This is a genomic window from Blastomonas sp. SL216 (genome assembly GCA_026625625.1).
GTDB lineage: Bacteria > Pseudomonadota > Alphaproteobacteria > Sphingomonadales > Sphingomonadaceae > Blastomonas.
Map to the genome: position 1 here is coordinate 170,856 of CP113055.1, position 57,671 is coordinate 228,526.

48 protein-coding genes and 3 tRNA genes (2 of these 51 cut by a window edge) are annotated in these 57,671 nt (G+C 65.0%); 31 read left to right on the forward strand and 20 right to left on the reverse strand.

What is annotated here, in order from left to right; genetic code table 11:
* The 7 genes from OU999_00870 to OU999_00900 form a co-directional block, all read right to left on the reverse strand.
* On the reverse strand, positions 1-82 hold the start of the coding sequence (locus tag OU999_00870) for an AsmA family protein (GenBank protein WAC23782.1). 2,048 nt of this gene lie to the left of the window's left edge; the window shows 82 of its 2,130 coding nt (coding positions 1-82); it begins with the start codon at positions 80-82; the stop codon falls past the left edge of the window.
* A gap of 141 nt (positions 83-223) precedes the next feature.
* Positions 224-2,515 (reverse strand): GAF domain-containing protein, encoded by a 2,292-nt coding sequence (locus OU999_00875; protein WAC23783.1) that lies wholly within the window; start codon positions 2,513-2,515, stop codon positions 224-226.
* Complete coding sequence (locus tag OU999_00880) at positions 2,515-2,961, reverse strand: hypothetical protein (GenBank protein WAC23784.1); 447 nt, start codon at positions 2,959-2,961, stop codon at positions 2,515-2,517. Before OU999_00880 ends, OU999_00875 begins: the two co-directional genes overlap by 1 nt.
* Positions 2,962-3,128: 167 nt before the next feature.
* Positions 3,129-6,572, reverse strand: coding sequence for an AAA family ATPase (locus tag OU999_00885; protein WAC25314.1), 3,444 nt, complete (start codon positions 6,570-6,572; stop codon positions 3,129-3,131).
* Between the two features lie 111 nt (positions 6,573-6,683).
* Positions 6,684-7,430 carry a thioredoxin domain-containing protein gene (locus OU999_00890; protein ID WAC23785.1) on the reverse strand — a complete coding sequence of 249 codons (747 nt, stop codon included), beginning with the start codon at positions 7,428-7,430 and terminating at the stop codon, positions 6,684-6,686.
* A gap of 72 nt (positions 7,431-7,502) precedes the next feature.
* Positions 7,503-8,225, reverse strand: coding sequence for a thioredoxin domain-containing protein (locus tag OU999_00895; protein WAC23786.1), 723 nt, complete (start codon positions 8,223-8,225; stop codon positions 7,503-7,505).
* Positions 8,222-8,878 carry a DUF721 domain-containing protein gene (locus OU999_00900; GenBank protein ID WAC23787.1) on the reverse strand — a complete coding sequence of 219 codons (657 nt, stop codon included), beginning with the start codon at positions 8,876-8,878 and terminating at the stop codon, positions 8,222-8,224. Before OU999_00900 ends, OU999_00895 begins: the two co-directional genes overlap by 4 nt.
* 39 nt (positions 8,879-8,917) lie before the next feature.
* Here OU999_00900 and mutY point away from each other — a divergent pair, with 39 nt between their 5' ends.
* The 18 genes from mutY (at position 8,918) to OU999_00990 (ending at position 28,953) form a co-directional block, all read left to right on the forward strand.
* Complete coding sequence (gene mutY, locus OU999_00905) at positions 8,918-9,994, forward strand: A/G-specific adenine glycosylase (protein ID WAC25315.1); 1,077 nt, start codon at positions 8,918-8,920, stop codon at positions 9,992-9,994.
* A gap of 45 nt (positions 9,995-10,039) precedes the next feature.
* Positions 10,040-11,338, forward strand: a complete 1,299-nt coding sequence (locus OU999_00910) for a serine hydrolase (protein WAC23788.1) — start codon at positions 10,040-10,042, stop codon at positions 11,336-11,338.
* A 20-nt stretch (positions 11,339-11,358) separates the two neighbouring features.
* Positions 11,359-12,243: an NAD(+) diphosphatase gene (gene nudC / locus OU999_00915; GenBank protein ID WAC23789.1), complete on the forward strand. Its 885-nt coding sequence runs from the start codon at positions 11,359-11,361 to the stop codon at positions 12,241-12,243.
* 103 nt (positions 12,244-12,346) lie between these two features.
* Positions 12,347-12,420: transfer RNA gene (locus OU999_00920), tRNA-Gly, on the forward strand.
* Between the two features lie 54 nt (positions 12,421-12,474).
* Positions 12,475-12,621 (forward strand): hypothetical protein, encoded by a 147-nt coding sequence (locus OU999_00925; protein ID WAC23790.1) that lies wholly within the window; start codon positions 12,475-12,477, stop codon positions 12,619-12,621.
* 313 nt (positions 12,622-12,934) lie between these two features.
* A complete protein-coding gene (locus OU999_00930) occupies positions 12,935-13,687 on the forward strand; it encodes a sulfite exporter TauE/SafE family protein (GenBank protein ID WAC25316.1) in 753 nt (250 codons plus the stop codon).
* 171 nt (positions 13,688-13,858) lie between these two features.
* The gene (locus OU999_00935; protein ID WAC23791.1) at positions 13,859-14,590 is read left to right on the forward strand and encodes a cytochrome b/b6 domain-containing protein; all 732 of its coding nucleotides are present in this window, start codon (positions 13,859-13,861) and stop codon (positions 14,588-14,590) included.
* A gap of 15 nt (positions 14,591-14,605) precedes the next feature.
* The gene (locus tag OU999_00940) at positions 14,606-15,277 is read left to right on the forward strand and encodes a response regulator transcription factor (protein ID WAC23792.1); all 672 of its coding nucleotides are present in this window, start codon (positions 14,606-14,608) and stop codon (positions 15,275-15,277) included.
* On the forward strand, positions 15,277-16,293 hold the full coding sequence (locus tag OU999_00945; protein WAC25317.1) for a HAMP domain-containing sensor histidine kinase: 1,017 nt from the start codon (positions 15,277-15,279) through the stop codon (positions 16,291-16,293). Before OU999_00940 ends, OU999_00945 begins: the two co-directional genes overlap by 1 nt.
* A gap of 47 nt (positions 16,294-16,340) precedes the next feature.
* Positions 16,341-17,465, forward strand: coding sequence for an efflux RND transporter periplasmic adaptor subunit (locus OU999_00950; GenBank protein ID WAC23793.1), 1,125 nt, complete (start codon positions 16,341-16,343; stop codon positions 17,463-17,465).
* Positions 17,466-17,470: 5 nt separating this feature from the next.
* A complete protein-coding gene (locus tag OU999_00955; protein ID WAC23794.1) occupies positions 17,471-20,581 on the forward strand; it encodes a CusA/CzcA family heavy metal efflux RND transporter in 3,111 nt (1,036 codons plus the stop codon).
* Positions 20,578-21,810 carry a TolC family protein gene (locus OU999_00960; GenBank protein ID WAC23795.1) on the forward strand — a complete coding sequence of 411 codons (1,233 nt, stop codon included), beginning with the start codon at positions 20,578-20,580 and terminating at the stop codon, positions 21,808-21,810. The genes OU999_00955 and OU999_00960 overlap by 4 nt, the downstream gene beginning before the upstream one ends.
* A gap of 382 nt (positions 21,811-22,192) precedes the next feature.
* Positions 22,193-22,807, forward strand: a complete 615-nt coding sequence (locus tag OU999_00965; GenBank protein WAC23796.1) for a gluconate 2-dehydrogenase subunit 3 family protein — start codon at positions 22,193-22,195, stop codon at positions 22,805-22,807.
* Between the two features lie 15 nt (positions 22,808-22,822).
* Positions 22,823-24,514 carry a GMC family oxidoreductase gene (locus tag OU999_00970; protein WAC23797.1) on the forward strand — a complete coding sequence of 564 codons (1,692 nt, stop codon included), beginning with the start codon at positions 22,823-22,825 and terminating at the stop codon, positions 24,512-24,514.
* Positions 24,514-25,626 (forward strand): ThuA domain-containing protein, encoded by a 1,113-nt coding sequence (locus OU999_00975; protein WAC23798.1) that lies wholly within the window; start codon positions 24,514-24,516, stop codon positions 25,624-25,626. The genes OU999_00970 and OU999_00975 overlap by 1 nt, the downstream gene beginning before the upstream one ends.
* Positions 25,627-25,743: 117 nt before the next feature.
* Positions 25,744-27,012: an efflux RND transporter periplasmic adaptor subunit gene (locus OU999_00980; GenBank protein ID WAC23799.1), complete on the forward strand. Its 1,269-nt coding sequence runs from the start codon at positions 25,744-25,746 to the stop codon at positions 27,010-27,012.
* Positions 26,993-27,706: an ABC transporter ATP-binding protein gene (locus OU999_00985; GenBank protein WAC23800.1), complete on the forward strand. Its 714-nt coding sequence runs from the start codon at positions 26,993-26,995 to the stop codon at positions 27,704-27,706. Before OU999_00980 ends, OU999_00985 begins: the two co-directional genes overlap by 20 nt.
* Positions 27,703-28,953: an ABC transporter permease gene (locus tag OU999_00990; GenBank protein ID WAC23801.1), complete on the forward strand. Its 1,251-nt coding sequence runs from the start codon at positions 27,703-27,705 to the stop codon at positions 28,951-28,953. Before OU999_00985 ends, OU999_00990 begins: the two co-directional genes overlap by 4 nt.
* Before the next feature lie 2 nt (positions 28,954-28,955).
* Here the strand turns inward: OU999_00990 and OU999_00995 are convergent, their stop codons facing one another.
* A complete protein-coding gene (locus OU999_00995) occupies positions 28,956-29,747 on the reverse strand; it encodes a citryl-CoA lyase (protein WAC23802.1) in 792 nt (263 codons plus the stop codon).
* 120 nt (positions 29,748-29,867) lie between these two features.
* Here OU999_00995 and OU999_01000 point away from each other — a divergent pair, with 120 nt between their 5' ends.
* The 7 genes from OU999_01000 (at position 29,868) to OU999_01030 (ending at position 37,578) form a co-directional block, all read left to right on the forward strand.
* Entirely contained in the window at positions 29,868-31,019 is a 1,152-nt protein-coding gene (locus OU999_01000) for a CoA transferase (protein WAC23803.1), read from the forward strand.
* 65 nt (positions 31,020-31,084) lie between these two features.
* A complete protein-coding gene (locus OU999_01005; protein ID WAC23804.1) occupies positions 31,085-31,897 on the forward strand; it encodes a helix-turn-helix domain-containing protein in 813 nt (270 codons plus the stop codon).
* A gap of 251 nt (positions 31,898-32,148) precedes the next feature.
* Positions 32,149-34,335: a TonB-dependent receptor gene (locus OU999_01010; GenBank protein ID WAC23805.1), complete on the forward strand. Its 2,187-nt coding sequence runs from the start codon at positions 32,149-32,151 to the stop codon at positions 34,333-34,335.
* 24 nt (positions 34,336-34,359) lie between these two features.
* A complete protein-coding gene (gene wrbA / locus OU999_01015; protein ID WAC23806.1) occupies positions 34,360-34,962 on the forward strand; it encodes an NAD(P)H:quinone oxidoreductase in 603 nt (200 codons plus the stop codon).
* Positions 34,963-35,003: 41 nt separating this feature from the next.
* Entirely contained in the window at positions 35,004-35,546 is a 543-nt protein-coding gene (locus tag OU999_01020) for a VOC family protein (protein WAC23807.1), read from the forward strand.
* A gap of 3 nt (positions 35,547-35,549) precedes the next feature.
* Entirely contained in the window at positions 35,550-36,428 is an 879-nt protein-coding gene (locus tag OU999_01025) for an alpha/beta hydrolase (GenBank protein ID WAC23808.1), read from the forward strand.
* 19 nt (positions 36,429-36,447) lie between these two features.
* Positions 36,448-37,578 (forward strand): cobalamin-independent methionine synthase II family protein, encoded by a 1,131-nt coding sequence (locus OU999_01030; protein WAC23809.1) that lies wholly within the window; start codon positions 36,448-36,450, stop codon positions 37,576-37,578.
* Between the two features lie 16 nt (positions 37,579-37,594).
* Here the strand turns inward: OU999_01030 and OU999_01035 are convergent, their stop codons facing one another.
* The 7 genes from OU999_01035 to OU999_01065 form a co-directional block, all read right to left on the reverse strand.
* A complete protein-coding gene (locus OU999_01035; GenBank protein ID WAC23810.1) occupies positions 37,595-38,734 on the reverse strand; it encodes a hybrid sensor histidine kinase/response regulator in 1,140 nt (379 codons plus the stop codon).
* Positions 38,731-39,297 (reverse strand): chemotaxis protein CheB, encoded by a 567-nt coding sequence (locus tag OU999_01040; protein WAC23811.1) that lies wholly within the window; start codon positions 39,295-39,297, stop codon positions 38,731-38,733. The genes OU999_01035 and OU999_01040 overlap by 4 nt, the downstream gene beginning before the upstream one ends.
* A complete protein-coding gene (locus OU999_01045; GenBank protein ID WAC23812.1) occupies positions 39,294-40,133 on the reverse strand; it encodes a protein-glutamate O-methyltransferase CheR in 840 nt (279 codons plus the stop codon). Before OU999_01045 ends, OU999_01040 begins: the two co-directional genes overlap by 4 nt.
* Positions 40,118-43,558, reverse strand: a complete 3,441-nt coding sequence (locus tag OU999_01050) for a response regulator (GenBank protein WAC23813.1) — start codon at positions 43,556-43,558, stop codon at positions 40,118-40,120. The genes OU999_01045 and OU999_01050 overlap by 16 nt, the downstream gene beginning before the upstream one ends.
* A 101-nt stretch (positions 43,559-43,659) precedes the next feature.
* Complete coding sequence (locus tag OU999_01055) at positions 43,660-45,849, reverse strand: xanthine dehydrogenase family protein molybdopterin-binding subunit (protein WAC23814.1); 2,190 nt, start codon at positions 45,847-45,849, stop codon at positions 43,660-43,662.
* Positions 45,846-46,832 (reverse strand): xanthine dehydrogenase family protein subunit M, encoded by a 987-nt coding sequence (locus tag OU999_01060; GenBank protein WAC23815.1) that lies wholly within the window; start codon positions 46,830-46,832, stop codon positions 45,846-45,848. The genes OU999_01055 and OU999_01060 overlap by 4 nt, the downstream gene beginning before the upstream one ends.
* Positions 46,829-47,359: a 2Fe-2S iron-sulfur cluster-binding protein gene (locus tag OU999_01065; protein WAC23816.1), complete on the reverse strand. Its 531-nt coding sequence runs from the start codon at positions 47,357-47,359 to the stop codon at positions 46,829-46,831. Before OU999_01065 ends, OU999_01060 begins: the two co-directional genes overlap by 4 nt.
* Before the next feature lie 498 nt (positions 47,360-47,857).
* Between OU999_01065 and OU999_01070 the strand changes: the two genes are divergently transcribed.
* On the forward strand, positions 47,858-48,736 hold the full coding sequence (locus OU999_01070; protein WAC23817.1) for an FkbM family methyltransferase: 879 nt from the start codon (positions 47,858-47,860) through the stop codon (positions 48,734-48,736).
* 104 nt (positions 48,737-48,840) lie between these two features.
* Here the strand turns inward: OU999_01070 and OU999_01075 are convergent.
* Together OU999_01075 and OU999_01080 are read right to left on the reverse strand one after the other, a co-directional pair.
* A tRNA-Ser gene (locus OU999_01075) sits at positions 48,841-48,931 on the reverse strand.
* Between the two features lie 120 nt (positions 48,932-49,051).
* Complete coding sequence (locus OU999_01080; protein WAC23818.1) at positions 49,052-49,687, reverse strand: adenylate/guanylate cyclase domain-containing protein; 636 nt, start codon at positions 49,685-49,687, stop codon at positions 49,052-49,054.
* An 84-nt stretch (positions 49,688-49,771) separates the two neighbouring features.
* On the opposite strand from OU999_01080, the gene OU999_01085 reads away from it, so the two are divergent.
* The 3 genes from OU999_01085 (at position 49,772) to OU999_01095 (ending at position 53,002) form a co-directional block, all read left to right on the forward strand.
* A complete protein-coding gene (locus OU999_01085) occupies positions 49,772-50,803 on the forward strand; it encodes a peptidylprolyl isomerase (protein WAC23819.1) in 1,032 nt (343 codons plus the stop codon).
* Positions 50,804-50,886: 83 nt separating this feature from the next.
* Positions 50,887-52,002 carry an alanine dehydrogenase gene (gene ald / locus OU999_01090; GenBank protein WAC23820.1) on the forward strand — a complete coding sequence of 372 codons (1,116 nt, stop codon included), beginning with the start codon at positions 50,887-50,889 and terminating at the stop codon, positions 52,000-52,002.
* Between the two features lie 28 nt (positions 52,003-52,030).
* Positions 52,031-53,002, forward strand: coding sequence for an oxidoreductase (locus OU999_01095; protein ID WAC23821.1), 972 nt, complete (start codon positions 52,031-52,033; stop codon positions 53,000-53,002).
* A gap of 18 nt (positions 53,003-53,020) precedes the next feature.
* On the opposite strand, the gene OU999_01100 is transcribed toward OU999_01095, so the two are convergent.
* The 3 genes from OU999_01100 to OU999_01110 all read right to left on the reverse strand — a co-directional run bounded on the left by OU999_01100 (position 53,021) and on the right by OU999_01110 (position 55,322).
* Positions 53,021-53,419, reverse strand: coding sequence for a hypothetical protein (locus OU999_01100; GenBank protein ID WAC23822.1), 399 nt, complete (start codon positions 53,417-53,419; stop codon positions 53,021-53,023).
* A gap of 210 nt (positions 53,420-53,629) precedes the next feature.
* Positions 53,630-55,054, reverse strand: coding sequence for a tetratricopeptide repeat protein (locus tag OU999_01105; GenBank protein WAC23823.1), 1,425 nt, complete (start codon positions 55,052-55,054; stop codon positions 53,630-53,632).
* Between the two features lie 191 nt (positions 55,055-55,245).
* Positions 55,246-55,322, reverse strand: a tRNA-Met gene (locus OU999_01110).
* A gap of 195 nt (positions 55,323-55,517) precedes the next feature.
* Here OU999_01110 and OU999_01115 point away from each other — a divergent pair.
* Positions 55,518-56,753 (forward strand): FAD-dependent oxidoreductase, encoded by a 1,236-nt coding sequence (locus OU999_01115; protein ID WAC23824.1) that lies wholly within the window; start codon positions 55,518-55,520, stop codon positions 56,751-56,753.
* A gap of 146 nt (positions 56,754-56,899) precedes the next feature.
* On the forward strand, positions 56,900-57,671 hold the 5' portion of the coding sequence (locus tag OU999_01120; protein ID WAC23825.1) for an efflux RND transporter periplasmic adaptor subunit. Its footprint extends 383 nt past the window's final position; the window shows 772 of its 1,155 coding nt (coding positions 1-772); its start codon is at positions 56,900-56,902; the stop codon falls past the right edge of the window.

Consider the following 57,671-nt stretch of genomic DNA (forward strand, 5'->3'; position numbering starts at 1 on the left):
GGTGGGCCAAATTATCGTCTGTGACGGGGGTCGGTTCGGGGGGAACGGGGCTGTCGGGCGCGTCGGATGATGTGGAATTCATGGCTGCGCCTAGCACGATTGCGACCGTGGCCCGCTCCGCTTTCCACATCGCAGGCGCGATCGATGGCGGGTGCCGGATAAGGACTGTCGACAGAATACTCGCGCGCGGGCCTTCGGTTGCAAAATCAAGGCGATGCTGGCGTTATTTGTCCTTCATCACCCAGACCCCGTCCCATTCGCCCTGGGGCGGGCTCGCCTTCATGATGCGGCATCGGTCGACATAGGTGCGCGACAGGCCGTCGCCGGGGTTCAAGGACAGGCATTTTTCAAAGCGCAGCGTCGCCTCGTCCCAGCGCGCAGCACGATAGGCGACGATCCCGTCCTCGAAATGACCGAGCACGTCGCGCATCGCGGGGAAGGACTGCGCGTCGTGATAGTCGAGCAGCTCGAACACGCGCACCGGTTCGGTCTTGCCCTTGACCACGACCAGATCGATGTCGCGCATCCGGTAGGTGCCGTTGAACCGCGCCACGGTGTTCTCGCTCGCCAGGATGCGCGCCGAATAGGCCTTGCAGGCGCTTTCGAGGCGGCTGGCCAGGTTCACCCCGTCGCCGATCACGGTATAGTCCATGCGCTTGGGGCTGCCGATATTGCCCGAGACGATATGGTCGGTATGGATGCCGACGCCCATGTCGACGGTCTTCAGCCCCCGGTCGCGGCGCTGGGCATTCCATTCCCACAGCGTGCGGATCATGTTTATCGCGGCGCGCGCGGCGCGGTCCGGATCGTCGTCATGGGGCATGGGCAGGCCGAAGCACGCCATGATCGCATCGCCGATGAACTTGTCCAGCATCCCCCCTTGCGCCGTGATGCAATCGACCATCAGGCTGAAATATTCGTTCAGGAACGATACGGTCCCCTGCGCGCCATATTCCTCGGTAATCGTCGTGAAACCGCGCACATCGGTGAACATGATCGTCGCTTCGGCGCTGACCCCGCCCAGCAGGTCCAGCGTGTCGTTGTCCATCATCTGCGCAGCGATCACCGGGTCCATATAGCGCGACATTGTCGACTTCATGCGCTTTTCGCTGCTGATATCCTCGACCATCAGCATCGAGCCCAGCTTGCTGTCGTCGCTTTCGGACACCAGCGGCATGATGGTGAGGTTGACCGACTTGGTGACGCCGGACAGCGCCACTTCGGCATCGGGGAAGACATCGCTGGAGCGTTCCTCCTTCACCTTCTCGATCCGCTCGAGGATCCAGGTGCCGCGTTCGTCGAGCATGTCGGACAGCAAGCGCCCCTGGACCTCTGCCGCCTTGCACGACCAGATGCGCTCGATCGCCTGGTTGCAGGTAATGACCTTGCCGAGCGGATCGAGCGTCAGCACGCCGTTGGACATGCTCTGCAGCACCGATTCATTGTAGAGCTTCATCCGCTGCACGTCGTCGAACAGCTTCGAATTCTCGAGCGCGATGGCGATCTGGCCGGTAAAGGTCTTGAGCTGCTGCTCATCCTTGTCGGTAAACGCGCCGGTCTTCTTGTTCAGCACCTGGGTGACGCCGATCACCTCGCCCTGCTTGTTGACGATCGGCACGCACAGGATGCAGCGGGTGAAAAAGCCGGTCTGCCGGTCGAAGCTGGGGTTGAAGCGCAAGTCGGCATAAGCGTGCGGGATGTTGAGGCTCTGCCCGGTGGTGAACACCGTCCCTGCAATGCCGACGCCGGAAGGGAAGCGGATCTCGTTGACCTTGCCGCCTGCAGAGAACAGCGAGAACAGCGTGTCGGTTGCCTTGTCATGGATGAAGATGGTGGCGCGTTCCGCCTCGAACATCCGCACCGTTTCCGCCACCACGCGCTGCAGCAGCCGGGTCAGGTCGACCTCGGAGCTGATCTCCGAGATCATCGACAGGAAGGCCAGCTCCTTGGCGCGGACCTGTTCGATCTCCTCGATCGACTGCAGGCTCTGCAGGAACACGGTGGCCTGGCTGGTCATCTCTTCGAGCAGCGCGACATCGTCAGGCGTGAAGCTGTCTTCATGCTTGTTGATGTTCTGCATCACGCCGATGATCTCGCCGCGCGGCGTGCGCACGGGGACGCAGACGATGTTGCGCGTCTTGTAGCCGGTGCGCAGATCGACCGTGCTGTTGAAGCGCGGATCGGCATAGGCATCCTCGACCAGCAGCGATTCACCGGTCTGGAACACATGGCCTGCAATCCCCGAATTGTTGAGGATGCGGATTTCCAGGCTCTGGCTGCCCTGAGCAAAGCGCGAATAGAGTTCGCCCGTCTTGGGGTCGTTGAGGAACAAGGTGCCGCGATCGCAATTGAGCTCGCGCGAGGTCAGCTCGACCAGCATGGCCAGCACGCCGTCGATCTGCGTCATCGTCGCGCATTTGCGGGTGACCTCCAGCAGAACCTCGGTGCGGCGCAGCGCCGCGGCGCGCTGGCTTTCGGTCATCGGCCGCGCGAGGGTATCGGTGGTCACGCTCATCAGGCTTTTTCCCTCGTCATCTCTTCCATCCGTTCGCGCAGCGCCTGAATTTGTTGCTGGAGCGCCTGGCGTTCGAGCGCGTGATCGGATTCCTGATCGAGACGCGCCTGTTCCGCGCTCGCGCGCTCACCATCGAGTGTCAGGCGCAGCGCATCGATGCTGCCCTTGAGCTGCGCGATCTCGGCCTGGGCGCCGGCGCGCTCGGCCTGCAAGGCGCGGTCATTGGCCTGTTGCTGCGCTTCCATCTCGTCGCGCATCTGGTGGATAGTGGCGGTCAGATCGGCGATCCGCGCAGCCTCTTCGGAACGGGCACGGGTGATTTGCAGGTCAGCGGCAGCCGCAGCCGACTCCAGCGCCTGGCGCAGGCCGTCAATGGTCGCCTGCAGGTGCAGGTTGGCGGCGCGCATCTCGGATAGCGCGTCTGGCGCAGAATCAGGCAATTGCATTCGATCATCCCCGCCAAAATGGTCCTATTGGTAACGGTACCTGTCAAGCATCGTTAACCGCTCATTTGCCATAATCGGGACAATAGTCTGTGACAGCGCGCACGCGCCTGTACATTTGTTCAAGCGCTCGGAGACCGGCCGGAGCGGACAATCAGCGACGGCGGGGCTTACTCCATCGCCAGCAGCCGTTCCGCGCCGCCCAGGTCGACCGAGACCAGGCGGCTCACACCCTGTTCGACCATGGTCACGCCGAACAGGCGGTGCATGCGGCTCATCGTCACGGCATTGTGGGTGACGATCAGGTACCGGGTGTCGGTGACCACCGCCATATGGTCGAGCAGGTCGCAGAACCGGTCGATATTGGCATCGTCGAGCGGCGCATCGACCTCGTCGAGCACGCAGATCGGCGCGGGGTTGGTGAGGAACAGGCCGAAGATCAGGGCGACCGCGGTCAGGGCCTGTTCGCCGCCGGACAGCAGGGTGAGCGAAGACAGGCGCTTTCCCGGCGGCTGGGCCATGATTTCCAGCCCCGCCTCGAGTGGATCGTCGCTGTCGATCAGTTCCAGATGCGCCTTGCCGCCATTGAACAGCCGCGCGAACAGCGTGCGGAAATGGCCGTCGATCGTGGCAAAGGCGGCGAGCAGGCGCTGGCGGCCTTCGCGGTTCAAGGCGCCGATCGAGCCACGCAGGCGAGAGATCGCCTCGACCAGTTCGTCATGCTCGGTGCGGATCGTCGCCATCTCGGTTTCCAGTGCGGCGAGCTCGTCCGCCGCGATCAGGTTGACCGCGCCCAGCCGCTCGCGCGCCTGCGAAAGGCGATCATGCTCCGCTGCCTCGATGTCGGCGGGCTCGACGGTGGCCGGGTCGAAGGCGAAGCGTTCGGGCAGCAGCGGCGGCGGGCACTGGAAGCGTTCGCCGCACCCCTGCGCCAGTTCTATGCGGCGCTGGTCCTGATGCTCGGCGCGCGCGGTGGCTCCGGCGCGCTGTTCGCGGGCGCTGGCAAGTGCTTCGGACGTCTGCGATGCGCTCCGCTCTGCGTCTGCCAACGCCTTGTCCGCCACCTGAGACGCCGTTTCCGCTGCACTTTGCGCCTGTTGTGCCTCGCGCAGCGACGCCTCCAGCGCGCTGATCTGCTCGGCCAGTGCCTCGGGCTTGCCCGCGATCGCGGCGCGCTCCTGCGCCAGCTCTGCGGCGCGCAGCTGCATATCGCGCAGCCGCTGGGCAGCTTCGCCCGAGCGGCCCTGCCAGCCCTTGATCTCGGCACGCACGCTGGCCCGGCGTTCGCGCAGCGCGGATACCGCCTGCGCCTGTGCCGCAATCGCCGCCATGGCCGAGCGCAGAGCCGTTTGCGCAGCATGGGTGCGATCGGTCAGCCGTGCGACCTGCTCGCGCTGGGCCGTGCCATCGGGCAGGGCGGTGCGCGCGGCGCGCGCGGTGGCAAGTTCGGCCTCGGCCCCCTGGGCATCGGCGGCTATCCGCTCGATCCGCTCGGCCAGATCCTCGCGCCGCTCGGCATCACGCTGCAAGGCATGCTCGGCCTGGTCGCGATCGCGCAAGGCCTGGCGTTCGGCGGTTTCGGCGGCAGCGAGCGCGCGGCCAAGATCGCTGATCCGCGTCTGCAGTTCGGTGAGCGCGCGCTGGCTATCCGCAAGGCCCGCCTCGGCCTGTCCCAGCCGATGCGACAGGGCAGGGCGCGCGGCCTCCAGCTCGCTCAGCCGGGTGCGCCGTTCGAGCCGCTCTGCTGCACTCGCGCCGTCGCCGCTGGAGACGAAGCCGTCCCAGCGCCGCATCCGGCCATTGCGCGTGACCAGCCGAAGGCCCGGGGCGAGCGGCTGGCCGTTATCACTGTCTGCCACCAGGATCAGCGCTAGACGTGCCGCCAGCGCTTCGGGCGCCTGCACATGCTCGCCCAGCCAGACGCAGCCCTCGGGCACTTGCGGGCGACTGGCGGATCCGGCGCTGCCAGTCCAGAAGCGTCCGTCGCCGCTGGCAGGGCCGATCACCGCGCTCAGATCGTCCCCCAGGGCCGCCGCCAGTGCCTTTTCAAAGCCCCGGTCCGCCTGCACCTGATCGAGCGCGCGGTCCGCGCCGCCGGGCTTTTTCATGAGATCGCGGGTCAGCGCCTCAATCTCGCGGGTCATCGCGTTGAGCTCGGCGCGCGACGTGGCGAGGTCGCTCTGTGCGGTATCGCGCGCCTGCACCAGCGCATCGCGGCCTAATTGCGCCTCGGCCAGCGCACCGGATGCGGCGGCCTTGGCCTGGGCCTGGCGTTCGCATTCGGTTTGCGCCTCATCGCGGACAACAGCCAGCTGGCCTGCATCACCCAAAGCTGCAAGCTGAGCCCGGGTGCGCTCCAGCTCCTCATTCGCACGGCGGCTGCGGGCTTCGGTGGTCGCCAGCGCGGCATCGGCGACCTTGATATCGGCATCGGCGCGCGCGAGCTCGGCGCGTGCCTGGGCAAGCGCCACCTCGGATTCGCGCGCCGCGCGCTCGGCATTATCCTGCGCCTGGCTGAGCGCCGGGCCGCGCGATTCCTCCGCGGTGATATCGGCCTGCACACGCCCGTTTTCAGACTCGAGCCGTTCCAGCGCGGCGGTAGCATCGTGCGTCAGCCGGTCCTCGCGGGCGCTGTCCTCGATGATGCGCGCCTGCTGCCGGTCGAGATCGGAGAGTCGTTGCCGCACGGCTTCGCGCTCTGCGGTCAGCGTCGCCAGCCGGTGCGCAAGCGCCTGGCTTGCCTCGCGCGCCGATTGCAGCGCCGCCCGCGCCTCGGCTAACGTATCGATTGCGGCGCGCTGGTTGGCCTGCGCTTCTGTCTGCGCCAGTTGCGCGGCTTCGACAGCGGCTTCGGCGGAAGCGGCATCGGCGCGCGCCCGCTTGGCCGCCTCGGCCGCAGTGCGCCAGCGGGCGAACAGCGCGCGTGCCTCGGCCACCGCGATCTGGTGGCTCAGCGCGCTATAACGCTCTGCCGCCTTGGCCTGGCGCGCCAGATTGGCCGCGCGGGCCTCCATGTCGGTCAATCCCTGCTGCAAGCGTTCCAGATTGGCCTCGGTCGCGCGCAGCTTCTGCTCGGCATCCTTGCGGCGCACGTGCAGCCCGGCAATGCCCGCCGCCTCCTCGAGCATCTGGCGGCGTTCGACCGGGCGGGCGGCGATGACCGCGGCAATGCGTCCTTGGCTGACCAGCGCCGGGCTGTGCGCGCCGGTGGCGGCATCGGCAAACAGCAGTGCGATATCCTTGGCGCGCACATCGCGGCCATTGGCGCGATAGGCGCTGCCCGCGCCGCGCTCGATCCGGCGGACGACTTCCAGTTCGCCATCCTCGACCGAAACAGCGGCGAGCACTGGCTGGCTGACTTCGGTCAGCAGCGATACTTCGGCAAAGTTGCGGGCCGGGCGGGTCGCGGTGCCGGCGAAGATCACGTCTTCCATGCCGCCGCCGCGCATCGACTTGGCAGAGCTTTCGCCCATGACCCAGCGGATCGCCTCGAGCAGGTTGGACTTGCCGCAGCCATTGGGGCCGACAACACCGGTGAGCCCAGGCTCGATCCGCAGTTCGGCAGGTTCGACAAAGCTCTTGAAGCCGCTGAGCTTCAGCCGCTTGAACCGCATGGGGGCCGTTACAAGCGGGGCGCTCGCCGACGGGCCGGGCGCCTGCGCCTGGCCTGTATCGTCAGCAATCAACCCCCCTTGGTCCATTTATCCCCCTTTGACGCGCCGGGGTCAGCGGGCCCCCATCGCCTGGATTTCGGTTTCCAGCGCCGGCCAGCCGGTGAATTCGATCTTGCGACCGTTCAGGTAGAAGGTCGGCGTGCCCTGGATATCGTCTTCCTTGGTCGCTACATTGGTGCTCTCGGCCAGTGCCTGCGCGGTTTCGACATTGGTCAGGCATTGCAGTGCCTGGTCGCGCGAAACGCCGCGCTGCGCAAAGAAATCGATCAGGCCCGTTCCTTCGGCCAGCGCGACGAAGCGCTGGTTGTCGGGCAGCGCAAGCGCTGCCTCGAAGCGCTGCTGGCCCATGGCCTGCGCCTTGGTGAAGATATCCGCCTGGTTGGCCAGCACCTGCTCGGACAGTGCAAAAAAGCTCTCGTTCGGTCCGCAACGGGTCAGCATCGATGCGGTCAGATCGAGCGGTTCGCGCACGAAATTGCGGAATTCATAGCTCACCCGGCCGCTGGCGACATATTTGTCGCGGATGGTGCCAAAGGCCTGTTCGGCGAACTCGGCGCAGTGGCTGCAGGTGAGCGACGCATATTCGACCAGCTTGATCGGCGCGTCGGGGTTGCCCATCACGTAATAGCCCTTGTCGGTCTTGGTGACCGTCTCGGTCCAGTTCTTGCCGGCGGGCGCAGGGATCGCGGCAATCGGCTCGCCCTTGGTCGGGCCTTCGGCGGCCTTGTCGGCCTCGCCGCTGCACGCGGCGACGGATAGCATCAGGGGCAGGGCGATCAGGCTGGCAAAACGCTTCATACAGGCTTGGTCCTTGTCATCGGCAACAGAGGAAATTTGACCCATGGGGTCAGTCAATGCGTGTGCTGTGCTCTAGCGGCTGGCCAGCAACGGTTCCAGACTTTTCCAGTCAAAGACATTGGTCTGCAGCTTGCCGTTGATGGTGAAGCTGGGGGTGCCTTCGATCTTGACGGTGTCGCTGGCAAATTTGGTCATGGCCAGCACCTTGCCCTGTTCAGCCTTGTTGGTCAGGCAGGCGTCGATCTGGGCATTGGTGGCCAGCGGCGAATAGCGGCGCAGTTCGTCATACAGGCCAAGATCGCTGGCGATGCGCTTGAGCCGCGTGTTGGTATCGCCCTGATACCAGGCGGCCTGGCCCTCGCGACCCAGACTGCCGGCCTTGGTCATCCAGCTGCGCTGGGTGGACAGCAGACCCTTGTGCCGCCGGAAAAAGCTGCGCGGTTCGCCGCACCGGGCGAGCAGCGCGACGGTGAGGTCAAGCGGATCGCGGATGAAATTGCGCACCTCGAGGCTGGTCTTGCCCTTGGCGATCACGCCATTGGCCAGCGTGGGGTTGGAATCCTGCTCGAACGCGGCGCAGTGCGGGCAGGTATAGCTCATATATTCCACGACCTTCTGCGTCGCGGCCGGATTGCCCATGATATGGCCGCCCACCTGGCTCTGGCTCACGCGTTCGGACCAGTCGGCAGGCGCGGCGGCCTTTTGCGCGGAGCCGGGCGAGACCGCGAACAGCGTTGCGGTGGTGGCAAGGGCAAGCGCGGAAACGGCAAGCAGGGGGCGCAATGGCGCAATCATCGATGGACCTCGTCAGACGTTGGCGGCGCGAACAGGCGCACGGGTTTCAGATTGTCGCTCTTTAGCTGAACCGGTGCTGCATGGGCAGCCGCCTCGCGCGCTTCCTTCTCTTCAAGGCTGCGCGCCAGCGATTCGAGCACGGTCAGCAATTCGGGATCGCCGATCGGCCTGAGCCCGTCGGCAGGCGCAATGCTGATCGGCTTGAGCGAAGGTGGTGCAGCGGGGGGCGGCTCGGGACGTTTGGGTGCCGTCAGCGTGCCGTGCCGATATCTGACCCGCGCCACGGCGGGATAGCCGAAGAACCGGTTGACCCGCGCAATGATCTCGGGCTCGGCATGCTGCATGAAGATCGCGGTCGCGCTGGTGACGACCAGTTGCAGCGTGCCTTCCGCCTTCTTGCCGCGCGCAAAGGCGATCGATTCGGGGCTCGCCATCGCGGCATAGCGCGGCCCGGCAATCTCTGCCCAGCGGCTGACCAGCGAGCTCTGGATGAAGCCGAACTTGCGAAAGCTGGTGTCGCCGATCGACGGGATAAGGTCGGCAATGCCGCGCGCTTCACCACCGCGCCGCCGCCGGGGCGGCGGGGCAGCATGCGCAGCCTTGCGCGTCTTGGTGGTGATCGGCTTATCGCGTTCCATTGTGCGGCTGACCATGGCATAGCCGGGCCATGCCCGTCGAGTGTCGCGATGAAAATGTGTAAGGACGATGCAGGCGCTTCGATCGCGGCGGCCTTGTTGGCGCATTATGACGCGCATGCCCGCGATCTGCCGTGGCGGATTTCGCCCGCCGCGCGCCAGGCAGGGGCGGTGCCCGATCCCTATCGGGTCTGGCTGTCAGAGGTCATGCTGCAGCAGACCACGGTCGCGGCGGTAACCGGCTATTTCGAGCGCTTCACCAGCCGCTGGCCGACCGTCGAGGCGCTGGCTGCGGCTGCGGATGAGGAGGTGCTCGCCGCCTGGGCGGGGCTTGGCTATTACGCGCGGGCCCGCAACCTCATCGCCTGCGCCCGGTCCGTGGCCAGCGATCATGCCGGGCGCTTTCCCGATAGCGAAGCCGGGCTGCGCGCGCTGCCCGGCGTGGGCGATTATACCGCCGCCGCGGTCGCCGCGATCGCCTTTGACCGGCCTGCCGCCGTCGTCGACGCCAATGTCGAGCGGGTGGTCGCGCGGCTGTTCGCGATCGAAACCCCATTGCCTGCGGCCCGCGCCGAAATCCGTGCCCGCACCGCGCAGATCACGCCGCAGGAGCGGCCCGGCGATTTCGCCCAGGCGATGATGGACCTGGGGGCCACGCTGTGCACGGTGCGGAACCCCTCATGCCTGCTCTGTCCGCTGGCGTCTTATTGCATGGCCCGCGCGGCTGGCATCGCCGAATCGCTGCCGGCCAAGCCGCCGAAAAAGCCACGCCCCCAGCGCAACGGCACAGCCTTCTGGATCGAGCAGGACGGGCAGGTGCTGCTGGTCCAGCGGCCGGGCAAGGGCATGCTGGGCGGCATGCGCGCGCTGCCCGATGACGGCTGGTCCGCGCGGCGCAACGGCGATGCCGTTCCGCCCGTTACCGGCCAGTGGCTGACCATCGATGCAGCGGTCAGCCATATCTTCACCCATTTTTCGCTGGAGCTTGCATTGGCGCTTTATCGCGGCCCCCAAATCGATAAGGTTGTCATTGAAAACCTGAATGGCATCTGGTGGCCGGTGGAACAAATTGCGGAGGCCGGGCTTCCGACACTGTTCGCCAAAGCGGCCAGTGCCGCCATTCAGCATCGATAAAGCCGGGCTGGCCAAGGGCGCAGATCCGATCAACGGGAGAAACTTATGTCGAAGCTTTTGAGCCAGATGCCGCAGATGAGCCGCCGCCACATGCTGGGCTCTGCAGGCTTGCTGGGCCTGTTTGCCGCGATGCCCGGCTATGCCCGCGCGATGGCCAGCGGCGATTTCGCGCTGATCCGCAAGCAGGTGGAAGATTATATCGCCTCCAAGAAGGTGGCGGGCATGCTGGTTTCGATCGGCTTCGGCGCGCAACCTGCCGCGCTGATCGGTGCGGGCAGTCTCGCGCTCGACATCCCGACCCCGGTCGATGCCAATTCGCTGTGGCGCGTCTATTCGATGACCAAGCCGATCACCGGCATGGCCGCGATGATGCTGATCGAACAGGGCAAGCTCAAGCTCGACCAGCCGATTGCCGATCTGATCCCCGAATTTGCCAATATGAAGGTGCTGACCGATCCTGCCAAAAGCCTGGATTCGGTCCCCGCCAAGACGCAGATCACCCCGCGCCACCTGATGACGCACACGGCGGGCCTGGGCTATAACATCGTCACCAAGGGCCCGCTGCTCGAGGAATATAACAAGCTCGGCATCTCGCCCGCTGCGGTCAGCAAGACGCCGATCCCCGGCTTCCCGATGCCGGCGCCGACCCCGCCGATCGACGAATTCGCGCGCCGCGTCGCCTCGCTGCCGTTGATCGCCGAGCCCGGAACCTTGTGGAGCTATTCGATCGGCCTCGATCTGCTGGGCTATGTCATCCAGGTCGCATCGGGCATGGAATTCGGCGCGTTCCTGCAGAAGAACATGTTCGACCCGCTGGGCATGAAGAGCAGCTACTGGACCGTGCCGCAGAGCGAGGTGTCGCGGCTCAGCACCAATTATGCGCCCTTTGCCGGTGCGTTGATCCCGATCGATCCGGGCCAGGACAGCATCTTCACCGTGCCGCCTGCCTTCCCCTATGGCGGAGCCGGTCTGGTCAGCACCGCACACGATTATGACCGTTTCCTCGCCATGCTGGTGGGCAAGGGCCAGCTCGATGGCACGCGGATCATGTCGGAGGCGACGGCGCTGATGGGCATGTCCAACCTGTTGCCGTCCACTGCCGTGACCAAGGGCACCTGGGTCGATGGCCAGGGCTATGGCGCGGGCGGCCGTGTGGGCCTGGGCAACGACCAGGGGCCTGCGGGCACCTATGGCTGGGGCGGCGCAGCGGGAACGGTGGCCTTTGTCGACCATATCCGCGGCTTCCGCGCATCGGGCTATACCCAGTACATGCCGGCCGAAACCTATCCCTTCCAGCGCGAATTCCCCAAGATGGTCTACGAACAGCTCAAGGCGATGGGCTGACCACGGGCCGGGGGGAAAGCATGTCCTTGTCGTTGATCGCGCCGGCCCTGACCGGCAACCGGATCGACCGTGCCGATCAGGTGCGTGTCGATCCCGACCGTCTGTCCGGCTATATGAACTGGAAGGCCAGACTGCTCAGCCTCAACGGGCTGGAGCCGGAGGTCAGCGTCGAAGGCCGGCTAGTCTGGCGGAGCCTTGCCGATGCCGCCCCCGACAGCGAGCTGATCTTTCTCGGCCTGATCGACGACAAGGCGCATTTTGCCGAGCTCAAGCATGGCGAGCCGGGCTCCGGGCTGCACTATAATCCGCGCGTCTGGCAGATGCTGGCCGCGCTGCCCGCCGATGAACTTGCGCTCTACGGCGGCGCGCGGACGCTGGTGGACTGGCATGCGCGGCACCGCTTCTGCTCGCTGTGCGGTGCGCCAAGCAAGATGTCCAAGGGGGGCTGGTCGCGCACCTGCACCGGCTGCGGCGCCGAGCATTTTCCTCGGGTCGACCCGGTGACGATCATGCTCTCCGAATATCAGGGCAAGGTGCTGCTGGGCCGCCAGCCGCGCTTTCCGCCGCGACGCTTTTCGGCGCTCGCCGGTTTTGTCGAGCCGGGCGAGGGCATTGAGGAAGCGGTGGCGCGCGAGCTGTGGGAAGAGGCGGGCGTGCGCGTCAGGAACGTGCGCTATGTCGCCAGCCAGCCCTGGCCGTTCCCATCGTCGCTGATGATCGCCTGTACCAGCGAGGCATTGAGCGACGAACTGACGCTCGACACAACGGAGATCGAGGAGGCGGCCTGGTTCAGCGCCGACGAGGTTCGCGCCGCGATGGCAGGCGATGAAAGCGCGCCCTTCATCGCTCCGCCGCCTTTTGCCATCGCGCACGATCTGTTGAAACACTGGCTTGCCCAGCAATAGGCGCAAGGAAAGGTCAGCGCGGCGCAGCGCGGCAAAGCAGATATTGACGCGCCCCGCATCCAATGGCATGTGCGCCCCACCACGCCAGAACGGCGCCAGGCGCGCGGGTATAGCTTAGTGGTAAAGCTCCAGCCTTCCAAGCTGGCTATGCGGGTTCGATTCCCGCTACCCGCTCCATTTTCCTGACCATCATCGTTCACTCGTCATGCGACGAAGAGTTTTCGACACCGCTTGGCGGCAGGCTGCAAAGCCGTTGACGCCCTGATCAGCCGTTCCGAGCGCGCCTGTAACGCTCTGCTCGCTGACAAGGGCCATGATGCCGACGCGATCCGCGTCGACCTTGCTGCGCGGGAAATCGAGGCCGTCATTCCCGGCTGATCAAACCGTCTCGTGAAGATCGTGCAGGGCCGGGAGCGCGGGCGGGTTGGTGTGCAAGACCGTCTTTTTCTCCGTGGGTCGTTGTTATTCGATGTGGCGGAATACGCGCACGTGCAAAGCTCTGGCCAGAAGAGGAAACGGCTGAGACAGGCAATGCCGCCGGACTGCTGAAATCTGGCGGCAACCCAAAGCGGGGCGCTGTGCTGTTGCCTCTTAACCGTCGCGAGCTTCTTGGCTATGCGGCCAGTTGAAGCGGTCGCGATGCGATCGCCTGCCATCCCTATTTCTCCGACATCGACCGAGATGCATGATCATGACGCCGGACGCTTATTATTATCTCGTTGCGGTCCTCGCGGTCCTGTGTTCGGGTCTCGCAAAAGGTGGCTTTTCGGGCGTCGGGTCGCTTTCGATGCCCTTGTTGGCGCTCGTAATCGATCCAGTGCGCGCCGCTGCCATCCTGCTGCCTATCCTGATCGTGCAGGATGCGGTCAGCGTCTGGGCCTTTCGCCGGACATGGGACGGCCATGTGCTCAAGGTCATGCTGCCGGGCATGGCAGCAGGCGTGCTGCTGGGCTATCTGTTCGCGGCGCGCGTCACGGAAAGCGTGGTGCTTGGCGCGGTCGGTGCGATTTCCATCCTGTTCGGCTTGCACCGCCTATGGACGGAAAGAGGCGGGGCGGTGGTGCTGCCGTTCAACGCGCCGGATTGGACCGGCATCCTTTTCGGCACCTTGAGCGGCTTTACCAGCCAGATTGCGCATGCCGGCGCACCGCCATTCCAGATGTGGGTGCTGCCCCGACGCTTGTCGCGCGACGTCTTCGTCGGGACAACCGCGATCGCCTTTGCGGCGATGAACTGGATGAAGGTGCCGGCTTATGCCGCGCTCGGCCAGTTCACCCGCGCGAACCTCACCGCCACCGCGCTGCTGATGCCAGTGGCGATCCTATCGACATTCGCTGGCGTGGCGCTGGTCAAGCGAGTGAACGCCGAACGTTTCTACACGCTTGTATACGTGCTGATGATCGCGCTGGGCATCAAGCTCGTGTTCGATGCGTTTTCCGGCTGAGGCCAAAGGCGGGGCATTGGCTCCCTCCTGCCGCTCCCTGGCGCTTCTGACGGGATGCCAATCCAGCTTCAGAGACCGTGCCCACTGCCTTGAGGCGAGCCATATCAATGCGCATGGCCGTCAGGCTGGCGTCAGCCATCTCTGCCACATTGCCTCGTATAGGAGGCTATCATGGCAAATTCGACACAAGCTGTTCGTTCCAATATCCCCGTCTGGGATGTTCCAGTGAGACTGTTCCACTGGTCGCTGGTCGCGGCCATTGCGGTCGCGTTCCTGTCTTCCGAAGAGGGCAGCCCGCTTGGCGCGTGGCACATGACGGCCGGATGGGTCGCGGCGGTGCTGATCGTGTTCCGGCTGTGCTGGGGCTTTATCGGCAATGCGCAGGCGCGGTTCGCAAGCTTCGTGAAGCCGGGCGCTGTAGTGCCGCACCTTCGCGAGCTGGTTGCCGGCAAGCCGAAGCGGTCGATCGGGCACAATCCGCTGGGCGGGCTGGCCGTGCTGGCCCTGCTCGCGGGCACGGCAGCGGTGGCATGGACCGGTATCCAGATGACTTCGGGCGGCGGCAATGAGGAGCTGCACGAGGTGCTTGCCTTCTCGCTGCTCGGGCTGATCGTGGTGCACGTGATCGGCGTGGTGGTGATGTCGGTGCTGACGCGCGACAATCTGGTGAGAGCGATGGTCACGGGCGTCAAGCCGGCGCACGGGATGACCGTGGCGGCAGAGCCTCGGGCGAGGCGTATCCTTGCGCATCTCGGGGCGATGGCGATTGTCGGCCTGTCGGTACTGGGCATCACCCGCTATGATCGCGATGCGTTCATGCCCGGATCGCGCGAGGAAGCCGAATATGCCGAGCATCATGGCGGCGCTGGCGGCCCGGCTGCGAAGGCGGACAATGATGACTGATGAAAGGACCGCGCCTTGCGCCTGCTGATCATCGAGGACAATGACCGGCTCGCGGGGCTGATCGCCGAAGGTCTGGGGCGGCGCGGGTTCATCTGCGATACCGCGCCGGACCTGGCGACGGCAGAGGAATCGCTGGCGAGCGCCAGTTTCGATGCGATCATCCTCGATCTCGGCCTGCCCGATGGCGATGGCCTGGCCTGGCTGCAGAACCAGCGCACCCTGCGCCAGCTGGTGCCCGCGCTGATGCTGACGGCGCGTGGCGGGCTGGAGGACCGGATCGCCGGGCTGGATGCGGGGGCGGACGATTATCTGGTGAAGCCGGTGGATATCGAGGAGCTGGCGGCGAGGGTCAGGGCGTTGCTGCGCAGACCGGGGCCCCGCGCGGTCAACATGCTGGAATGCGGCGCGTTGCGCTTCGACCCCGTCACGCGCGAGGCGCGGATGGACGATCGCGTGATCGATCTGTCGCGGCGCGAGGCTGATCTGCTCGAACTGCTGATGCGCCGCCTGGGCAGCGTGGTGGTGCGCGATGGCATTGAAAACGCGCTGTACGCGTTCAACGAGCCGGTGACGCCCAATGCGGTCGAGGCGATCGTCTCGCGGCTGCGGCGCAAGCTGGAAGAGGCCGGGCTTGCCGGGCAACTGCACACCGTGCGCGGTGTTGGCTATATGTTGCGGAACGGATGATGGATCGGGACACGCCTTCGATTTTCCGCTCGCTGGCAAGGGGGCTGGCGATCGTCGTCAGCGGTGGCACGATCCTGCTGCTCACCGCCGTGCTGCTGGAATATTGGAGCAGCTTTGCCGCGATGCCCGCGCCCGATGCGCTGCGCGCGGCTTTGCGCGAGATGGCCGAGCATGTCGTGCTGCCGGTGCTGGCGCTGGTCATCCCGATGATGCTGGCGATGCATTTCGTCATGCGCCGCGCGCTGCAACCGCTGGCCGAAGCGACTGATCGGCTCAATGCCGTGTCGGGACAGGACCGCAACATCAGGGTCGACGATGCGCATCTGCCCGCCGAGATCCTGCCCTTCACCCAGGCCGTCAACACGATGCTGGGGCGGCTGGAGCAATCCGCCGCGCAGCAGGAGGCCTTTGCCGCCGATGTCGCGCATGAGCTGCGCACCCCGCTCGCCGCGATGATGCTGGAACTGGACGGGATGCAAGGGCCCGAGGCGGCGCGGCTGAAAGGCGATGTCGCGGCGATGCGGCGGCTGATCGATCAACTGATGCTGCTGGCGCAGATGGATGCGCAGGAAGCGGCGGCGACGGCCACCGATGATGTCGATCTGGCCGAGATCGCGAGCGACATCATCGCCCGCACCGCGCCGGTGGTGATTGCTGCTGGCCGGATGATCGAGCTGGTCTGCGAAGAGCGCCCCGCCAGGCTGCGCGGACGGCGCGAGGCGATCGGCGCGGCGCTGCGCAACCTGATCGACAATGCGGTGCGGGTGACGCCAGCAGCAGGCACGGTGCGCGTTATTCTGGATGGCAGCGCCTCGATCCGGGTGGCCGATGGCGGGCCGGGCCTTTCGCCGGTGCAGCTGGAGCAGCTGGTGCGGCGTTCGGCGCGGGCCGACCATGCCAGCCCCGATGGCGCGGGCCTTGGCCTCGCCATCGTCCAGCGCATCATGCAGGTGCATGGCGGCACGATCCGCACCGATCCTTCCAGCAGCAGCCTGATCCTCGATTTTCACCAATAGGCCTGGCCGTCAGGCAGCTGTCAGCTTTGTCCGGCACGACCGGGCGCATGGACAACAAACGGATCATCTGGGGCAGCGCGGCCGCGCTCGTCGCCCTGGCAGCGGTGGCAGCCTATCAGTTTCTCGGACAGCCCGGTGGGGCTTCATCCGATAGCGCGTTATCTGCCGACCTTCGGGTCGCCCCCGGAACGCTCAGCCCGCAGCAGATGCAGCGGCTGGGCATCCGGACCGTATCGGCAGAGGCTGCGGCGGACATTCCCCTGGGGATAGTCCCCGCAGCCATCAGCTTGCCGCCCGAGGCGCAGGTCGCGGTGACCGCGCCGTTCGACGGCGCGATCATCCGGCTGCATGTCATCCAGGGCCAGCAGGTCGCAGCAGGCCAGGCGCTGGCGACAGTGAAGAGCCGCGAGCCGCTGCAATATGGCGCGGATCTCGCGCGGGCCGAGGCGCGGCTGGGGCTTGCGCAGGCGAGCGCGGCGCGGACCCGGCAACTGGTGCAGGAAGGGATCGTCGCCGCAGCCCGCGCCGACGAGATGAATGCGCAGATCCGTGTCGCGCGCACCGATGTTGCGGAAAATGCCCGCATCCTGCGCCAGGCCGGTGCCAGTGCATCGGGCGAGGTCACGCTGCGCGCGCCGATCAGCGGGCGGGTCGCGGCGATGACCGCGCAGGTCGGCGGGCCGGTGATGGCGACATCTGCGCCTTTCGTGATCGAGAACAGCGCCGCCTTCACGCTCGACCTGCAACTGCCCGAGCGGCTCGCGGGCAAGGTGCGCCCCGGCATGCGCATCGCAGTGCCGGCGACGGGTGCTACGGCGGAGATCACCGGCACCATCCTGTCGGTCGGCGGATCGCTTGATCCGGCCACCCGGTCGATCATCGCCAAGGCGCGGATCGATGGCAATCCGCCGCTGGTGGCTGGTAAATCGGTGATGGCGGTGATCCATAGCGATACCGCACAAACCGGCATCAGCGTGCCTTCCAGCGCGATCACCCAGATCGACGGCAAGCCGCATGTGCTGCTGCGGTCAGGAAACAGCTTCATCGCGCGTAGCGTGACGGTTGCCGGGCAGGCAGGGGATCGGACGATCCTGTCGGCGGGCCTCAAGCCGGGGGACAAGGTCGCCATATCGGGCCTCAGCGAACTCAAGATGCTGCTGGCGGGGGACTGAACGCCATGCTGCGCAAACTCGTCGAAGCCTCGCTCAACTTCCGGCTGGTTGTCGCCGGGCTGGCGCTCGCGATCGCCGCGATCGGCGCGTGGTCATTCGCCAATCTGCCGATCGATGCCTTTCCGGATATCAGCTCGACCCAGGTCAAGATCATCCTCAAGGCCCCCGGCATGACCCCCGAAGAGGTCGAAAGCCGCGTCATCACGCCGATCGAGATGGAGATGCTGGGCATCCCCAAACAGACCGTGCTGCGATCGGTCGCCAAATATGCGATTGCCGATATCACCATCGATTTTGCCGATGGCACCGACATCTACTGGGCGCGCAGCCAGGTGGCCGAGCGGCTGGCCAATGCCACCGCAGACCTTCCCGCAACGGTCGAAGGCGGCATGGCCCCGATCTCCACGCCCTTGTCCGACATGTTCATGTTCACCATCGAGGGGCCGCTTTCGCTGACCGAGAAGCGGCGGCTGCTCGACTGGACCGTGCGTCCTGCGCTGCGCACCGTGCCGGGCGTGGCCGATGTCAACGCGCTGGGCGGCATGGTCGAAACCTATGAAGTGCAGCCCGATCCCGCCGCGCTGGCGGCTGCGGGCCTCACTATCGAGGACCTGAAGGCCGCGATCGAATCCAGCAACCGCAACGATGGGGCAGGGCGGCTCAGCGTCGCCGAAGAGGCGCTGATCGTCCGTTCGGTCGGAGCGATCGCTTCGCTCGACGATCTTGCCTCGGTCGTGGTGCGCAGCGCGGGCGGCGCGGTGGTGCGTATCGGCGATGTCGCCACCGTGCGGATGGGGAGCCTGACCCGCTATGGCGCGGTGACCAAGAACGGCAAGGGCGAGGCGGTGCAGGGGCTGGTCATCGGCCTGCGCGGCGCGGATGCCAGCAAGATCGTCGCCGGGATCAAGCAGCGGCTCGGCGAATTGCAGCCAACCCTGCCGCCCGGTGTTACCATTTCAGCCTTTTATGACCGGTCCGACCTGATCGGCCGGGCCGTCGGCACGGTGGAAAAGGCGCTGCTCGAGGCGACGATCCTGGTGGTCATCCTGCTGCTGCTCTTCCTGGGCGATGTGCGCGCATCGGTGATCGTCGCGCTCGCCCTGCCGATGGCGGCGCTGATGACCTTCATCTGGATGCGCAGCATCGGCCTGACCGCCAATCTGATGAGCCTGGGGGGCCTGGCCATTGCGGTCGGCATGCTGGTCGATGGCGCGGTGGTGGTGGTCGAGAATGTCGTCGAGCGGTTGTCCGACGCCAGGCACCGTGGCTCTACCAAGCTCAACGCGGTGTTCGTCGCCACCGCCGAAGTCGCCACCCCGGTCGCCTCGGGCATGGCGATCATCGCGCTCGTCTTCCTGCCGCTGCTGACGCTCGAGGGGCTGGAGGGCAAGCTGTTCGCACCGGTGGCGATGACCATCGTGCTCGCCCTGCTTTCGGCCCTGATCCTGTCGCTGACGCTTGTGCCGGTGCTCGCCTATTTTGGCCTCAAGCGCAGCGAGGAGCATCATGACCCTGCGCTGATGCGCTGGATGACCCCGCGTTATGCGCGGCTGCTCGACGCTGGCTTTGCGCATCCGCGCCGGGTTTTCGCGGCTGCGGGCGCGGCGCTGGTGCTGGCGGGCGGGGCCTATGCCGTCACCGGCAAGACCTTCCTGCCGACCATGGATGAAGGCTCGATCATCGTGCAGCTGACCAAATTGCCCAGCATCGGCCTGGGTCACAGCACCGCAGGCGACACGAAGGTGCAGAAGGCGCTGCTCGCCGATGTGCCCGAGATCGAGGCGGTGATTGCCCGCGTCGGCAGCGACGAGCTCGGGCTCGACCCGATGAGCCCCAACGAGACCGACAGCTTCCTCAAACTGAAGCCGCGCGAGGAGTGGCGCAGGGCGGACAAGGTGTGGCTAACCGACCAGATCCGCGCGGTGATGCACGATTTTCCGGGCATCGAACCCACCTTCACCCAGCCGATCGAGATGCGCATCTCAGAGATGCTGACCGGCGCGCGCGGCGACCTTGTCATCAAGCTTTTCGGCCCAGACCTCAAGGAACTCTCGCGGCTGGCAGGCGAAATCCAGGGCAGGCTGGAGAAGATCGAGGGCACGACCGAAGCGATGACCGTCGCCAACGATACCGTCGATTATCTTCAGCTCGACATGGACCGCGTCGCCGCCGGACGGGCAGGGATGCCGGTCGACATGCTGCAGGACATGATGCGCGCCAATGTCGAGGGCGTGCGCGCCGGAACGGTGAGCGAGGGCGGCCGCCGCGTCCCGGTGATGATCAAGGGCACCGGCGGCGATGGCATGGACCCGGCGATCTTTGCCGACCAGCTCTATCGCGCGCCCTCGGGCCAGCTCGTCCGCGCCAGCGATGTAGCGCATATCCGCCAGGTTGCAGGACCGGTGAAGCTGGAGCACGAAAATGGCTCGCGCTACGCGATGGTCCAGGCCTTTGTCGGCGGGCGCGATCTGGTCGGCTATGTCGATGATGCCAGGCGCGATATCGAGGCCAATGTGAAGCTGCCCCAGGGCTATCGCCTGGTCTGGGGCGGGCAGTTCGAGAACCAGCAGCGCGCCTCGGCGCGGCTGATGGTAGTGCTGCCGATCTCGCTCGTGCTGATCTTCCTGGTGCTCTACGCGACACTCGCGTCGGTGCGCGCTTCGCTGCTGATTCTGGTCAACATCCCGTTCGCGATGGTCGGCGGCATGGTCTCGCTGGCGCTGGCAGGCGAATATCTCTCGGTCCCGGCCTCGGTCGGGTTCATCGCCTTGCTCGGCATCGCGGTGCTCAACGGGCTGGTGATGGTCACCTGCTTCCGCCAGCTGCGCGAGGATGGCTTGAGCCTCGAACAGGCGGTCCGGCAGGGCGCGGTGCGGCGGCTGCGCCCGGTGATGATGACCGCGACCATCGCTGCGTTCGGGTTGGTGCCGCTGCTGTTTGCAACGGGCCCGGGTTCCGAGATCCAGCGGCCGCTCGCCATCGTCGTCATCGGCGGACTGGTCAGCGCCACCATGCTGACATTGATCCTGCTGCCCATTCTCTACCAGCGGTTCGGCGAAAGCCGGGCCGAGCGCGAGGCGGGTACGCTGGCCGCTGCTGCGGGAGACGCAGCATGATCGCCCGGTTCACGCTGATGGCCGCGCTGCTGGCCGCCACCACGCCCGCGCTGGCGCAACCCGGCTTGCCGCCCGAACCCCAGGTGCGCGAGGCGCTCGACCAGCATCCTTCGGTGCTTGCCGCCATGGCGCGGGTCGAGGCTGCGCGCGCCGATGGCGAGGCGCTGCGCGCCGGACCGCACGAGTTCATGCTGACCACCAGCGCCATCCAGCGCACGGTCGATCGCGACGGGCGCTATGCCGAGTTCGATGCGTCCCTGAGCCGCCCGATCCGGCTGCCCGGCAAGGCGCGGCTCGACCGGCAGGCTGGCGCATCGGGCGTCGAGGCGGCCGAAAACCGCATGGAGGACGCGCGGCATCAGGCAGCGTTGCTGCTTGCCGATTATTGGTGGGACTGGCTGGGCGCCGCTGCGGAAGAGCAGATCGATGCCCAGGCCGCCGCCAATCTGGAACGATCGCTTACAAGCATCCGCCGCCGGGCCGAGCTGCGCGATGCCGCTCCGATGGAGGTCGATCAGGCCGAAGCGGCATTGGGCTCCGCGCGATTGCAGGTACAGCAATCGGCCGGCCGGGCAGCGCTGGCCAAGGCGCGGCTGCAGGCGCAGTTTCCGGGCTTTGTCCTGCCGGCTGCCCCAGGCGAGCTGCCGCTGCCCGAAATGCCGCAGGCCAGCCTTGCCGAACTGGGCCGCCTGGTCATTGATCGCAGCCATGAGATTGGCGCGGCGAAGGCGGAGGCCGAGCGGTTGCAGGCGCTGGCCGATCGCGCGCGCCGTGATCGCATCGCCGACCCCAGCATCGGGGTGCGCGCGTTCAGCGAGCGCAGCGGGCAGGAAACCGGATTGGGGGTCATCGCCACGATACCCCTGGGTGGCCGGCACCGCAGCGCGCTCGCCGACCGTGCGGGCAGCGAGGCAGCCGCTGCGGCTGCCGAAGCCACCGCCGTCAGCTTTGACGTTCAGGAAATGGCCGATACCGATGTCGTGAATGCCGATGCCGCCTGGCAGGCCTGGCTGCGCAGCCGTGACGGCGCGAAGGCGCAGGTCGCTGCCGTGCTGAAGATGCGCAAGGGCTATGATCTGGGCGCGATCGACCTTGCCGATCTGTTGCTGGCCGAACGGCAGACGCAGGACATGTTCCGTGCAGAGGTGCAGGCGCGCACCGCCGCGCTGCGCGCGATCACCCGCATCCTGATCGACAGCCACAGCATCTGGATCGGCGACGAGCTCTAGGCGCGGGGGCGGCGCGGCGCCCACCTGTGCTTCGCCCTTGATGACGACCTGCAAGAAACGTCACCATCGAGAGTTCAAGAATGCATATTCCAATTTGATCTATGGGGTGTTAGGCCGAAGCCAGGAACGGGGTGCGGTCAATATCCTGGTCTGTTCATGCTCGCCCATGCCAAATCGCCTGCCACGGCGATGGCTGGGCTGGCGCGGCGGTATCCGCACAGCGGGTCATGGGGGATCGGGCTGATCGGCCTTGCCGGTGCACTGGCTATCAGTGTCGTCCTGCCCCTGCTGGGCCGGATCCATGGCGAGGCCAAGATTGCCAGTGCCGGCGGGGGAGGGGCATTTTCCGCGTCGCCCCCCGCTCAAGAGAGGGAGTCAGGCGATGCATTCACCCATCGAGATTGACCGGCGCGCCGCGCTGCACGGCATCATGCTGCTGCTGGGCGCGACCGCGGTGGCGGGCTGCGGCTATCAGCCGGGATCGGACAAGCGGGTGACGCTGGGCAAAGCACAGATCGAGCTGCTCGACCTGGTTTCCGATACGATCATCCCGAAGACCGATACGCCGGGCGCGGTCGAGGCCGGAGTGCCCAAGCGGCTGGCCGCGATGTACAGCGACTGGGCATCGGACAAGACCCGCAAGGCGCTGTCGGGCGCGCTCGACCGGATCGACGCTGGCGCAAGGGCCTCGACCGGCAAGGCCTTCGGGCAATTGTCGGCCGACGAGCGGCTGGCCTATCTGCGGGGGCATGAGGCAGCTGCGCTCAAGCCCGTTCCGCCCAAGCCCGGCGCGCCCAAGGGCAGCTTCATCGCGCCGGTCGTCTCGGTTGCCGATGTCGGTTACCACACGCTCAAGCAGCTGGTCGCGACGCTCTATTTCAGCAGCGAGGTGGGGCTGACCCAGGAGCTGATCTACGAGCATGTGCCGGGGCCATGGCAGCCATCGATCGCGATCACGCCGGATATGCGTCCCTTTTCCACGCTCGGCCCATTCTGACCGGAGTTTCTGCGGATGTCTTTTGATGCGATTGTCATTGGCTCGGGGATGAGCGGGGGGATGGCCGCCAAGGAATTGTGCGAACGCGGCCTGAAGGTGCTGGTGCTGGAAAGGGGCAAGGAAATCGACCCCGCCAAGGATTATATGGACCACCAGATGCCCTGGGAGTTCGCCAACAACATGCAGGTGCCCGAGGACGAGGTCGCACGCGATTATCCGGTGCAAAGCCAGTGCTATGCGTTCAATGGTGCAACCCGGAAATTCTGGGCCAAGGACAGCGAACAGCCCTATTCCACCCCCGAAGACAAGCCGTTCACCTGGATACGCGGCGATCATCTCGGCGGGCGCTCGGTCATGTGGGGGCGGCAGAGCTATCGCCTGTCCGAAATGGACTTCGAGGCGAATGCCAAAGACGGGCACGGCACCGACTGGCCGATCCGCTATGCCGATCTTGCGCCATGGTATGATCATGTCGAACGGTTCATCGGGGTGGCGGGATCGAGGGAAGGCCTGCCCCAGCTTCCCGATGGCGAGTTTCTGCCCGCGTTCGAGCTCAACGATGCCGAAAAGCAGTTCAAGGCGGTGGTGGAATCGCGCTTTGCCGGGCGCAAGGTGATCTCCGGGCGCACGGCGAATCTTTCAGTCGCGCAGCCGCATCACGAGGAGCTGGGCCGGGCCAGCTGCCAGAACCGGTCGATCTGCGAACGCGGGTGCAGCTTTGGTGCTATGCATTCCAGCCTCAGTTCCTCGCTGCCGGCAGCCAGGCGGACGGGCAACCTCACCGTCGTCACCGACGCGATCGTGCATTCGATCGAGCACGATCCCAAGACCGGGCGCGCCACCGGCGTTCGGGTGATCGATGCGAAGACCAGCGAAGGCCGCACCTATCAGGCGCGCATCATCTTTCTCAACGCCTCGACCATCGGCACCGCGCAGGTGCTGCTCAATTCGGTGAGCGAGGCGCATCCGCGCGGCCTTGCCAATGGATCGGACCAGGTGGGGCGCAACCTGATGGACCATATGTACGCGCTGATCACCATCGCGATGTTCCCGGGGCCCGAGGACCGCTATTATCGCGGGCGCCGTCCGACGGGGCTGTACATCCCGCGCTTCCGCAACGTTACCGAGCCGGGCGAGGGTTTCGTGCGCGGCTATGGCTATCAGGGGGGCGTTTCGCGAGCCGGGTGGCGCGGGGCGGCGCTGCAACCTGGCGTGCTGGGGGCCGAGATCAAGCAGCGCGCGCACACGATCGGGCCGTGGACCGCGTTTCTCGGCGGCTTTGGCGAGATGCTGCCCAATCCGGAGAATCGCGTGACACTGCATGCCTCACGCAAGGACAAATGGGGCATGCCCATTCCGCATATCGATTGCGCGCACGGGCCCAATGAAAAGGCGATGATCAAGCATATCCTGGCCGATGCCAGGGACATGCTGGAAGCCGCCGGGGGCAAGGTGGTGATGCAGTCGAGCGAACCGGGCAAGCCGGGGCTTGGCATCCACGAAATGGGGACCGCGCGCATGGGGCGCGATCCGGCAACATCGGTGGTCAACGGCTTCAACCAGGCGCATGAGGTGCCCAATCTGTTCATCACCGATGGCGCGGCGATGGCATCATCGGGCTGCCAGAACCCCTCGCTGACCTATATGGCGCTGTCTGCGCGCGCGGCGGACCATGCGGTCAAGCTGATGAAGGACAATGTGCTGTGATGCGGCTGACACTGATCCGCTCGCTCGCGCTTGCTGGACTCGCGCTGGCATTGCCCGGCCAGGTCCGCGCACAGGCGGTGACCGATTGCCCGATGCGCGACATGCCCTTTTCCGCCGAAAGCCCGCTGATCGACGTGCTGCTGAACCCCCAGGCGCGGGCGCTGACCCAGGCTGCCACCGGGCAGGATTTCGACAAGACGCCGCCCGCCTTTACCGGCACCACCCCGCCGACCTTCGCTGCGATCCTGACGGTGCGCAAGTTTGCAGCCTTTGTCGGCGTGCCCGAGAGCGCCATCGCGCCGCTGGACGCCCGGCTGCGCTTGCTGCCCGTCACCGCCGAAGACAAGGTGAAGCGCTGCCAGCGCTATGACAATGATCGGCCCGATATCCGCCTGCCGAACGATGGCAAGCCGCGGCTGCTGCTGTTCGAGAAGATCATCGGCTTCAAGGATACGCCCTCGGTCAACGCAGCTCACGCTGCGTTCATCGCCATGGCCGAGCGCAAGGGCTGGCATGTCGTTGCGACCGACAAGGCCGGTGCGTTCCATCCGCGCACGCTCGGTCAGTTTGATGCGGTGATCTGGAACAATATTTCGGGCGATGTGCTGACCCTGTCGCAGCGCAAGGCGTTCAAGCGATTCCTGCAGCGCGGCGGGGGATTTGTCGGCATTCATGGATCGGCGGGTGATCCGGCCTGGTTCTGGGACTGGTATGCCGATGACCTGCTTGGCGCGCGCTTCACCGGCCACCCGATGAACCCGCAGCTTCAGGAAGCGCGGATCGCCGTCAATCCCGATCACCCGCTGGCCAAGGCGCTGCCGCGCGAATGGCGGATGACCGATGAATGGTACAGCTTCGGCACCAACCCCCGGCGCATCGGCGCGCAGGTGCTGCTGACGCTGGATGAAAGCACCTACAGCCCGGTCGGCATCAAGGGGGAAGATCTGCGCATGGGCGATCATCCGCTGGCCTGGACACACTGTATCGGCAAGGGGCGCATGTTCTATTCGGCTATCGGCCACGCACCGGACACGTACGCCCAGCCGCAGAATGTCGCCATGCTGGAGGCCGCCATCGCCTGGGCGGCGAGCGATCGGAAAGCCTGCAAGTGACGGCCAGCGTCAGAAAGACATTTGGTCCTCAAGTATCGCTTTGAATATCCCCGCTGGCTATCCTGAGCAGGTGCCAATATATCTCGGTCGCGCACACCGTGAATGGGTCGGGGGGTTATGCTGACGAAACTGGGTTCCTGGGTTAAACGGCATAAGGTCTGGTCTGCGCTGATTGCGCTGGTGCTGCTGTTCATCGTCTATCGGATCGTGCGCCCGACGCCGCACGAATACGAATATATCAGCGAGACCGTGGCGCGCGGCGAGGTGCAGCGCGTGGTGTCGGCCAGCGGCAAGGTTCGCGCGCTGAACACGATCAAGGTGGGCACCGAAGTGTCTGGCCAGGTCACCAAGGTCTATGTCGATTTCAATTCCCCGGTCACGGCAGGCCAGGTGCTGGCCGAGATCGATCCGACGCGCGTCCGCGCCCGGGTGCAGCAGATCGAGGCGCAGGTGGCGCTGGCGCGGGCAGGGCTGCAGCAGACGGTGGCCAATGTCGCCCGCGCGCGCGCCGAGCTGCAGATCCAGGAGCGCGATTTCGCCCGGCAGAAGTCGCTGGCCGAGCGCGGCTTCGTCTCCAAGGCCAATCTCGATGCGGCGCAGACCCGGCTGAACAGCGCGCGCAACGCGCTGGAAGTGGCGACGGCGCAGACGCAGAGCGGCGATGCGCAGATTCGCCAGGCCAATGCAGAGCTTTCCTCGGCGCGGCTTGACCTCACCCGCACCGTCATCATCGCGCCCGCCAGCGGCGTAATCATCAACAAGCTGGTCGAGCCGGGCACGACCGTCGCGGCCAGCTTCCAGACGCCCAATCTGTTCGAGATCGCGGCGGACACCACCAAGATGCAGGTCGAAGCCTCGGTCGACGAAGCCGATATCGGCCAGATCGTCGAGGGGCAGGACGTCAACTTCACCGTCGACAGCTATCCCGACGATGTGTTCCGCGCCAAGGTTCGGCAGATCCGCAAGGCGCCGGTCGAGACGCAGAATGTCGTCAGCTATCTCGTCATCATCGATGTCGACAATCTCGACGGCAAGCTGCTGCCGGGCATGACTGCGAATGTCGAGATCATCACCGGGGCGAAGCGCAACGTGCTGCGCGTGCCGACCAACGCGCTGCGCTTCCGCCCGAAGCCGGCGGACCGGGGCGAGCCGCAACAGCCTGCCGAGCCCTCGCGCAACGATAGCCCGCGCCAGGTGCTGTACCTCGTCAGCACAGACCCCTATCGCCCGACCCGCAAGCCGGTGAAGATCGGGCTGCAGGGCGATGATTATACCGAGATCGTGTCGGGCATCAAAAGCGGCGACAAGGTGCTGGTGCGGACGAAGTCGCTGAAACCGCGGCCCGAGAGCGAAGATACGGAAGACGATGACAGCGCCGCTTCTTGAGACGCACGATCTGGTCAAGAACTACATGATCGGCGGCGAGCTGGTGCATGCCGTCAACGGGGTGTCGCTGCGCATCGACCAGGGCGAGTTCGTCGCGATCATGGGGGCGAGCGGATCGGGCAAGTCGACCTTCATGAACATGATCGGCTGCCTCGATGTGCCGACATCGGGCACGCTGATGCTCGACGGCATCGATACGCGCACGCTGAACAGCGATGAGCTGGCGGAAATCCGCAATCGCAAGATCGGCTTCGTGTTCCAGCAGTTCAACCTGCTCGCGCGGACCAGCGCGCTCGACAATGTCGCGGTGCCGCTGATCTATGCCGGGGTCCGTCCCGCCGAACGCCGCCAGCGCGCGCAGGCCAGGCTGGAAGCGATGGGCCTTGCGCATCGCATGCAGAACACGCCTGCAAAGCTTTCCGGCGGCCAGCAGCAGCGCGTGGCGATCGCGCGGGCGCTGGTCACCAATCCGCTGATTCTGCTGGCTGACGAGCCGACCGGCGCGCTCGACACCCAGACCTCGCTCGACATCATGGGCATCTTCCAGAAGCTCAATGATGAAGGGATTACGCTGATCGTCGTCACGCACGAGCCCGATATCGCCGAATATGCCGCGCGGCGGATCGTTTTCCGCGATGGCAAGGTGATCGAGGATGCCGCGGTGACCTCGCGCCGCCGGGCGGTCGCGCCATGACCGAATTGCTGCATGCACTGTCGGGCTGGGGCGTCAACGTCGCCATCGCGTTCACCGCGCTGCGCACCAACCTTATGCGATCGATCCTGACCACGCTGGGCGTGATGATCGGGGTGTTTTCGGTGATTCTGGCCGTCGCCGTCGGCAATGGTGCGCAGGTATCGGTTACGCAGCAGATCGCGACCCTGGGGTCGAACATGGCGATCGTCGTGCCCGAGCCCGAGCGCGCCAATGGTCCGCCCCGGCCCGGCGATCGGGGCAGGCTGACCGAACGCGACGGCGAGGCTATTGCGCGGCAGGTGCCCGGTGTGGTTGCGGTCGCGCCGCAGCTGCGCACCAGCGTGCAGATGGTCACCGGCGGGCGCAGCGCCAACACCCAGGCCGTCGGATCGACCGAGGCCTTTGGCAGCATCTCCAATCTCGATACCGCAGATGGCCGCTTCCTGACCAAGAGCGATGTCGGCGCAGCGACGCGGGTGGTGGTGATCGGCCAGACCGTCGCCGACAAGCTGTTCGTCGATGTGAACCCGATCGGCGAGACGGTCCGCATCAACCGCGTGCCCTTTACCGTCATCGGCCTGCTGGAGAGCAAGGGCAGCAATCTGGGCAATGACAATGACGACCAGATCATCGTGCCGATCAGCACCCTGCGCCAGCGCCTGTCCACGACCACGACCCAGGGGCCCGATGACGTGACGCTGTTGTTCGTCGGGTTCGAGGACGAGGACACGCTGGTGGCGGGCGACCGCGAGATCAAGGACCTGCTGCGTGCGCGCTATCGCGTCTCCAAGGGCAAGATCACGCCGTTCACCGTGCGCACCACCAAGGAAATCGCCGAGACGTCGGGGCAGGTGACGCAGATCTTCCAGGCGGTGCTGGTCGCCATCGCGTCGATTTCGCTGCTCGTCGGCGGTATCGGCATCATGAACATCATGCTGGTCAGCGTGACCGAGCGGACGCGCGAGATCGGGCTGCGCATGGCGCTGGGGGCGAAGCGCGGCGATATCCGCAACCAGTTCCTGGTCGAGGCGGCGGTGCTGTGCATCATCGGCGGCGCCATCGGCCTGATGCTGGCGATGGTCGCGGCTGCCGTGTTCCAGCAGGTCGCGGATTTTCCCGCACCGATCGGCTGGGACACGGCGTTGCTGGCAATCGCCTTTTCAGCGGTGATCGGGCTGGTGTTCGGCGGCTATCCCGCGATCCGCGCCTCGCGCCTGTCGCCGATCGAGGCACTGCGCAGCGAATAGCATCAGGTCGCGTCCACGCCATCATAGTCGATGGCCTTGGCCGCCGCGCCCGACATGATGAAGCCGATCGGGCGTTCGGCCTCTTCGTTCAGATGGCCGATCAGGCTTGCAGTGCGCGCGAGCAGCGAGATGCCCTTGAGCGCGCCCAGGGGAAAGCCGACATCGAGCATCACTGCGGGGATCGCGCCGTTGACATTGATCGGCAGCGGGCGGCCCAATGTCTCGGGCAGGCAATCGCGCAGCGCATAGAGCATGCCGATATGCTCGCCGACAACGCCATGTTCTTCGGCCATCGCCAGCAGCAGCAGTGCGCGCGGATCGCCAGCGCTGTGCTGGGGGTGACCGAAGCCGGGGATGGCCTGTTTGGTGGCGCGCAGGGTGCGGACGCCTTCTGCGGCAATCTCGGCGGCCGATCCGGCGCCATCGCGCTGCCTGGCCACCAGATCGGCATAGAAGCGTCCTGCGACCTCGGCACTGCCCAGCACGACCGATCCGCAGCCCAGCAGTCCCGCGGCCACCGCGCCGTGGAACGCTTCGGGCGCGGCGGCATAGGTCATCCGCGCGGCGACGACGCTGGGCACCAGGCCGTGTTCGGCAATCGCTGCCAGCACCGCATTGGCGAACAGCTTCTGCACCTCGGTCGGCTCGTTTCCGGTGACCAGCAGCCAGAAATAGCTGGTAAAGTCCATCTTGCCGATAATGTCGCCGCACAGGTCCTTGCCGCGAACGGTGATGCTTTCCGCATCGGATGTGCAGATGGCGGTGAAGGGTGCGTCCTGCTTGCCGATGCGCATGATGTGGGTCCTCTTCTGGTCGTCGGTTGACGGTCCAGCGCCGCTCACCGTGAAATTCGATTTACGAAGTTGATTTCGTATATCGAATTTTCTATGAGTGTCGATCAGGGAGATGTCAATATGGCCAAGCCGCTTGCCAATGTCACCGTGCTGGAAATGGGCACGTTCATCACCGGCCCTGCGGCCGGCATGATGCTGGCCGATATGGGTGCCGATGTGATCAAGGTCGAGCGGCCCGATGGCGGCGATCCGTTCCGCGCCTTTCGTGGAGGCTTCTACAGCCCGCATTTCCAGACCTATAACCGCAACAAGCGCTCGATCACGCTCGATACGCGCGGTGGACCCGATCTGGAGGCGTTCGACCGCATGATCGCGTCGGCCGATGTGTTCATCCAGAATTTCCGCCCGGGCGTCGCCGACAAGCTCAAGGTCGATCCCGTTCGGCTGCGTGCGATCAATCCGCGGCTGATCTATCTCTCGATCTCCGGCTTTGGCGCAACCGGGCCCGATCGTGACCGTCCAGCCTTCGACACCGTGGCGCAGGCGGCGAGCGGTTTCCTGCGGCTGCTGGTCAACCCGGCCAATCCGCGCGTCGTCGGCCCGGCGCTGGCCGATGCGATTACCGGCTTTTACGGCGCCTATGGCGTGCTTGCCGCGCTGCACGAGCGCGCGAGCACCGGCAAGGGCCGGCTGGTCGAAGTCTCGATGTTCGAGGCGATGGCGCATTTCAATCTCGACGATTTCACCCATTATTTCTCGGCAGGCGAAGTGATGGGCCCGTACAGCCGCCCCAATGTCTCGCAATCCTATGTCTTCCAGTGCCAGGGTGGCGACTGGCTGGCACTGCATATGTCGTCTCCGCCCAAATTCTGGGAGAATCTGGCGATTGCCGTCGGGCATCCCGACATGCTGGACCGGCCCGAATTTGCCAGCCGTGACGCACGCATCGCCAATTACGAGAAGGTGGCCGCCTTCCTGGCGCCGCTCTTTGCCGCGCGCAGCCGCGCCGATTGGTGTGCGACGCTGGAGCAGCTCGAAGTGCCGCATTCGCCGGTTTACAGCGCACCGGAGGTAGTCGAGACACCCCAGGCGCAGCATCTGGGCCTGACGGTCGAGGATCCCGATGGGCCGCATGGGCGCTTCCGCACCATCCGGTCGCCGGTCAGCTTCGATGGCGAGCGCATGACCAGCGTCACCGCGCCGCCGGTGCTGGGGCAGCATAATGACGAGCTGCTGGGCCTGGACCCCGCGACGTCAGCCGCTGCCGAGTGACCGCGCACGCGACAGGTGACATCATCACCTTGCCTGCGCGATCTCAAGGGGCTAGCGCTTCAACCATGGAAGACCCCGCCAAGCCCGGCAAGGACAGCGAATATCTCTCGACCCTGGAACGCGGGCTCAAGGTGCTGCGCGCCTTCGATGCGAGCCATCCCGAGATGCAGCTGAGCGAGGTTGCGCAGGTCACCGGGCTCAGCCCCGCCGTGGCCAGGCGCTGCCTCAACACGCTGGTGCAGCTCGGCTATGTCGCGCAGTTCGGGCGCAAGTTCCTGTTGCGGCCCGAAGTGTTGAGCTTCGGCACCGCCTATCTGTCATCGATGAACGTCGAGCAGGTGGTGCTGCCGCCGCTGCAGAAGCTGCGCGACGATACCGGCGACAGTTCGTCCATGGCGGTGCTGTCGGGCACCGACATCCTGTATGTCGCGCATGTGTCGACCAACCGGCGCATCCGCCTGGGGGCCAATGTCGGCACGCGCTTTCCGGTCCATGCCACGTCGCTGGGCAAGGTGCTTCTCGCCTTCCAGCCCGAGGCGGTAGTGGCGAAGTACATGAGCGCGGTCAGCTTGCAGCGGTTCACCGAGCGGACGGTCACCACGCCCGAAGCCATGGCGCAACGGCTGCAGAATGCGCGCGAGACCGGTTACGATTCGGCGCTGGACGAGCTGGACTACGGCATCGTTTCGGTCGCGGTGCCGGTATTCGATGCGCAGCGCCAGGCGATTGCATCGATCAACTGCTCGACCTCGACCACGCGCATCTCGCAGGACGAGCTGGTGCGCACGCGCCTGCCGATGCTGCGCGAGGCGGCCGCCGAGATCAGCAGCGCGCTCCAGCGCTGGCCTACGCTGATGCATTCGCTGCAGCAGAACTGACCGCGGGCATCGCGGCCGCTTTTCGCTGCCCCCCATCTACCGTTTGAGCCTAACCGGACTGCCTGGCGCGGTGCGCTTTGCCGGCGTGCGGGGCACCTGCGTCTCGCTTCGTCTGTCGGAAACAAACTTCGCATATCGAACTTGACTTCGTAATACGAACAATTTACCTCCCCTGTAACTCGCCCGCAAAGCCGGAAAAGCGCTTCACGAACGACGCGGCGGGAATCACTGGATGAGGGGAGCAGGTGCATATGCCCGCGATTTGGAACAAGGTGCTGCTGGCAGGTTCGGTTTCGGCTTTTGCGCTGCTTGGCGCCATGCCAGCCTATGCGCAGGATCAGGCCGCGACGGAGAGCGCCAGCGACGGCGAGATCGTCGTGACCGCGCTGCGCCGCGATTCAACGCTGCAGGATACGCCCGCCGCCATAACCGCCTTCAACGCTGAAACAATCGAGAATGCGGGGATCGACAGGGCAGCCGATTTCATCGGGCTGACATCGAACGTCCAGCTGATCGAAACGCAGAATGCGGGCAATGCCTTTGTCATCATCCGCGGGATCACCCAGAACCGCAATTCCGAGCCCTCGGTCGCCGTGGTGGTGGACGGAGTGCAGCAGGTCAATGCTGCCCAGTTCAGCCAGGAGCTGTTCGATATCGAGCAGATCGAAATCCTCAAAGGCCCGCAAGGTGGCCTGTACGGTCGTAACGCCATCGGCGGCGCGATCATCATCAACACCAAGCAGCCCAGCGACCAGTTCGAGGGCAGGGTGTTTGCCGGGATCGACAATGGCTTCGGCTATACGTTGCGCGCCGGAATTTCCGGACCGATCAGTGACACGTTGAAGTTTCGCCTGTCCGGCTCCTATCGCGACACCGATGGCTATATCCCCAACACCTTCCTGGGCGAGGATGCCGATCCGCTTGAGGATATCTCGCTGCGCGGTAAGCTGCTGTGGACGCCGACGGACCAGCTGACCGTTGACCTGCGCGCCTCGATGTCGCTGCTGCGCACCCAGGCGCTGTATTACAATATCGTCGCCGATGTGAACGACACCAGCCTGCCGGTGCGCGTCAACAATGCTGGGCAGAACGATCGCGACATCTACAATGTCTCGGCCAAGATCGACTACAAGGCCGATTGGGGATCGATCACCTCGGTCACCTCCTACGACACCCTGTCCGAAATCCTGACCGGCGATGCGTTCAACTTCCTGCCGATCCAGGAATCGCTGTTCTTCGCGATCTTCGGCTTTGACCTCAACCAGAGCCAGTTCCTCGACGTCGAGGCGATCAGCCAGGATCTGCGCATCCAGTCGAATGACGACAACGCTTTTACCTGGTCCCTGGGTGGCTATTTCATCGATACCAACCGCTATATCTCGACCGGCAACATGGTCGATACGGGCGCTGGCGTGTTCCCGGTCTTCCGCACCCCGAGCACCGATCCGCGCAACCCGCAGGCGACCTTCCTGGCGGATTCGCAGAACAACTTTGCCTGGGCGGTCTATGCCAATGTTGGCTATGAATTCTCCGATGCGTTCCGCGTCGATGCGTCGCTGCGTTACGACAAGGATCGCCGCCGCAACCGCACGCTGACCCCGACCGCGTTCATCCCGGTCGTTCCGGGCTTCCCCACTGGCCGTACCGGCGAAGTGCGCCGCGAGACGTTCGACGAATGGCAGCCCAAGGTCACGCTGACCTACAAGCCGGCCGAAAATGTCACGATCTATGGCGGCTATAGCCGTGGCTTCCGCTCGGGCGGCTTCAACCAGACCGGCGTCGGCGCGGTGGCAGCCGGTACCGGCGTGGTCGGCGTCGCGGACATCTATGAGGCCGAAGTCGCAGACACGTTCGAACTCGGGGTCAAGACGACGCTGTTCGACCGCATGCTGACGCTGAATGCCAGCGCCTATACCACCAAGTCGGAAAACGGCTATTTCTTCGTCTTCCTTGCCGCGAACTCCACCCAGAATCTCGGCAATGTGCCCGAGGTACAGCTGCAGGGCTTCGAGATCGACGGCACGCTGCGTCCCGCGCGCGGGCTCGACATCAATTTCGGCCTGGGCGTGACCTATAGCGAGATCAAGGAATTCCCCGATCCCACCGTGATCGGCAACGAGGCGCCGTTCATCTCGCGCTATACGATCAACCTGGGCACCCAATATGAGAGCAACCTGGGTGACAGCGATCTCAAGGGCCGCATCCGGGTGGATTATAACCGTACCGGCAAGACCTGGTTCGATGTGCCCAATTCGACGGTGCGCCGTCCGGTCGATCTGGTCAACGCGCGCCTGACGCTCGACGGTGGTGCCTGGTCGCTCACCGGCTTCGCCGACAATCTGTTCAACGAAAAATACAATGCCGAGTTCTCGCCCGGCGGCTTCGTGTTCAAGGCACGCCCGCGCGTCTACGGGCTCGAGGCGCTGTACAAGTTCTGACCCCCCAACGACAGGAAAGCATCCGTGGCACGCATCCTCATCCTCTATTATTCGGGCTATGGGCATACCGAGGTCATGGCGAATGCCGTGGCCGATGGGGTCAATGCGGTCGACGGCTGCGAAGCGGTGGTCAAGCGCGTGCCCGAGCTGGTGCCGGATGAGGTCGCTGCCGGGGCCGGCATGAAGGTCGATCAGGCCGCGCCCTATGCCAGTGCGGACGAACTGGCCGATTATGACGGCATCATCTTCGGTACGCCTACCCGCTTCGGCAACATGGCGGCGCAGATGCGCAACTTCCTCGACCAGACAGGCGGGCTGTGGGCCAAGGGCGCGCTGATCGGCAAGCCGGGCAGCGTGTTCGTCTCCACCGCCAGCCAGCATGGCGGGCAGGAGACGACGATCACCTCGTTCCACACCACCTTGCTGCATCACGGCATGATCGTCATCGGTCTGCCCTACAGCTTTGCCGGCAACACCATCATGTCCGAGATCAGCGGCGGCACGCCTTATGGCGCGAGCACGATTGCAGGCGGCGACGGATCGCGCATGCCTTCCGAAAACGAGCTTGCAGGGGCCCGTTTTCAGGGCGAGCATGTCGCCCGGATCACGCTGAAGCTGTCGGCCTGAGGGCACGAAGCCCTGCGTGGGAAACTGATGAGGAGGAAGCCATGAGCCAGCTAGTCAACCGCCTGCACCATACTGCCTATACCACGCATGACCTTGAGGCGACCCGCGCCTTTTACGAGGACGTGCTGGGCTTTCCGCTGGTCGCGACCTATTGCGAGAAGGACGAGCTGTTCGGCAAGGAGCGCACCTATTGCCACTGCTTCTTCGCGATGAAGGATGGCAGTGCGCTCGCCTTTTTCCAGTTCGCGAACGCCGATGACCAGGCCGAATTCAGCCCGCCGATCCCGGAATCGCCGTTCCACCACATTGCGCTGCATGTCGATCAGGATGCGCAGGTGGAGCTGGAACGCCGTATCGCTGCCGCCGGGATTGTCGAGCCGCAGACCTATATTCTGGAACATGGCTATTGCCGGTCGGTCTATGTGAAGGACCCCAATGGCATGATCATCGAATTCACCTGCGATGCGCCCGAGGCGCTGGCGATCGAGGATCAGGTGCGGGCCAAGGCGCGTGCCGAACTGGCGCGCTGGCTGGCAGGCGATCACAGCAACAACAACACCTTCCGCAGCGCAGAAGCAGCCTGACTCATGGGCGGCCCGGTCGGCAAGCTGGGCTGTGCCTATTCCATGACCCCGCCTGATGCGCGGCTGGGCGGCGAGGCCTTCTGGCTCGACGTCGCCGATGGCTGTCTCGCGGTCGAGCGGGTGGGGCAGGGGCCTGCGGTCCTGCTGCTGCACGGCTGGACGCTGGACCGGCGGATGTGGACGATGCAGGCGCGGGCGCTGGCGACCCGGTTCACGCTGATCGCGATCGACCGGCGCGGCTTTGGCCAATCGACCGCAGCCCCCGACCGTGCGCGCGAGGTGGATGACCTTGCTCGGCTGGCGGACCAGCTTAATCTGGCGAGTGTCCACCTTGTCGGCATGTCGCAGGCTGGCGCTACGGCGATGCAGTTTGCGCAGCACCATCGTGACCGGGTCGCGACGCTGGTGCTGCAGGGCATTTCGCTGGCCGGCATTCCCGATCACGCCAATGCATCGGACCGCATTCCGCTGGCGGATTATGCCGACATGGTCCGCAATGATCAGCTCGATGCCATGAAGCGGCATTGGGCCGACCATGCGCTGATGGCGGGGCTCGAAGCGGAATCGGCCAGGATCGGCGCGGCCATGCTCGCCGACTATGATGGCCGCGATCTGCTCGCGGGGCCTGCGGGTCCATCGGCGCGGCTGGACGAGGTGGCGGCACTGCCGATGCCCGTGCTGGCGATGACCGGTTGTGCGGACACGCCCTGGCGGCGCGACGTCACCCGCGCCATCGCGCGCACTGCGCCGCTGGGCCAGGCGCGCTTCATTCGCGATGCGGGCCATCTGTGCAACCTGTCGCACCCGGTCGAGTTCAACGCAGCGCTTTCCGCCTTTCTGGCCCGGCCGCTGCAGCCGGTGCCCGATGCCATCAACGATTGATCCCCTGGAGTATCGACCCATGTCCGCGCCTGATCGCTTCCTTACCACCCATGTCGGCAGCCTGCCGCGCCCCGACGCCCTGCTCGACCTGGTCTTTGCGCGCGAAGGCGGCGAGCAGGTTTCCGAAGAGGCGTTCGATGCAGCGGTCGAGGACGCCACCGCCTATGTCATCCGGCGTCAGATCGAGGCGGGGGTCAGCATCGTCAACGATGGCGAGCAGTCCAAGCCCAGCTACGCCACCTATATCAAGCACCGGCTTTCCGGCTTCGGTGGCGAGGCGGGGCAATATGAATTTGCCGATCTGGAGGCATTTCCCGGCGCAAAGGCGCAGGTGTTCGGCAACAAGGGCCGGGCCAGGCGGACAGCGCCTGCCTGTACAGCGCCCATCACCGTGGTCGACATGGAAGCCCCGCGGATCGACGCCCAGCGCCTGAAGCGGCTAGCCAATGGCCATGCGACCTTCATGTCGGCAGCGTCTCCGGGGGTCACCGCGCTGTTCTTTCCCAACCAATATTATGCCAGCGACGAGGAATATGTCTTCGCGCTCGCCGAGGGGCTGCGGCACGAGTACGAGACCATCGCTGCAGCGGGGATCATCCTGCAGGTCGATTGTCCGGACCTCGCGATGGGCCGCCATGTGCAATTCACCGAACTCAGCCTCGAGGACTTTCGCAAGCGCATCGGCATGAACATCGCGGCGCTCAATCACGCATTGCAGAACATTCCTGCCGAACAGCTGCGCATGCACCTGTGCTGGGGCAACTATCCGGGGCCGCACCATTGCGATGTCGCGTTGGATGAGATTGCCGATATCGTCTGGACCGCCAAGCCGCAGACCGTGCTGCTTGAAGGTGCGAACCCGCGCCACGCGCACGAATTCGCGTTCTTCGAAAAGCATCCCCTGCCCGAAGGCAAGATCCTGTGCCCGGGCATGATCGAGCCGCAGAGCCCCTATATCGAGCATCCCGAACTCATCGCGCAACGCATCGGACGGTATGCCGATCTGCTGGGGCGCGAACGGGTGATGGCGGGCGTGGACTGCGGCTTCTCGGTCCATGCAGGCAGCAACAGCCTCGATCCCGAAATCGTCTGGGCCAAGCTGCGCGCGCTTTCCGATGGCGCCAAGCTGGCCAGCGAGCGCTTCTGGTAAGGGCAGGGGCGGGCGATCAGCCGGTCAGCGGGAGCCAGACTTCAAAGCTGCTGCCTTCACCCGGAGCGCTGCGCTTGAGCAGGATGCGCCCGCCATGGAGCTCGACGAGCTGCTTGACCAGCGCCAGGCCGATGCCGAGCCCGTCCTGGTTCATCCGCCCGTCCGGAGCGACCTGGGCGAAGATGTCGAAAATCCGGCCCTGCTGCTCGGCGGCGATGCCGATGCCATTGTCCGCGACCTCGATCTTCGCCCAGCGGTCCTCGGTGCGCAGGCCAACGTCGATGGTGCCGCCATTGGGCGTGTAGCGCGCGGCATTGCTGATGAGATTGCCGACAATCTGGGTGACGCGGGCATGGTCGCCGCGCAGCGTGATCGGCTGATCCGGGAGCTGGAGATGGAGCGCATGGCCCGCCGCGTCGATGGTCGGCTGGACCGTCTCGATCGCAAAGGTGACCACGTCCTGCAGCACCAGGTCTTCATGCCTCAGCGAAATCTTGCCTTGTTCGATGCGTGAAATGTCGAGCAGGTCCTCGACCAGCCGGGTCATGTGGCTGAGGCTGCGGTTCATCGCGCTGCGGATCTCGGCGACGTCTCCGGTCCCTTCGCGCCGTTCCAGCAGGCGCAGCCCTGCAACCAGGGCCATGATGGGGTTGCGCAGCTCGTGCGCGAGCACGGCGAGAAAGCGGTTCTTCTGTGCATCGGTGGCCTGAAGCTCGATGCCGAGCGCGGCGAGGCTGTCGCGCTGGGTCGCAATCTGGCGCCGCTGGTTATACAGCTCAAAGAACACATTGGCCTTCGACCGCAGGATATCGGCCTCGATCGGCTTCTGGATGAAGTCGACGGCGCCTGCCTCGTACCCGCGAAAGCGCCGCGTGGTATTGCCGGTGCCAGCGGTCACGAAGATGATCGGGACATGGCGCGAGCGCTCGCTGCCGCGCATCAGTTCGGCCAGTTCGAACCCGTCCATGCCCGGCATCTGCACATCGAGCAGCGCCAGCGCATAGTCGTTGACCAGCAGCAGTTCCAAGGCCTCTTCGCCGCTGCGGGCACAATGGCAGTGCAGGCCTTCGCGCTTGAGCAGGGCCTCCAGCGCCACGAGATTTTCGGGCAGGTCATCGACCAGCAGGAAGCGGACGGGTTGCTCGGCGGCGGTCATGCCGCTGCCCATTCGCGCAGATGGGTGACAATCTGGCTGAAGCTCATCGCCCGCGCGGTCGGGCACGCGGCGAGCGCGGCGGCGGGCATGGTAGAGACTTCGGCTGTAACAGGTTCCTCGGCAATCGCGATGCCGCCTGCTGCGCCGACGGCCTTGAGGCCAGCTGCGCCGTCATGGTTCGCGCCGGTCAGCACGATGCCGGTCAGCGTCGGGCCATAGGCATCGGCAGCGGTCTCGAACAACAGGTCAATCGCGGGGCGGGAATGGTTCACCGGCTCTTCGGCGGACAGGGCGATGGTGCCGCCCGCTTCCACCAGCAGGTGATAGTCTGCCGGTGCGAAATAGATTGTCCCCCCCGATGCCATTTCCTTGTCCTCGGCTTCCTTGACCTGAAGTGCGCATTTTGCGGCCAGCAGATTGACCAAGGCGTTGTCCCGGCGCGGGGGCACATGAACAACAACGAAAATGGGGACGGGAAAGTTGCCCGGCAAGGCGGGAAGAATCTGCGACAGCGCCTGCACGCCGCCGGCCGATGCGCCGATGACCACGGCCTTGCCGGTCATGTCAGGCCCCGCTGATAGATCTTGTCCTCGGCCACGAACTCGCTGAATGCGCCTGCATGCTCGGTAAATCGCAGGCTCTCCTTCGAGCCCAGGCCGAGAAATCCGCGGCGCGCCAGCGAATCCCGGAACAGCCCGATCGCGCGGTTCTGCAGGTCGCGGTTGAAATAGATCAGCACGTTGCGGCACGAAATCAGGTGCATCTCGCCGAACACGGAATCGGTCACCAGGCTGTGATCGGAAAACACCACCTTGTTGCGCAGCGACTTGTCGAACACCGCGCGGCCATAATCGGCAGTGTAATAGTCCGACAGCGAACTCAACCCGCCCGCCTTCTGGTGGTTTTCGGTGAACAGCCGGATCCGGTCGAGCGGATAGACGCCTGCCTCTGCGGCCTTCAGCGCATTGGGGTTGATATCGGTCGCATAGAACATCGTCTTGTGCGCCAGCCCTTCCTCGCGGAACAGGATGGAGAGCGAGTACAGCTCCTCGCCGTTGCTGCACCCTGCGACCCAGACCTTGAGCGAGGCATAGGTGCGCAGATGCGGGATCACCGTCTCCCGCAGGGCGCGGAAATAGGCTGGATCGCGAAACATCTCGCTGACCTGGACGGTGAGATAATTGAGCAGGCGGGGCAGCATCGTGCGGTCGTGCAGCACATCCGATTGCATCGCCGAGATGCTCTCATAGCCGAGCTGCTTGCGCGCATGCTGCAGCCGCCGCTTCAGCGAGGCGCGCGCATAGTTGCGGAAATCGTAGTGATAGTGCTGATACACCGCCTCGAGCAGCAGCTCGATCTCGATATCCTCGATAGTCTCGGTCACTAGCGGGGCATCCATACACGCACCAGCGACAGCAGCTTGTCGACATCGATCGGCTTGGCCATATAGTCATTGGCGCCAGCGTCAAGGCAGTTCTGCTGATCGTCGGGCATCGCCTTGGCGGTGAGCATGATGATCGGCAGCCTGGCCCATTTCGCCTCGCTCCGGATGGTGCGCGCGGCGGTCAGCCCGTCCATCACCGGCATCATCACATCCATCAGCACCAGATCGATCGCCTTTTCGGGATCGTCTCCCGCCGCTTCTAGCGCGGTGATTGCGTCCTGCCCGTTGCGGGCGATCTGGGTGACGACACCGCGTGGTTCCAGCACGCTGGTCAGCGAATAGACGTTGCGGACGTCATCTTCGACGATGAGGATGCGGCGGCCTTCCAGCGCGGCGTCGCGATGGCGGGCCTTTTCGATCATCTTGCGATGTTCGGGCGGCAGATCGGCGACGACCTGGTGCAGGAACAGCGATACCTCGTCGAGCAGGCGTTCGGGCGACTTGGCGCCCTTGATGATGATCGAGCTGGAATAGCGCCGCAGCCGCTGCTCTTCGTCGGCGGTCAGCTCGCGCCCGGTATAGACGATCACCGGCGGGAAGGCATGGTCCTCATCCGCGCTTAGATCCTCCAGCACCGCAAAGCCCGACGCATCGGGCAGCGACAGATCGAGTACCATGCAGTCGAACGTTTCGGTGCGCAGCCTGTCGAGACAGTCTGCGGCGGTGCCGACGCCCACCGTCTCGACATCCTGCGACTTGAGCAACTGGCCCACCGCCTCGCGCTGAACCGCGTCATCCTCGACGATCAGCACCCGCCGCATCCGCGATACCAGCTTCGCCTGGAGCGCGGCCAGTACATCGGCCAGCTGATCGCGCCGGGCGGGCTTGCCCAGGAACCCGACCGCGCCCAGCGCCAGCGCCGTCGGCCCCTGATCGGCGCCGGAGATCACATGGATCGGGATATGGCGTGTCTGATCATCATGCTTGAGCTGATCGAGCACGGTGAGGCCCGACTGATCGGGCAGGCCAATGTCCAGCACGATGGCATGGGGCCGGTATTCGCGGGCGAGCGCGATCGCCTCCTGCGCGGTGATTGCGACGATGCACTGGAAGCCCATCTCGCGCGAAAGGTCGCAGACGATGCCGGCAAAGGTCGGATCATCCTCGATGACGAGCAGCAGCTGCTTGCCTGCGGTAAGGGCATTGCGGTCATCTTCGGCCAGACGCGCAGCCGTCGATTGCGCCCGTGGGGCCCGGGGCTTGGCAGCGGGCAGGGCGGGTGACGAGGCAGTGGGCGTGGATGCCGGTGCGGCAAGCTGTCGCCCCGGCACCAGGGCCGGATCATAGGCCACGGGGATGGTCAGCGTGAAGGTGCTGCCCTGATCGACCGTGCTCTCCATGCTGATCGCGCCGCCGAGCAGCCGCGCCAGTTCGCGCGAGATCGACAGCCCAAGGCCGGTTCCGCCATATTTGCGGCTGATCGTGCCATCGGCCTGCTGGAAGGCCTCGAAGATGCTGTCCTGCTGCTCCCTGGCGATGCCGATTCCGGTATCGGCCACCTTGATGGCCATCCGGTCTTCGCCGACCGCCGCGAAGGTCAGCCGAACGCTGCCGCGCTCGGTGAACTTGAGGGCATTGGACAGCAGGTTCTTGATCACCTGTTCCAGCCGCATGCGATCGGTCTCGATCGTCGTCGGGCAGTGCGCATCGCGGCTGATCTCCAGCGACAATCCTCGCTCGTCGGCAATCGGCTGGAAGATCTTCTGCATGTCGCTGGCCAGGCGATCTGTCAGCACGGGCGCCGCCTGAATCTCGATATGGCCAGCCTCGATCTTCGACAGATCGAGAATGTCGTTGATCAGCACCAGCAGGTCGTTGCCCGCCGAATAGATCGTGCGCGCGAACTTGACCTGCTCTTCGGAGAGTCTGTCGTCGGGATTGTCGGCGAGCAGCTTGGACAGGATCAGCAGCGAATTGAGCGGCGTGCGCAGCTCGTGGCTCATGTTGGCAAGGAAATCGGACTTGTACTGGCTCGCCTGTTCCAGTTCGCGCGCCTTGAGCTGAAGCGCTGCCGAAGCGCGTTCCAGGTCATCGCGCTGCGTCTCGAGCGCCTGCGCCTGTTCCTCGAGCTGGCTGTTGGTCTGCTCCAGCTCGACCTGTTGCAGTTCGAGCCGCGCCTGGGTCTCGCGCAAGGCCGCACCCTGTTCCTCCAGCTCCTCGTTCGAGACACGCAGCTCTTCGCTCTGCGCCTGCAACTCGCCCGCCTGGCGCTGCGTCTCTTCCAGTGCATCCTGCAGCCGGGTGCGGAAGCGCGCCGATCGCAGCGCAATGCCGATCGCACCGCTCGACTGTTCCAGCAGATCGATCACCAGATCATCGACCGGATCGAAAAAGCCCAGTTCAATGACGCCGTTGACTCGGTCGTCGGCCTTGGTCGGCGCGATCACCAGATGACGCGGCACATCGCTGCCCAGCGCCGATCCGATCGTGAGGTAACCCTGCGGAACGTCGTTCAGCACGATCAGCTGGCCATCGACCGCCGCCTTGCCAAGCAGCCCCTCGTTCAACCCGAAGCTCAGCGGGACGTCTGCACCGTTGGCAACGCCCAACAGGCTCGCGCGGTCGAAGCTTCCGCCTTCGCCCTTGAACAACGCGCCTGCGCGGCTGCCGGTCTTTTCGGCCAGAAAGGCGAGAATGGCGGTGGCCAGATCGGCAATCGACTTGTCGCCCATCATCGCGGCGGAAAGATCGACCTGCGCCTGTTGCAGCCATTGCTGCCGTTCGCGCTGGCGCATGCTGCGCACCATCAGCAGGAAGATCGTGATGGTGAGCGCGATGCCGCTCAGGCTCGTCACCAGGGCGCTGACCACCGCGGTGTTCGAGGCTGCGGCCATTTGGGCTATATGCCCCTGGCGCTGGCGCAGCTCCTCGCGCGCCATGCTGGCAATCTGCGCCCGGATCGCATCCATGGCGTCCTTGCCCTGGTCGGAATCCACCGCTTCGAGTGCCGCATCAAACCCTGCAGTGCGGCGGAGCTGGATCGTGCCATCGAGTTCGCGCAGCTTCTGTTCGACGTTGCGCTTGAGCAGCGCGACATTGTCTGCCTGAACCGCATCGCCCTGGGTTATCGATGCGAGCTGACCAAGCTTCTCGCGCGCCATCGCCGCGCCCTCGATATAGGGCTCCAGATAGGCCTCGCGCCCCGTCAGCAGATAGCCGCGCTGGCCGGTTTCCGCGTCGAGCGTCGCGGCGAGCATGTCGTCGAGCGCATTGAGCACCGTATGCGTCTTGCGGATCGCGGAATCGCTGGTCCGCATATTGGCGATGTTGAGATAGGCTACGCCCGCGCTGAGCACGAAAAAGACGATCCCGGCGATCAGCCCGGCCACCGCCCATCTGTTCGTGAGGCCGCTGGCGCGGGGCACGTTCCGGTTTTTCATCACTTTGACGGGTCTCGCTGGGGATCGGGGTATTTGGTCTATACCATTGAAATCGCTTTGCTCAAACGCCTGGATTGGCCCGATTCAGGCTGAGCCACCGATCAATCCGGCATGGCTGCAAGCACCCGGTCCGGTGTCATCGGATAGTCGAAAACGCGCGCGCCACAGGCATTGTAGATGGCGTTGGCGATCGCCGCAGCACCGCCGCACATGCCCAGCTCGCCAATGCCCTTGGCCTGGATGATGCTCGCCGCTTCGTCGCGTTCCTCGATCAGCAACACCTCCAGATCGGGCACGTCGCGATGGACGGGGACATGATATTCGGCCAGGTCCCGGTTGACGAGATGGCCGTCACGCGGATCGAATTCCAGCGCCTCGGTCAGCGCCATCCCGATGCTCCAGGTGATGCCGCCCAGGCATTGCGAGCGCGCGGTCTTGGCGTTGAGCACGCGGCCAAAACCGAATGCGCCCAGCATGCGATCGACCCGTGTCTCTCCAGTATAATGGTTGACCCGCACCTGCGCGAAAAACGCGCCAAAGCCCGAGGCCAGAAAGTCATCGGTGATGTCGCCGGGCTCGTAATGGCCTTCGCGCGCGAGATCCTTGCCGCCGAGCAGATCGGTCAGCTTTGTACCGTCGCCCGCCCTGGCATTGGCCAGGACCAGTGCCGTCTCGTCGATCCCCAACCGTTCGGCGAGCGCCTCGCGAATGGCCATGCACGCGACATAGACTGCCGAGCCGATCGAGGGTGCGCCCCAGCTGCCGCCTGATCCGGGGCCGCGTGGGTGGTTGGTATCGCCAAGATCGACCAGCACCTGATCGGGCCGCAGCCCGAGCATCTCGCCGGCCACCTGCGCGACGATGGTATAGGTACCGGTGCCGATATCGGTCATGTCGGTTTCGACCAGAGCGGTGCCATCGGCCTTGAGCGTGACGCGTGCCCGGGCTTCGGCGACATTGTGGACGCGCGCTGCGCTGGCCATGCCGGTGCCGATCCACCACTCGCCCTCGCGGCGCAGGCGCGGGCGGCGCGGGCCTGCGTCCCAGCCGAAGGCCTCGGCGCCCTGACGCAGGCATTCGGCCAGCTTGTGCGAAGAGAAAGGCAGGCCCTGTTCGGGGTCCTTTTCCGGAATGTTCTTCAGCCGCAGCTCGACCGGGTCCATGCCAGCCCGTTCGGCCAGCATGTCCATCGCCGCCTCGAGCGCGGGCATGCCCACGGCTTCGCCCGGTGCACGCACCGATCCTGCCGTCATCCGGTGCACGCGCGCCAGCTTGAGCACCAGCTCGCGGTGTTCACCCGGATACAGGAAATGCGATGATTGCAGCACCGGTTCGGCAAAGCTTTCGCCCGGAAGGTTGGAGACCAGCGCCTCATGCCCAAAGCCCGTCAGCCTGCCATCGGCATCTGCCGCCAGGCGCAGCCTCTGCGTGGTTTCCGACCGGCGGATGATGCTCTCGAACACCTGCTGGCGCGACATCACGACACGCACGGGGCGCTCCAGCGCAATCGCTGCCAGCGATGCCGCGACAAGCTCTTCGCTAATCCCCAGCTTAGAGCCGAAACCGCCGCCCACAAAACGCGAAATCAGGCGGATCTTGTCTTCGGGCAGGCCCAGCGCATCGGCCAGTTCGGTGATGTTATAGTTCAGCATCTGCAGCGATGCATGGACAGTCAGCTTCTCGCCGTCCCATTGGGCGATCGCCGCATGCGGTTCCATCGCGGCAGAAGCATGCCCCTTGGTGGTGAAGGCAACATCGACCGCAAAAGCGGCATCGGACATGGCCTTGTCCAGATTGCCTTCGCGGACCGTCTCGTCCTCCTGTTCTTCCGCCTCGGCCGTATCGGGATCGACCGGCGCGCCTTCTGCCGAATGATATTCGACAACCAGCTGCCTGGCGGCATCGCGCGCCTGCTCGAACGTCTCCGCGACGACGAGCGCAATGGGCTGTCCCCAATAGCAGACGGTGCGCGGTTCCTGTTTCGGCGCCTTGTTGGCGGTGCCCTGCGCTGGCCGCGTCGTCAGCCGCTCATCGTCGATGACCGCGATCACGCCGGGCATGCCGAGCACGCTGGCGCTATCGATGCGCAGCACGGTTCCGCGCGTGATCGTGGCGGTGACCAGAACGCCCTCGGCGCAGCCTTCCACCTGATATTCGGCGGCATAGGGCGCGGTTCCGGTGACCTTGGCCAGACCCTCGATCCGCGAGACCGGCTGGCCGATAATGCCCTGCTGCATCGTGTCCAGGCGGTTATCGGTGGCAGGCTTGTCCTGCTTGACATGCACGGTCATGCTGCTTGCTCCACGGCCTGTGCCAGCACCGCATGCAGCGTTCGCCGGGCGAGCGGTATCTTGAAGTCATTGTCGCCCTGGCCTTGCGCGCCTTCGAGTAGCAGGTCGGCCGCTTGATCGAACAGTTCGGGTGAGGGCGCGTTGCCGACCAGCAATGCGGCGATGCGCGGATCGTACCACGGCTTGTGGGCCAGACCGCCAAAGGCCAGGTCTGCCCGCGTGAACTGGCCGCCCGCCATCTCCACCACGGCAGCGATCGACACCAGCGCGAAGGCGTAGGAGGATCGTTCGCGAACCTTGCGGTAAATCTGCGTCGCGCGCACCGGCGGCGGCAGGACGACCGAGAGGATAATCTCGCCCGGTTCCAGCACATTGTCGATCCACGGCGTGTCGCCAGGCAAGCGATGGAAATGGCGCACCGGCACCGTGCGCTCGTCTCCGCCCGCACCGGCAATCACGACCTGCGCGTCGAGCGCGCTCAAGGCCACGGCCATGTCGCCGGGATAGGTGGCGATGCACTCGTCGCTCGCCCCCAGCACCGCGTGCAGCTTGTTGATGCCGCCAATCGCGCCGCAGCCGCTGCCCGGATTGCGCTTGTTGCATGGCTGGTCGACATTCATGAAATAATAGCAGCGCGTGCGCTGGCACAGATTGCCGCCGGTAGTCGCCTTGTTGCGCAGCTGCTGCGTCGCGCCGGCCAGGATGGCGCGGGCGAGCACGGGATAATCGGCCCTGACGCGCGGGTGCACGGCGGCAGCGGTATTGGTGACCAGCGCACCGATGCGCAGCCCGCCATCGGGCAGGTCCTGGATGCTGTCGAACCCGATCCGGCCGATATCGGCGAGATGATCGGGCGTTGCTACCTGCAACTTCATCAGGTCCAGCAGATTGGTGCCGCCTGCGATCAGCATCGCATTGGGTGCTGCAAGACATTGGGCCGCATCGCCGGGCGAATGCGCGCGCTGATACTGGAAAGGCCTCATGCAACCGTCTCCGCCGGCGCCGCAGCCGTTTGTGCCGCCACTTCGCTGATCGCGGCGATGATGTTGGCATAAGCGCCGCAGCGGCACAGATTGCCGCTCATCCGCTCGCGAATTTCCTCACCGCTCGGCTCGTAAGGCCCCTCGAGCGTTTCGCTCGCATCGCTGGGCCAGTGATTGGCAATCTCGTCCAGCATGGCGGTGGCGGAGCAGATCTGGCCCGGGGTGCAATAACCGCATTGGAAACCGTCATGGTCCAGAAAGGCCTGTTGCAGGGGCGATGGCGCGTCGGGAATGCCCAGCCCCTCGATCGTCGTGACCTGATGGCCTTCGTGCATTACTGCCAGCGACAGGCAGCTGTTGATGCGCATGCCGTTGACGATCACCGTACACGCGCCGCACTGGCCATGATCGCAACCCTTTTTGGTGCCGGTCAGCCCCAGATCGTGGCGCAGAAAATCGAGCAGCGTCACGCGCGGATCCTCCGGCAGCGCGTGCGGCACTCCATTCACCATTAATTCATCGGGCATCGCGGTCTCCTTGAAAATTCCCAAGCCGCGAAGCTTTGGAAGGTTCCCCGTGAAGCGCGATTTTGCGCACTAAAGTGCCGCAGAGCAGGAAGCGCTGCGCCGCAAACAGGTCGAGCCGGTGGCGCTGAGGCGTAGGTTGAATTCTCGGGAACCGACTGAATGCCAGGGTTGTGCTTGTAGTGCGATGCCTTGGCGCGATGGCATTTCTAGTCGCGAGATTGTTCATGTCCATAATGACAGGCGAAATAGTATACGTTTTGTGCCGCAATATAAAATTGGTTTATTGGATTAATTTCACTAGTATATTTATAAACCAATATATGTAGTTTTGGATCATGAAATCCGTCATTTTGAGGGATTATCATGCTATTTTTGATACAAGATCAGGGTAATGTGCTTAATGTACGAAGTCTCTGATTCGAAAATATCGAACGAAAGCTAAACCAATCCATGAGGGGGCAATGACTGTCATCATTCGATGGCAGGAAGGAGGTCCTGTTGAATCCGATTGGCTTGATGAAGTTCATAACGTCTCACCCACTCAATCGCGCGGCGCCATTGCAAGCGGTAGGGCGCTTCGCTCGATGGCAGATCGCCAGCCGATTGGTTGGCGGGCCGATTTATCTTCCCTTTGTCGCCGGCACGGGGTTGATGGTCAGCAGGGGCATGACCGGTGCCACGGGCAATTGGTATTGCGGCCTGCACGAGCTCGACGAGATGGCCTTTGTGTTGCACGCGTTGCGGCCGGGCGACCTGTTCGCGGACATTGGCGCCAATGTAGGCAGCTACACGGTCCTTGCCGGCGGAGCGGTCGGGGCCGACGTGCTGAGCGTTGAGCCGCTACCGGCGACCTTTGAGCGGCTGTCTGCAAACATCCGGATTAATGGTCTGGAACAGCGGGTTGAGGCGCATTGTTGCGGTCTGTCCGACCGTGCCGGGAAGATCACCTTCACGGTCGGTTTGGACACGATGAACCGGGTCGCCCTGCCTGGCGAAAACCTGGCTACCTGCGAGGTGCCGGTCATGACGCTTGACGATCTGTGCGGTGACCGCCGACCGGTGGTGCTCAAGATCGATGTCGAGGGCCATGAGGTGCCGGTGCTGAATGGTGCCAGCAAAGTGCTTGATTCGACTGCGGTCAAGGCGGTGCTGATCGAAACCAACGGATCTGGCGAACGCTATGGCGTCGTTGACGATGCCATCATGAGCACACTGAGCAATCGGGGTTTCACGCCTTGCCGCTATGACTGGGAGGCGCGCAAGATTCATCCGGTCACAGGCGGTGAACGCAACACGATTTTCATGCGTGATCCGCAGGCGATGGAAGCGACATGTCGCCAAGCCCCGCGCTACTCCCTGGTGAATGGTTCGGTCTGATCAGGTTTGCTCAAGCCCGATCCGCGCGCGGATTTGCACGCCGTGCGTGCAATCGGGCAGACGATGCCTGAATTTGAAGCACGATCCACAAAATCAGAAGTTAGTGGCGGAGCGGGAGGGATTCGAACCCTCGATACGCTTTTGACGTATACTCACTTTCCAGGCGAGCGCCTTCGACCACTCGGCCACCGCTCCGCATGTCCTGGAAGGCGACCCCCTATAGGCAAGCGTGCGATCGTGCAAGCGTGCTTTGCGTGCGCATGTGATGCGATCCGAGCGGACCGGGCGGGACAGGGCTGGGGGGCGGTAAGGCCTTCAGACGACCTGATGATAGGACAGCACCAGGCCGGAAATGCTCACCTGTTCGGGACGGGTCTCGACGGTCTTGAGCGTCAGCGTGGCGCGTGCGCCTTCGGTGAGCAGGATCTCGCTGCGCTGTGCGACGTCCTCGCCCAGCTTGCAGGTGAGGTTCATCTCGTCGCCGAACACATCCTCGTCGTCGATGTTGAGCACGTCACCATAGCCGATGCCGATCGAGGCATAGAGCTTGCGGTCTTCCGGCAGCACCATGTTGGCCGCACCCAGTTGTCGCATGATCGCGCGCGCGGCACGGACCGCATCATCGGTATTGTCGAACAGGCAATAGAGATTGTCGGCCTCGGCCTTGATCAGCAGGCCGCTATGGTCCTCGATCTCGGGCAGGGCCAGGCGCTTCATCTGATGGACCATCAGCAGGAAGGCCGCCACGCCGTGGCGCTGGGTGGTGCGTGAAAAGCCGCTCATGTCCAGCACCATGACGGCACGCGTTTCCCCGAACACCTCGTGAATGCTGGCGGCGATCGCGGGCAGGCGTTCGGGCTGTTCGATCATGTCGTCGAGCAGCCGGTCGAGCGTCGACCGGCTGTTGCGCATCGCCAATGGGGTGTCGTCATCCTCGTCGGGCAGGGCCATGCGTGTCTCCCTCAAAACACCCGGGCACTGTGGCACGGCGGACGGCGGTTTCGCAAGCCTGTGCGCCGTGTTAGCGTCCGCGCAATGACCCATAGCCGATTCCGCTCCGCCGCGTTGCGCTCTGCCGCCGCCCTGTTGCCGCTCTGCCTGCTCGCCGCGAGCGATCCGCCGCCCGCCAATCCGGGGCCGGGCGATATCATCGCCGCCGCGCCCGCCGGGGACTGGGTGCAGATCGCGCCCGAGGACCTGCTGGTGATGGAGCTTGCGCCAGATGCGAAGGGCAAACCGCGCCGGGTGGTCATCCAGTTGATCGCTGCGCCGATCAGCCAGCCCTGGGTGGCGAATATCCGCAAGCTTGCGACGGCACACTGGTGGGACGGCACCGCGATCGTGCGGGTGCAGGACAATTATGTCGTGCAATGGGGCGATCCCGATGCCGAGGATGAGGCGAAGGCGCGTCCCTTGCCCAAGGAGGTAAAACCCCTTGTCGAAGCCGGCGAGAGGGGGGGCAATGGCTATGCCGCCCGGCTACCGAACCATAGCGGTGAAGGCGGCCCTGCGGATTTTCGCAGCCCGCCGCCCGTATTGGGGCCCGACAGCTATGTCCGCAATCCGCATTTCTACAAGTCCTGGCCAATGGCCAACGGACCCAGGGTTCGCACTGGCGCGATAGCGGGGGTGCCGCCCACCTATGAGGCCTGGCCGGTGCACTGCTATGGCATGGTGGGCGTAGGCCGCAATCTTTCACCCGATATGGGAAGCGGGGCGGAGCTTTACACTGTCATCGGCCATGCGCCGCGGCACCTGGATCGCAACATCGCGCTGGTCGGGCGCGTGATCGAGGGTATCGAACATATGTCCAGCCTGGCGCGAGGGACCGGTCCGCTGGGTTTTTACGAGACTGCGGAGGAGCGCACGGCTATTCGCTCGGTAAGGCTGGTCAGCGACTTGCCGGAAGCTCAGCGCCCGAAGTTCGAATATCTGGACAGCCTGAGCGAGTCGTTTGCGGCCTATGCCGATGCCCGCAAGAACCGGAAGGACGCGTTCTTCAATATCCCTGCCGGGGGCGCGGATATTTGCAACATTCCGGTCCCGATTCGGAAAATTACGCAATAATGTAATAAAATAACAAAATCTCTCGCGCAGGGCAGGAGGGCACAGTAAACCTGGGGGCATAAAACCAGCAGGAGAAGACTGTCATGCGCGTAGGCACCGTCAAGGAAATCAAGAACCACGAATATCGCGTCGGCATGACGCCCGAAAGCGCCCGCGAGTTGGTGCAGCACGGGCATGAAGTATGGGTGCAGACCGGCGCGGGCCTGGGCATCGGCGCGAAGGACAGCGATTATCAGCGCGCGGGCGCGAAGCTGATCGACACCGCAGCCGAGATCTTCGCCGAGTGCGAGATGGTGGTGAAGGTCAAGGAGCCGCAGTCGATCGAACGCGCGATGCTGCGCGAAGGGCAGATCCTGTTCACCTATCTGCACCTGGCACCCGATCCGGAGCAGACCAAGGATCTGGTCGATTCCAAGGCGGTGTGCATTGCCTATGAAACGGTGACCGATGCGAGCGGCGGCCTGCCGCTGCTGAAGCCGATGAGCCAGGTCGCGGGGCGCATGTCGATCCAGGCGGGCGCAACCGCGCTCGAAAAGGCGCATGGCGGCCGCGGCATCCTGCTGGGCGGTGTTCCGGGCGTGCTGCCGGGCAATGTCTGCATCATCGGCGGCGGTGTCGTCGGTTTCAATGCCGCGCAGATGGCCGCAGGACTGGGTGCCGACGTGACGATCCTGGATCGCAATCCTGAAGTGCTTGAACGCCTGGGCTATTATTTCGAGGCGCGGGCCAAGACGCGCTTTGCCAATGTTTCCAATGTTGCCGACAGCGTGGCCAATGCGGATCTGGTGATCGGCGCGGTGCTGATCCCCGGGGCCGCTGCGCCCAAGCTGGTGACGCGCGAGATGCTGGGCACGATGAAGCCCGGCGCGGTGCTGGTCGATGTCGCGATCGACCAGGGCGGGTGCTTCGAGACCAGCCACGCCACCACCCATGCCGACCCCACCTATATCGTCGATGGCATCGTGCATTATTGCGTCGCCAACATGCCCGGCGCGGTCGCGCGCACCAGCACCTATGCGCTGAACAACGTGACGCTGCCGCACATGCTGCGCATGGCCGACAAGGGCTGGAAGGATGCGCTGCGCAGCGATCCGCACCTGGCGGCGGGGCTCAACGTCTGGAACGGGCAGGTGACCTACAAGGCAGTGGCGGACGACCTGGGTTATGCCTATTGTCCGCTCGAAGAGGCGCTCGCCTGAAGCGCCCCGAGCGCAAGGAGAGCCGCCGATGATTGCCGACCACCAGAAGCCTGTCGATTCCCCGTTTGGCCGCCACAGCGAACCGCATGAGGTGCTGGCCGGGATCGATCTGAAGGGCAAGGTGGTCATCGTCACCGGCGGCTATTCGGGCATCGGGCTGGAAACGGTGCGCGCGCTGGCGGCAGCGGGCGCGTCGGTCACCGTGCCCGCGCGCGATACCGAAAAGGCCAATGCGGCGCTCGCCGGGATGCCGGGCGATATCCGCATCGCGCCGATGGACTTGAGCGACATCGCCTCGGTCCGCCGTTTCGCGCTGGACTTTGCCGCCGACAACACCGCGCTCGACCTGCTGATCAACAATGCAGGCGTGATGGCGTGCCCGGAAATGCGCGTGGGGCCGGGCTGGGAATTGCAGTTCGGCACCAACCATATGGGCCATTTCGCGCTCGCCACCATGCTGCTGCCGCTGCTCCAGCGGACCGAGAGCCCGCGCGTGGTCGCGCTGTCTTCCACCGGCCACAAGCTGTCCGACATCCGCTGGGACGATCCCAACTGGACCGATGGCAGCTATGACAAATGGAAGGCCTATGGCCAGTCCAAGACCGCCAACAGCCTGTTCGCGCTGGGCCTCAATGCGCGGCTGGCCGAAAGTGGCGGCATGGCCTTTGCCGTGCACCCAGGCGGCATCTTTACCCCTCTGCAGCGCCACCTGCCGACCGAAGAGATGATCGTGCTGGGCTGGCTCAACGAACAGGGCGAGATTTCGGACGGCGCGCGCGCGATGTTCAAATCGCCCAGCCAGGGCTGCACGACGACGCTCTGGGCGGCAACCAGCCCGCTGCTGGAAGGCAAGGGCGGGGTCTATTGCGAGGATTGCAACGTCGCTGCGCTGTCCGGTCCCCAGCCGGTGCGCTACCGCGATGTCGAGCCGCACGCGGTGAACCAGGACAGCGCGGAACGGCTCTGGACGCTGAGCGAAAAACTGCTCGCAGAGGCCTGAGGCTGTCGCTGTGCGGGTTCAGCGGAAATCGGCATAGGCGATGATCCGGCGGAAGCCTGCGCGGCACTGCTGCTGACCGTCGACGATCTGCGCCTCGTGCCAGATATCGCCTGAATGATAGCCCCAGCGCGCGAGCCTGCCTTGCGGGTGGTCGATCATGCGATGGCCCAGCCAGCGGGCGAGCACCGGCTTGAGCGCCGCACGCGCGCGGCGGGGAGAGCGGCAGTCGCGCCGACCCTGCCAGCTTTCGACATTGCGGGCGAGATCGGCCTGGACCCGCTGCATCCGGCCAGCTGCGTTGGCCTCCATCGGCGAGGCGAAGGCGAGCATCTGCGCGCGGGCAGTGTCGCGCGGCCAGGCAAGGACGAGCGCCAGCACCGCCATAAGCAGCAGCAGGACAGGCCAGGTTCGCGCCATCGATTGCTCCCCAGGGGATCATCGCAGTTGGCCTGATCGACGGTGCCCGGGCACGAAGTTTGGCCAGCAGCCATTTTGGGTCGACGAATTACCCCGGACGCCGTCGATCAGACCATGGCAAGTCTAAGCCGAACGGCGCGCAAGCGGTCTGTTGCAAATTGTCGTAAATGCCAGAAAATGGCGGGGTAACGCAGGCGTTGTGCCGTTACATCAGGAAAGATCGACCTTGGGCGTGGCGATCACCACCTTGCGCAGCAGCTGCTGCACTTCTGCATCGCCGCGCCATTTTTCCGCGATGCGCTTGTTGAGCGTTGCCGAATACCAGCGTTCGCCGAGCGTCGAGGCCTGTCTGAGCAGCGTCACCAGCGTCGCCCGGTCGCCCATGCACGATGCGTGGAACGCGGGCGTCATGCGCGTCTTGCGCTCGCCCTCGGCAAATTCGCGCCGCGCCTCGGCCACCAGCACCATATGCGCGGTCGCGACATCGCGCACGATCGCCTGATCGAGCTCGGTCGAAAGCCGCTTCATCTCCGGCACATCGCGCAAATTGGCGAGCACGCGATATTCGCGCGCATAGGCCTTGATATCGCCGCGCGAGATATGCGCCCAGGCCAGGCAATTGCGGATGGTCGCATCCTCGGGATATTGCGACTTCAGCTGCTCCAGTTCCATCACCGCGCGCCGGTCGCGCCCGGCCTGCCAGTGCGCACAGGCGCGCTCGACCGCGATGGCGGGGGTGCCGGGCAGCATCAGTTGCGCGGTATCATAAGCGCGCTGGGCGGCGGCATCCTGGCCCAGATCGGACAGCACATTGGCGTACCAGAAATGCGTCAGCCCATCGCGCGGGTCGAGCGCCAGCGCGCGCTGGAACGAATCGACCGAGCGTTGCGCGTCATAGCTCCACCAATATTGGATGAAGCCATTGGCGCGGTGCGCGGCGGCCAGCTGGCTGTCGAGCGCCAGCGCCTGTTCGACTGCGGACTTGGCGGCGCTATAGGCCCGGCTTTCGGTCGCTGCGCCATATTCGCGGTAGATCAGCCACGCTTCGGCAAGACCGGCATAAGCGGGGGCGAAATCCTTGTCCGCCGCGATCACCTTTTCATACAGGCCGATCGCGCGGCGCAGGTCGGCGGGCGTGCGCCGCGCCCACAGATCGCGCGCGGCGACATAATCGGAAACAACCTTGGCATTGTGCGGCAAGGCTGCGGCGCGGTCGACAGGGGACTGGGCAGGCGCGAGATAATCGGTGAGTGTCACGGTCGCGCCGACCAGCGCAGCAATGGCGATGACGACCCCTGCGCCGACGAAAAGGCGTTTGCCACGGGGCGGAGGTGCAGCCGCCACATCGGGCCGGGTGTCGGCCGGCGGGGGATCGGTCGGACCGGCAAGGTCCAGGGGAGCGGTGGGCCCTGCAGCGGCCATTTCGTTCAGATCAAGCTGCTCGGCCCGTCCCGCCCAGGCAGCCAGTTCATGCTCATAGGCGAAGACGGAACCCTGCTTGCCCCCCGGCAGGCGGTGGACCGGAAGGTCGCGCTCGCGCGCCCAGCGCATCACGGTCGTCCGGTCGCGGCGGAAATAGCCCGCGATCGCTTTCCAGCCATCCAGCCTGCGATCCGATTGTTCCGGCTGGCTCAAGGAATTTGCCCGTCCATGACAACCACACCCTTAAGGACGCGTGCTGGCCCCATAGCAATGCCCACGCCCAGCCCCATGCCTATCGGCATGCCGCGCGACCTGTCCAGACAATATGTTATAATTCAGGCAGATCGCGCCGCAATTTTCTGATTCATGCGCAAGCAAATCTATCGCGTACGTTGCGCGAGGGATGGTAGCGGAGGAGGGACTTGAACCCCCGACCTACGGATTATGATTCCGCCGCTCTAACCAGCTGAGCTACTCCGCCATCCAGGCAGGCACTGGCCATTGGCCGGTGCAGGCCGCGCCCTATAATTGCACGATGCGCTGTGGTCAAACCAAATTGCATGCAAACTGCGCGAACAACGCATCGCGGCGCTTGTGGGCTTGTGTTCTGCAGGCTCTAACGGCAGATGGCAGCCGATGCCGTAAGGGCAGGGGGTGAAGCGAAGGAGAGGACGCCGTGCAGGACAGCTATGACATCGCCATCGTGGGCGCGGGCCATGCCGGGGCACAGGCCGCGATCTGCCTGCGCCAGATGGGCTTTGATGGCTCGATCGGGCTGATCGGCGACGAATCCTTCCCCCCCTATGAACGCCCGCCGCTGTCCAAGGAATATCTCGCAGGCGACAAGCCGTTCGAGCGCATCCTGTTGCGGCCCGAAGCCTTCTGGGCCGAGCGCAATATCGATCTGCAGCAGGGCAAGCGCGTGACCGGCGTCGATCCGGTCGCGCATGTGCTGACGCTGAGCGGCGGCGCGACTTTGGGCTATGGCAAGCTGATCTGGGCCACAGGCGGATCGCCGCGCATGCTCGATTGCCAGGGCAGCAATGCGCGCAACGTGTTTGCGGTGCGCACCCGCGCGGATGTCGACAAGATCATGGCGCGGCTGGAGACGACCACCAGCGTCGCGATCATCGGTGGCGGCTATATCGGGCTGGAAGCGGCGGCCGTGATGCGCAAGCTGGGCAAGCAGGTGACGTTGATCGAGGCGCTCGACCGCGTGCTGTCGCGCGTCGCGGGGCCATCGCTCTCGGCCTTTTTCGAGGAGGAGCACCGCGCGCACGGTGTCGATCTGCGCACGGGCTATACCGTTGACCATATCGAGACCGACGAGGCGGGGCACGCCGTGGCCGTGCAGTGCGGCAATGGGGAGCGGATTGCGGCGGACATGGTGATTGTCGGCATCGGCATCATTGCACAGACCGGCCCGCTGATGACTGCGGGGGCCGCAGGCGGCAACGGCGTCGATGTCGATGAATATTGCCGCACCAGCCTGCCCGATATCTATGCGATCGGCGATTGCGCCGCGCACGCCAACCCGTTCGCCAACGACCGCGTCATCCGCCTCGAATCGGTTCAGAACGCCAACGATCAGGCCAAGGTCGCCGCCGCCCACATCATGGGCGAACCCCAGGCCTATCACGCGATCCCCTGGTTCTGGTCCAACCAGTATGACCTGCGCCTGCAGACGGTGGGACTGTCAATCGATTACGAACAGGAACTGGTGCGCGGCGACCCGGCGAGCCGCAGCTTCTCGGTCATCTATCTCCGCGGTGGCAAGGTGATCGCGCTTGATTGCGTCAACGCGACCAAGGACTATGTTCAGGGACGAAAGGCGATCGTGGACAACATCCCGCTCGACCTGGCCCAGCTCGCAGACCCTCTGGTGCCCATCAAGGAAGTTGGCCACGCCTGATGGCATGAATAAAAAATTAATAGCGCCTGAAACAATCTTGCCCTGTCATGGGTTAAGGACCTAGATACGGTCTTCCATCGTATACGGTGTCCCCGAGTTTCTGCGAGTCCGCTATTTTTCGTCCCGTTCGCCAGACACGAACGCTCATGCCACGCTTTGCCCTGGTCGGGATGGCGGCGCTGGCGCTTGCCGGGTGTTCGGGCGGTGATGAGGGCAAGGGCCGGCAGCGCCCGGTGCCCGAAGTCGGCTATGTCGTGGTCAAGGCCAGTGCGGTGCCGGTGGCGGTCGAGCTCGCCGGGCGGATTGCCGCATTCGAGATGTCCGAGGTCCGCCCGCAGGTTACCGGGCTGATCCGCCGCCGGTTCTTTACCGAAGGGGCCATCGTCCGCGCCGGGCAGACCTTGTACGAAATCGACCAGCGCCTGTATCGCGCCGCCACCGCAGAGGCGAGCGCCAACCTGAACAGCGCGATCGCCAATGCCGAAGCCACGCGCATCCGGGCCGAACGGCTGAAGCCGCTGGCCGAGGCGCAGGCGGTGGCGATGCAGGACTATACCGACGCGCTCGCCGCATCACGCCAGGCGGCAGCCGCCGTGCAACAGGGCCGTGCGCAGGTGCAGACCGCCAATGTCAATCTGCAGTTCACTCGGGTACCAGCGCCAATCACCGGGCGTATCGGGCGGTCATTGTTCACGGTCGGCGCGTTGGTCACCGGCAACCAGGCCGAACCGCTGGCGGTGATCCAGGGCGTCGATCCGGTCTTTGTCGATATCCAGCAATCGAGCGCCGACCTGCTCACGCTGCGCCGCTCGCTGGCGCAGGGCGGCTCGGTTCCGGCCAGTGCCGAGGTGTCGCTGGTGCTGGAAGATGGCAGCGAATACGGGCCGCGCGGCGTCGTCCAGTTTTCCGAGGTCATGG

Bases quoted from the DNA above. Each gene is read 5' to 3' on its own strand.
- OU999_00875 (WAC23783.1), bottom strand. From the start codon at position 2,515: ATGAGCGTGACCACCGATACCCTCGCGCGGCCGATGACCGAAAGCCAG.
- OU999_00880 (WAC23784.1), bottom strand. From the start codon at position 2,961: ATGCAATTGCCTGATTCTGCGCCAGACGCGCTATCCGAGATGCGCGCC.
- OU999_00885 (WAC25314.1), bottom strand. From the start codon at position 6,572: ATGCGGTTCAAGCGGCTGAAGCTCAGCGGCTTCAAGAGCTTTGTCGAA.
- OU999_00890 (WAC23785.1), bottom strand. From the start codon at position 7,430: ATGAAGCGTTTTGCCAGCCTGATCGCCCTGCCCCTGATGCTATCCGTC.
- OU999_00895 (WAC23786.1), bottom strand. From the start codon at position 8,225: ATGATTGCGCCATTGCGCCCCCTGCTTGCCGTTTCCGCGCTTGCCCTT.
- OU999_00900 (WAC23787.1), bottom strand. From the start codon at position 8,878: ATGGTCAGCCGCACAATGGAACGCGATAAGCCGATCACCACCAAGACG.
- mutY (WAC25315.1), top strand. From the start codon at position 8,918: ATGTGTAAGGACGATGCAGGCGCTTCGATCGCGGCGGCCTTGTTGGCG.
- OU999_00910 (WAC23788.1), top strand. From the start codon at position 10,040: ATGTCGAAGCTTTTGAGCCAGATGCCGCAGATGAGCCGCCGCCACATG.
- nudC (WAC23789.1), top strand. From the start codon at position 11,359: ATGTCCTTGTCGTTGATCGCGCCGGCCCTGACCGGCAACCGGATCGAC.
- OU999_00930 (WAC25316.1), top strand. From the start codon at position 12,935: ATGACGCCGGACGCTTATTATTATCTCGTTGCGGTCCTCGCGGTCCTG.
- OU999_00935 (WAC23791.1), top strand. From the start codon at position 13,859: ATGGCAAATTCGACACAAGCTGTTCGTTCCAATATCCCCGTCTGGGAT.
- OU999_00945 (WAC25317.1), top strand. From the start codon at position 15,277: ATGGATCGGGACACGCCTTCGATTTTCCGCTCGCTGGCAAGGGGGCTG.
- OU999_00950 (WAC23793.1), top strand. From the start codon at position 16,341: ATGGACAACAAACGGATCATCTGGGGCAGCGCGGCCGCGCTCGTCGCC.
- OU999_00955 (WAC23794.1), top strand. From the start codon at position 17,471: ATGCTGCGCAAACTCGTCGAAGCCTCGCTCAACTTCCGGCTGGTTGTC.
- OU999_00960 (WAC23795.1), top strand. From the start codon at position 20,578: ATGATCGCCCGGTTCACGCTGATGGCCGCGCTGCTGGCCGCCACCACG.
- OU999_00965 (WAC23796.1), top strand. From the start codon at position 22,193: ATGCATTCACCCATCGAGATTGACCGGCGCGCCGCGCTGCACGGCATC.
- OU999_00970 (WAC23797.1), top strand. From the start codon at position 22,823: ATGTCTTTTGATGCGATTGTCATTGGCTCGGGGATGAGCGGGGGGATG.
- OU999_00975 (WAC23798.1), top strand. From the start codon at position 24,514: ATGCGGCTGACACTGATCCGCTCGCTCGCGCTTGCTGGACTCGCGCTG.
- OU999_00980 (WAC23799.1), top strand. From the start codon at position 25,744: ATGCTGACGAAACTGGGTTCCTGGGTTAAACGGCATAAGGTCTGGTCT.
- OU999_00985 (WAC23800.1), top strand. From the start codon at position 26,993: ATGACAGCGCCGCTTCTTGAGACGCACGATCTGGTCAAGAACTACATG.
- OU999_00990 (WAC23801.1), top strand. From the start codon at position 27,703: ATGACCGAATTGCTGCATGCACTGTCGGGCTGGGGCGTCAACGTCGCC.
- OU999_00995 (WAC23802.1), bottom strand. From the start codon at position 29,747: ATGCGCATCGGCAAGCAGGACGCACCCTTCACCGCCATCTGCACATCC.
- OU999_01000 (WAC23803.1), top strand. From the start codon at position 29,868: ATGGCCAAGCCGCTTGCCAATGTCACCGTGCTGGAAATGGGCACGTTC.
- OU999_01005 (WAC23804.1), top strand. From the start codon at position 31,085: ATGGAAGACCCCGCCAAGCCCGGCAAGGACAGCGAATATCTCTCGACC.
- OU999_01010 (WAC23805.1), top strand. From the start codon at position 32,149: ATGCCCGCGATTTGGAACAAGGTGCTGCTGGCAGGTTCGGTTTCGGCT.
- OU999_01020 (WAC23807.1), top strand. From the start codon at position 35,004: ATGAGCCAGCTAGTCAACCGCCTGCACCATACTGCCTATACCACGCAT.
- OU999_01025 (WAC23808.1), top strand. From the start codon at position 35,550: ATGGGCGGCCCGGTCGGCAAGCTGGGCTGTGCCTATTCCATGACCCCG.
- OU999_01030 (WAC23809.1), top strand. From the start codon at position 36,448: ATGTCCGCGCCTGATCGCTTCCTTACCACCCATGTCGGCAGCCTGCCG.
- OU999_01035 (WAC23810.1), bottom strand. From the start codon at position 38,734: ATGACCGCCGCCGAGCAACCCGTCCGCTTCCTGCTGGTCGATGACCTG.
- OU999_01040 (WAC23811.1), bottom strand. From the start codon at position 39,297: ATGACCGGCAAGGCCGTGGTCATCGGCGCATCGGCCGGCGGCGTGCAG.
- OU999_01045 (WAC23812.1), bottom strand. From the start codon at position 40,133: ATGGATGCCCCGCTAGTGACCGAGACTATCGAGGATATCGAGATCGAG.
- OU999_01050 (WAC23813.1), bottom strand. From the start codon at position 43,558: ATGAAAAACCGGAACGTGCCCCGCGCCAGCGGCCTCACGAACAGATGG.
- OU999_01055 (WAC23814.1), bottom strand. From the start codon at position 45,849: ATGACCGTGCATGTCAAGCAGGACAAGCCTGCCACCGATAACCGCCTG.
- OU999_01060 (WAC23815.1), bottom strand. From the start codon at position 46,832: ATGAGGCCTTTCCAGTATCAGCGCGCGCATTCGCCCGGCGATGCGGCC.
- OU999_01065 (WAC23816.1), bottom strand. From the start codon at position 47,359: ATGCCCGATGAATTAATGGTGAATGGAGTGCCGCACGCGCTGCCGGAG.
- OU999_01080 (WAC23818.1), bottom strand. From the start codon at position 49,687: ATGGCCCTGCCCGACGAGGATGACGACACCCCATTGGCGATGCGCAAC.
- OU999_01085 (WAC23819.1), top strand. From the start codon at position 49,772: ATGACCCATAGCCGATTCCGCTCCGCCGCGTTGCGCTCTGCCGCCGCC.
- ald (WAC23820.1), top strand. From the start codon at position 50,887: ATGCGCGTAGGCACCGTCAAGGAAATCAAGAACCACGAATATCGCGTC.
- OU999_01095 (WAC23821.1), top strand. From the start codon at position 52,031: ATGATTGCCGACCACCAGAAGCCTGTCGATTCCCCGTTTGGCCGCCAC.
- OU999_01100 (WAC23822.1), bottom strand. From the start codon at position 53,419: ATGGCGCGAACCTGGCCTGTCCTGCTGCTGCTTATGGCGGTGCTGGCG.